48 protein-coding genes and 1 pseudogene are annotated in these 50,689 nt (G+C 49.8%); 23 read left to right on the top strand and 26 right to left on the bottom strand.

The genetic code is table 11. From position 1 onward, the window contains the following. Together Q397_RS25430 and Q397_RS0116360 are read left to right on the top strand one after the other, a co-directional pair. Positions 1-240 (top strand): integrase core domain-containing protein (locus Q397_RS25430; RefSeq protein ID WP_038014435.1); only part of this gene is annotated, 240 nt, incomplete at its 5' end. 177 nt (positions 241-417) lie between these two features. Beyond that, a protein-coding gene (locus Q397_RS0116360) for an IS3 family transposase (protein WP_156950756.1) occupies positions 418-1,568 on the top strand; the annotation gives its coding sequence in 2 pieces (ribosomal slippage) (positions 418-667 and positions 667-1,568; 1,152 coding nt in all). A 202-nt stretch (positions 1,569-1,770) separates the two neighbouring features. On the opposite strand, the gene Q397_RS25435 is transcribed toward Q397_RS0116360, so the two are convergent. The 6 genes and pseudogenes from Q397_RS25435 to glmU form a co-directional block, all read right to left on the bottom strand. Then, on the bottom strand, positions 1,771-2,130 hold the full coding sequence (locus tag Q397_RS25435; RefSeq protein WP_240475094.1) for a hypothetical protein: 360 nt from the start codon (positions 2,128-2,130) through the stop codon (positions 1,771-1,773). 75 nt (positions 2,131-2,205) lie between these two features. Further along, positions 2,206-2,385: pseudogene (locus tag Q397_RS25580) on the bottom strand (Mu transposase C-terminal domain-containing protein); the annotation flags it as partial. A gap of 15 nt (positions 2,386-2,400) precedes the next feature. Next, positions 2,401-3,876, bottom strand: a complete 1,476-nt coding sequence (locus Q397_RS23055) for a DDE-type integrase/transposase/recombinase (protein WP_205618851.1) — start codon at positions 3,874-3,876, stop codon at positions 2,401-2,403. Then, positions 3,863-4,729 (bottom strand): heteromeric transposase endonuclease subunit TnsA, encoded by an 867-nt coding sequence (locus tag Q397_RS0116375; protein WP_051610198.1) that lies wholly within the window; start codon positions 4,727-4,729, stop codon positions 3,863-3,865. Before Q397_RS0116375 ends, Q397_RS23055 begins: the two co-directional genes overlap by 14 nt. A gap of 124 nt (positions 4,730-4,853) precedes the next feature. After that, positions 4,854-6,677: a glutamine--fructose-6-phosphate transaminase (isomerizing) gene (gene glmS, locus Q397_RS0116380; protein WP_028880335.1), complete on the bottom strand. Its 1,824-nt coding sequence runs from the start codon at positions 6,675-6,677 to the stop codon at positions 4,854-4,856. Between the two features lie 12 nt (positions 6,678-6,689). Beyond that, on the bottom strand, positions 6,690-8,030 hold the full coding sequence (glmU, locus tag Q397_RS0116385) for a bifunctional UDP-N-acetylglucosamine diphosphorylase/glucosamine-1-phosphate N-acetyltransferase GlmU (protein ID WP_028880336.1): 1,341 nt from the start codon (positions 8,028-8,030) through the stop codon (positions 6,690-6,692). A gap of 236 nt (positions 8,031-8,266) precedes the next feature. Here glmU and Q397_RS0116390 point away from each other — a divergent pair, with 236 nt between their 5' ends. Then, positions 8,267-8,800 (top strand): hypothetical protein, encoded by a 534-nt coding sequence (locus Q397_RS0116390; RefSeq protein WP_028880337.1) that lies wholly within the window; start codon positions 8,267-8,269, stop codon positions 8,798-8,800. Then, positions 8,797-9,027 carry a hypothetical protein gene (locus Q397_RS0116395; RefSeq protein WP_028880338.1) on the top strand — a complete coding sequence of 77 codons (231 nt, stop codon included), beginning with the start codon at positions 8,797-8,799 and terminating at the stop codon, positions 9,025-9,027. The genes Q397_RS0116390 and Q397_RS0116395 overlap by 4 nt, the downstream gene beginning before the upstream one ends. A gap of 203 nt (positions 9,028-9,230) precedes the next feature. Here Q397_RS0116395 and Q397_RS0116400 read toward each other — a convergent pair whose 3' ends face one another. Continuing rightward, the gene (locus Q397_RS0116400) at positions 9,231-9,593 is read right to left on the bottom strand and encodes a hypothetical protein (protein ID WP_028880339.1); all 363 of its coding nucleotides are present in this window, start codon (positions 9,591-9,593) and stop codon (positions 9,231-9,233) included. A 152-nt stretch (positions 9,594-9,745) separates the two neighbouring features. On the opposite strand from Q397_RS0116400, the gene Q397_RS0116405 reads away from it, so the two are divergent. The 8 genes from Q397_RS0116405 to Q397_RS0116445 all read left to right on the top strand — a co-directional run bounded on the left by Q397_RS0116405 (position 9,746) and on the right by Q397_RS0116445 (position 17,003). Beyond that, positions 9,746-11,014 carry a hypothetical protein gene (locus tag Q397_RS0116405; RefSeq protein ID WP_028880340.1) on the top strand — a complete coding sequence of 423 codons (1,269 nt, stop codon included), beginning with the start codon at positions 9,746-9,748 and terminating at the stop codon, positions 11,012-11,014. Between the two features lie 89 nt (positions 11,015-11,103). After that, positions 11,104-11,931 (top strand): helix-turn-helix domain-containing protein, encoded by an 828-nt coding sequence (locus tag Q397_RS24415; RefSeq protein WP_169738008.1) that lies wholly within the window; start codon positions 11,104-11,106, stop codon positions 11,929-11,931. Between the two features lie 110 nt (positions 11,932-12,041). After that, positions 12,042-12,575, top strand: a complete 534-nt coding sequence (locus Q397_RS0116415; RefSeq protein ID WP_028880341.1) for a helix-turn-helix transcriptional regulator — start codon at positions 12,042-12,044, stop codon at positions 12,573-12,575. Between the two features lie 183 nt (positions 12,576-12,758). After that, positions 12,759-13,004 carry a helix-turn-helix transcriptional regulator gene (locus tag Q397_RS25060; protein ID WP_028880342.1) on the top strand — a complete coding sequence of 82 codons (246 nt, stop codon included), beginning with the start codon at positions 12,759-12,761 and terminating at the stop codon, positions 13,002-13,004. After that, positions 12,988-14,010, top strand: coding sequence for a tyrosine-type recombinase/integrase (locus tag Q397_RS0116430; RefSeq protein ID WP_028880343.1), 1,023 nt, complete (start codon positions 12,988-12,990; stop codon positions 14,008-14,010). Before Q397_RS25060 ends, Q397_RS0116430 begins: the two co-directional genes overlap by 17 nt. Before the next feature lie 80 nt (positions 14,011-14,090). Further along, positions 14,091-14,759 carry a phosphoglycolate phosphatase gene (gene gph, locus Q397_RS0116435; RefSeq protein ID WP_028880344.1) on the top strand — a complete coding sequence of 223 codons (669 nt, stop codon included), beginning with the start codon at positions 14,091-14,093 and terminating at the stop codon, positions 14,757-14,759. 192 nt (positions 14,760-14,951) lie between these two features. Continuing rightward, positions 14,952-16,313, top strand: a complete 1,362-nt coding sequence (locus tag Q397_RS0116440; RefSeq protein ID WP_028880345.1) for a class II 3-deoxy-7-phosphoheptulonate synthase — start codon at positions 14,952-14,954, stop codon at positions 16,311-16,313. A 117-nt stretch (positions 16,314-16,430) separates the two neighbouring features. Beyond that, entirely contained in the window at positions 16,431-17,003 is a 573-nt protein-coding gene (locus tag Q397_RS0116445; RefSeq protein WP_028880346.1) for a hypothetical protein, read from the top strand. Positions 17,004-17,005: 2 nt separating this feature from the next. On the opposite strand, the gene Q397_RS0116450 is transcribed toward Q397_RS0116445, so the two are convergent. Further along, positions 17,006-18,463: a DUF294 nucleotidyltransferase-like domain-containing protein gene (locus Q397_RS0116450; protein ID WP_028880347.1), complete on the bottom strand. Its 1,458-nt coding sequence runs from the start codon at positions 18,461-18,463 to the stop codon at positions 17,006-17,008. 209 nt (positions 18,464-18,672) lie between these two features. Between Q397_RS0116450 and Q397_RS0116455 the strand changes: the two genes are divergently transcribed. Then, positions 18,673-20,640: a sodium:solute symporter family protein gene (locus Q397_RS0116455; protein ID WP_028880348.1), complete on the top strand. Its 1,968-nt coding sequence runs from the start codon at positions 18,673-18,675 to the stop codon at positions 20,638-20,640. Positions 20,641-20,646: 6 nt separating this feature from the next. Here the strand turns inward: Q397_RS0116455 and Q397_RS0116460 are convergent, their stop codons facing one another. After that, the gene (locus tag Q397_RS0116460; protein ID WP_028880349.1) at positions 20,647-21,534 is read right to left on the bottom strand and encodes a DMT family transporter; all 888 of its coding nucleotides are present in this window, start codon (positions 21,532-21,534) and stop codon (positions 20,647-20,649) included. Between the two features lie 75 nt (positions 21,535-21,609). Between Q397_RS0116460 and Q397_RS0116465 the strand changes: the two genes are divergently transcribed. Next, positions 21,610-21,900 (top strand): YciI family protein, encoded by a 291-nt coding sequence (locus tag Q397_RS0116465; protein WP_028880350.1) that lies wholly within the window; start codon positions 21,610-21,612, stop codon positions 21,898-21,900. On the opposite strand, the gene Q397_RS0116470 is transcribed toward Q397_RS0116465, so the two are convergent. Further along, positions 21,897-22,640, bottom strand: coding sequence for an NRDE family protein (locus Q397_RS0116470; RefSeq protein ID WP_028880351.1), 744 nt, complete (start codon positions 22,638-22,640; stop codon positions 21,897-21,899). The genes Q397_RS0116465 and Q397_RS0116470 overlap by 4 nt on opposite strands. Positions 22,641-22,764: 124 nt before the next feature. On the opposite strand from Q397_RS0116470, the gene Q397_RS23065 reads away from it, so the two are divergent. The 4 genes from Q397_RS23065 (at position 22,765) to Q397_RS0116490 (ending at position 27,712) form a co-directional block, all read left to right on the top strand. After that, positions 22,765-23,130, top strand: a complete 366-nt coding sequence (locus Q397_RS23065) for an ATPase inhibitor subunit zeta (RefSeq protein ID WP_051610204.1) — start codon at positions 22,765-22,767, stop codon at positions 23,128-23,130. A 75-nt stretch (positions 23,131-23,205) separates the two neighbouring features. Beyond that, positions 23,206-24,477 (top strand): adenosylmethionine--8-amino-7-oxononanoate transaminase, encoded by a 1,272-nt coding sequence (locus Q397_RS0116480; protein ID WP_038014439.1) that lies wholly within the window; start codon positions 23,206-23,208, stop codon positions 24,475-24,477. A gap of 147 nt (positions 24,478-24,624) precedes the next feature. Next, positions 24,625-25,812 carry an SPOR domain-containing protein gene (locus Q397_RS0116485; protein ID WP_028880353.1) on the top strand — a complete coding sequence of 396 codons (1,188 nt, stop codon included), beginning with the start codon at positions 24,625-24,627 and terminating at the stop codon, positions 25,810-25,812. 214 nt (positions 25,813-26,026) lie between these two features. Then, positions 26,027-27,712 (top strand): methyl-accepting chemotaxis protein, encoded by a 1,686-nt coding sequence (locus Q397_RS0116490; protein ID WP_051610206.1) that lies wholly within the window; start codon positions 26,027-26,029, stop codon positions 27,710-27,712. A gap of 29 nt (positions 27,713-27,741) precedes the next feature. On the opposite strand, the gene Q397_RS0116495 is transcribed toward Q397_RS0116490, so the two are convergent. Further along, on the bottom strand, positions 27,742-28,152 hold the full coding sequence (locus Q397_RS0116495) for a DUF3775 domain-containing protein (RefSeq protein WP_028880355.1): 411 nt from the start codon (positions 28,150-28,152) through the stop codon (positions 27,742-27,744). 99 nt (positions 28,153-28,251) lie between these two features. After that, positions 28,252-31,362, bottom strand: a complete 3,111-nt coding sequence (locus Q397_RS24420; RefSeq protein ID WP_084149095.1) for a PAS domain-containing hybrid sensor histidine kinase/response regulator — start codon at positions 31,360-31,362, stop codon at positions 28,252-28,254. A 188-nt stretch (positions 31,363-31,550) separates the two neighbouring features. Here Q397_RS24420 and Q397_RS0116505 point away from each other — a divergent pair, with 188 nt between their 5' ends. Next, positions 31,551-32,576 (top strand): hypothetical protein, encoded by a 1,026-nt coding sequence (locus tag Q397_RS0116505; RefSeq protein WP_028880356.1) that lies wholly within the window; start codon positions 31,551-31,553, stop codon positions 32,574-32,576. Here the strand turns inward: Q397_RS0116505 and Q397_RS0116510 are convergent. From Q397_RS0116510 to napF, 8 genes are all read right to left on the bottom strand, one after another. Then, the gene (locus Q397_RS0116510) at positions 32,573-35,566 is read right to left on the bottom strand and encodes an FAD-binding and (Fe-S)-binding domain-containing protein (RefSeq protein ID WP_028880357.1); all 2,994 of its coding nucleotides are present in this window, start codon (positions 35,564-35,566) and stop codon (positions 32,573-32,575) included. The genes Q397_RS0116505 and Q397_RS0116510 overlap by 4 nt on opposite strands. 186 nt (positions 35,567-35,752) lie before the next feature. Next, positions 35,753-36,376 carry a NapC/NirT family cytochrome c gene (locus Q397_RS0116515; RefSeq protein WP_028880358.1) on the bottom strand — a complete coding sequence of 208 codons (624 nt, stop codon included), beginning with the start codon at positions 36,374-36,376 and terminating at the stop codon, positions 35,753-35,755. A gap of 19 nt (positions 36,377-36,395) precedes the next feature. Beyond that, on the bottom strand, positions 36,396-36,824 hold the full coding sequence (locus Q397_RS0116520; RefSeq protein ID WP_028880359.1) for a nitrate reductase cytochrome c-type subunit: 429 nt from the start codon (positions 36,822-36,824) through the stop codon (positions 36,396-36,398). Positions 36,825-36,844: 20 nt separating this feature from the next. Beyond that, positions 36,845-37,762 carry a quinol dehydrogenase ferredoxin subunit NapH gene (gene napH / locus Q397_RS23075; RefSeq protein ID WP_051610212.1) on the bottom strand — a complete coding sequence of 306 codons (918 nt, stop codon included), beginning with the start codon at positions 37,760-37,762 and terminating at the stop codon, positions 36,845-36,847. After that, positions 37,759-38,562 carry a ferredoxin-type protein NapG gene (gene napG, locus Q397_RS23080; RefSeq protein WP_051610214.1) on the bottom strand — a complete coding sequence of 268 codons (804 nt, stop codon included), beginning with the start codon at positions 38,560-38,562 and terminating at the stop codon, positions 37,759-37,761. Before napG ends, napH begins: the two co-directional genes overlap by 4 nt. Before the next feature lie 39 nt (positions 38,563-38,601). Then, a complete protein-coding gene (gene napA / locus Q397_RS0116535; RefSeq protein WP_028880360.1) occupies positions 38,602-41,112 on the bottom strand; it encodes a nitrate reductase catalytic subunit NapA in 2,511 nt (836 codons plus the stop codon). Then, the gene (locus tag Q397_RS0116540) at positions 41,109-41,417 is read right to left on the bottom strand and encodes a chaperone NapD (RefSeq protein ID WP_051610216.1); all 309 of its coding nucleotides are present in this window, start codon (positions 41,415-41,417) and stop codon (positions 41,109-41,111) included. The genes napA and Q397_RS0116540 overlap by 4 nt, the downstream gene beginning before the upstream one ends. 40 nt (positions 41,418-41,457) lie before the next feature. Beyond that, positions 41,458-41,970, bottom strand: a complete 513-nt coding sequence (gene napF / locus Q397_RS0116545) for a ferredoxin-type protein NapF (RefSeq protein ID WP_028880362.1) — start codon at positions 41,968-41,970, stop codon at positions 41,458-41,460. A 239-nt stretch (positions 41,971-42,209) separates the two neighbouring features. Between napF and Q397_RS0116550 the strand changes: the two genes are divergently transcribed. Both Q397_RS0116550 and Q397_RS25585 read left to right on the top strand, forming a co-directional pair. Next, positions 42,210-43,619, top strand: a complete 1,410-nt coding sequence (locus Q397_RS0116550; protein WP_169738009.1) for an ATP-binding protein — start codon at positions 42,210-42,212, stop codon at positions 43,617-43,619. A gap of 148 nt (positions 43,620-43,767) precedes the next feature. After that, a complete protein-coding gene (locus Q397_RS25585) occupies positions 43,768-43,983 on the top strand; it encodes an STAS domain-containing protein (protein WP_084149097.1) in 216 nt (71 codons plus the stop codon). A gap of 9 nt (positions 43,984-43,992) precedes the next feature. Here the strand turns inward: Q397_RS25585 and Q397_RS0116555 are convergent, their stop codons facing one another. The 3 genes from Q397_RS0116555 to Q397_RS23085 all read right to left on the bottom strand — a co-directional run bounded on the left by Q397_RS0116555 (position 43,993) and on the right by Q397_RS23085 (position 46,653). After that, entirely contained in the window at positions 43,993-44,658 is a 666-nt protein-coding gene (locus Q397_RS0116555) for a response regulator transcription factor (RefSeq protein ID WP_028880364.1), read from the bottom strand. Between the two features lie 172 nt (positions 44,659-44,830). Continuing rightward, complete coding sequence (locus Q397_RS0116560; RefSeq protein ID WP_028880365.1) at positions 44,831-45,847, bottom strand: glycosyltransferase family 4 protein; 1,017 nt, start codon at positions 45,845-45,847, stop codon at positions 44,831-44,833. Next, positions 45,736-46,653: a UDP-2,3-diacylglucosamine diphosphatase gene (locus Q397_RS23085; RefSeq protein ID WP_240475095.1), complete on the bottom strand. Its 918-nt coding sequence runs from the start codon at positions 46,651-46,653 to the stop codon at positions 45,736-45,738. Before Q397_RS23085 ends, Q397_RS0116560 begins: the two co-directional genes overlap by 112 nt. A gap of 112 nt (positions 46,654-46,765) precedes the next feature. Between Q397_RS23085 and Q397_RS0116570 the strand changes: the two genes are divergently transcribed. Then, complete coding sequence (locus Q397_RS0116570; protein WP_028880366.1) at positions 46,766-47,665, top strand: diacylglycerol/lipid kinase family protein; 900 nt, start codon at positions 46,766-46,768, stop codon at positions 47,663-47,665. Here the strand turns inward: Q397_RS0116570 and Q397_RS0116575 are convergent. After that, entirely contained in the window at positions 47,636-48,226 is a 591-nt protein-coding gene (locus Q397_RS0116575; protein ID WP_028880367.1) for a TIGR04282 family arsenosugar biosynthesis glycosyltransferase, read from the bottom strand. The genes Q397_RS0116570 and Q397_RS0116575 overlap by 30 nt on opposite strands. 4 nt (positions 48,227-48,230) lie before the next feature. Next, the gene (locus Q397_RS0116580; RefSeq protein WP_028880368.1) at positions 48,231-48,902 is read right to left on the bottom strand and encodes a TIGR04283 family arsenosugar biosynthesis glycosyltransferase; all 672 of its coding nucleotides are present in this window, start codon (positions 48,900-48,902) and stop codon (positions 48,231-48,233) included. 43 nt (positions 48,903-48,945) lie between these two features. Between Q397_RS0116580 and Q397_RS0116585 the strand changes: the two genes are divergently transcribed. Beyond that, positions 48,946-49,557 carry a ribonuclease HII gene (locus Q397_RS0116585; protein WP_028880369.1) on the top strand — a complete coding sequence of 204 codons (612 nt, stop codon included), beginning with the start codon at positions 48,946-48,948 and terminating at the stop codon, positions 49,555-49,557. A 164-nt stretch (positions 49,558-49,721) separates the two neighbouring features. Here the strand turns inward: Q397_RS0116585 and Q397_RS0116590 are convergent, their stop codons facing one another. Further along, a complete protein-coding gene (locus tag Q397_RS0116590) occupies positions 49,722-50,432 on the bottom strand; it encodes an amino acid ABC transporter ATP-binding protein (RefSeq protein ID WP_051610222.1) in 711 nt (236 codons plus the stop codon). Positions 50,433-50,689 lie beyond the last annotated feature (257 nt).

Genomic DNA, 50,689 nt, shown 5'->3' on the forward strand with positions numbered 1-50,689 from the left:
GAAAGCTTTAACGGCAAGCTTCGCAATGAACTTTTAAACGGAGAAATATTCTATACCTTGCAGGAGGCAAAGGTTCTGATTGAACGCTGGCGGCAGTTTTACAATGAAGTTCGTCCGCACAGTTCACTGGGCTACAAGCCTCCGGCACCAAAAACACTCTTGCCTCGTCCTGATGTTCTGACTTACGCTACGCTCCAGTCGCCACATCAGGACGACAATAATAGCCAGAAACTAACATAGCGGTTGGACCACCAAAGTGGGGCACGTCAAGGATATTCTTTTACTTGCTTTAGTATTTCACTCATATCTCGTTTTGGAAGTAACGAAGATAGTGCCATCAGGTGTTTAAGGGGGTTTGAATAGCCCCTAGATTTCTAGACACCTTGTCAGTTACAAAATGAGGCAAGGAGTTATTCAATGTCTAAACCCAATTTCACAGATGAATTTAAAATTGATGCCGTCAAGCAGGTTACGGAACGGGGCTATTCAGTTGCGGAAGTTTCCAGACGTTTAGGTGTCAGCACACATTCTCTTTATCAATGGCGCAAACGGTTTTCTAAGCCGCTAGCTGTCGCCCAAGAATTTACTGAACAATCTGCTGAGATCAGGCGATTGAAGAAGGAATTAGCCCGTGTCACGGAGGAACGTGACATTTTAAAAAAGGCCACGGCGTTCTTCGCAAAAGATGCCAAGTGAAGTACGCCTTTATCAAGGTGCATCGTTGTGACTTTATGGTCCGAAGCATGTGTCGCATCTTGCAGGTCCATCCAAGTGGATTTTATGCCTGGATAAAAACCCGGTTTAGTAAAAGAGCCCTTGAAGACCAACGCCAAACTGAACTGATCAAACAGGCCTGGGAAGAAAGCGGCAAGGTCTACGGTTATCGCAAATTGCATGATGACCTCTGTGAATTGGGTGAACGGATCAGTCCCAACCGTGTCGCACGTTTGGCTCGTCTGGCGGGGGTCTCCGCCCAGATCGGATATAAACGCCGGCCAGGTCAATATGGTGGTAAGCCATCTGTCGTGGTTGATAATACACTTGATCGGCAATTTGATGTGCAGGAACCCAATCGATTTTGGGTAACGGACATTACATATATTAAAACGACAGAAGGCTATTCCTATTTGGCTGTTGTGATCGATCTTTATTCAAGGAAAATCGTGGGCTGGTCTATGCAAAGCAGACAATTTACAGAACTTGTATTGCAAGCTTTGCTTATGGCCCTGCGGCGGCGAAAACCGACAAGAAAAGTCGTCATACATTCTGATCAGGGCTCACAGTTTACCAGCATTGAATGGGCATCGTTTCTAAAATCACATAATCTGGAACATTCTATGAGCCGTCGTGGCAATTGCCATGATAATGCTGTTGCTGAAAGCTTTTTCAACCTGCTTAAACGTGAACGCATCAGACGCAAGGTTTATAAAACCAGAGAAGATGCAAGGCAGGACATCTTTGATTACATAGAAATGTTCTACAACCCAAAACGCAAACATGCTAGAAACGCAATGCTGTCACCTAATGATTTTGAACAGCAGCAAAAAATGAGAGTACAAGGCGTCTAGAAATCTAGGGGCTATTCAGTGTGTACGGATATGACATGGCAAATTTAGTTCTTCTGACTGAAATTGAGGACGTTTAGTGAGCGTTTGGGCTACATCAACAGGGCTCATGATGGCAGGCAGCGCTGCAATAAGCGGGTTTTCGTTATATTCTGGTAACCCTTGGTCTGTATATTCCGCTTCTAGAAAACGAGGGGCATTTGAGTTAGTCATTCGAACCGTCCTCTTTTAGTAAATCTTTGAGGCGTGTCGGCAATTTGAAACTCTTAGGTTTTGATCGCTCCTTATGGATTGGAGTAATGGTAGCTTCCTGACGTTTAGGGAAAGTTGGTTTTTTTGCTATTTTTTTGCTTCGCTCGTATTGCCTTTCATCGCGCTTGTTGTCTGAGATCCCTCTTGTTCGGTTAGTTTTATCAACCTTTGAATACACAGGCTGTTGTTGAGCTGAGGTATCCTTGATTTGTTGCAAATCATTGACTAGATTTACGGATCCTGCACGCTTTTTAAGTCTAGATGTTGCTGCAATGTCTTTTCGCAAGTCTTGGTAATTCCAAAGTTCCCACATGCTAATATTTTCGTAGGCACGGCTCCTCGTAGTTAAATTAGCGGGAATAAATTCTGAGTAAGAATCTGAAGGTCTTAGGTAGATAGTATTCGTATTATATAAATCGTAAGCGACAGTTACTGTTCTCGGGCCTCTATAATTCCCCTCAAACCAACCCCAGTCCAAAGCTTGTTTGCAACTGTAATAGCAGCCGAAAAGCTTTAAGCCGTGCTCCGTAATTGTGGCATTGGTGTGTGGTAGGAGATTTACCCTCACAAGATGTGGGTCCGGTCATCGAAGTAGACCTGTTCGGTATTCAATACCCCAATTCCACAATGTCAAAGGGTTTGATGGTAGGTTCTTAGGGATTCCTGTATCTATATCATATGTGCTTATCTCATGGTCGTTGTTGTAGTGCAGTACAATTTTAATGATCATTTGAGTGAATTCTTTAAGGGTTAATATACCGTCCTGGCGATAATCAACCCCATGGCGTTTTTTACCGATGGGATTTTTTGTAACGTATCCCTCTACAAATGGCTTCATTTTAGTTTGAACAGTACGGAAATACCTTTCAACTATGCCTTTCCAATCTGCTCGGTATGCGGGAGTGTTTTGGATTTCGACATTGAATGCTTTGCTTAACACTTCCACATGGCGACCCAGGATTTCTCCTTTGTCACCTATAATGTTTTCAGGTAATCCCTGCATCGGCCACATATCAGATGTGATGTCAATGTCATATTCAGCGCAATAGGCTACCTTATTTGTCATGGCATTTCCCAGTGCTTCCATCGCGCTCACCCATGAAGCATTTTCGAGCCCAATGTACATTCCAACAATTGCTCGGCTAAAGACATCGACTACAAAGTACAGTGTTGGGCGACCAATAATTTCAGAGCGATCTTGCTCTGAAACTAAATAGACATCCGCAATTGTAGCATCAATTTGATAAAGATAACCTGGACCAGGTACTTCGGCAGTTGATGTGCCTAAATTAGGGCTGAAATCTTTAAGGTAATTGATTTCACCTTCTCTTTTTTTGGTGACCTCAATTGAAGTATATTCTTTTTGATAGAAATATTTAAATTGCCGTTCTGTCGGAACGTTTAGGAGGTCTTCTGGATTAGCTGGGAGTTTTATACCATATGAAATGAGTAACTGGTTGTATGCATAATCGAATTCGTATTCACTTTCATTTAGTAGGCATTTTTCAATGACAACACGAAATAAAGATTTAATTTTTTCTGTAATAGGAATGCCATACCCTGGGTTTCTAGTACGTATTCGCCCATTTCGTTTATCGCTGAATGTTTTGGATTTTCCAGGTCCTCCACAAAGGTCATATCGGCCACTTAGTGCATTTTTACACATGCCGAACTGCCAATAGCGACGGAGCCACCTGTAAACTGTTTGTTTTGTGGCACCAGAATTTTCAACTACCTTCTTGAGAAGTTTTCCGCGAGTTTTACGTTGATAAACTTCTGGCACTGTTTTCACAGTGTTTTCTATTGAGGCCCAAGCTTTATTTTGGACAGCTTCTGCTTTCGACCCCTTTTTGGGTGAAGCTAAGCTGATATTCAAATAGGGGTCGGTGATTGTCTGTAAATCTGCTCTGGCTAAAAAATGCTCAAAATCTGATTTCTCGGAAGCTTGTGGTAGTGCCTGTTGGTCATCAATATCAATCCAAAAAACGGCCTGTTGATTACTCCAAAGAATGCGAATTCTTTTTTCGTCCCATAAATATACATCGTTAGGCATGAACATATTCAACATCCTTAGCTAACCAATATTCAGAAGCTTTGATATCCTTGGCTTTCAAATTTGTATGTAGTTGATTGTGTATATCCCATTGGAATGCATTTTGTGCTGCCAAGTGCCTGAAATATTGAAGGTGTAACCCTGCTTTTGAGTTTTGTGATCTATCTAACTCTCTTAACAATTCTGGGAGTTGAACGTCAGGGGCTGCATCTAGTTGCTTAACAATTCTTTCAAAGGTCTGCACTCTCTCCATCTCATTGAGGTCATAGCTGTGCATGTGAGGAATTAGCCAGCGAATATTGTTAATGGTTGTCTTTGGAACTTCGTGTTCAGTAAACACAAACCAATCGATGCCTTCACCTTCCCAAAAGCGTCGCTCAAGTTCAAGTTTCTCTATTGTACGAGCATTATCTAGATCTTGGGCATATTTTACGGATATGGCTTGGCTGGAATGTTGACCATTTTGCTCGAAGTCTACTAATAAATCAGTGCTCATTACCTGAAGCACCCCTTTGTAAGCTGGGTGTTTAATTCCCAGTCGTTTGGCAATATCTATTGTAGATTCGGGATTGAGTGGAAACTGTTCCCTTATATCGGTTACAACGGATTGCCAATCAAAAAGTAGAAATGCGGCGAGTTCGAGATCTGAAAGTAAATGTACTACACGATTATGAGTTAGAGCAGGCCTACGGTGTACTCGCCCTTTACTCGGAACGTCACGGACGGTCAAAAAAGGTTTATAATTTTTGCCGAAGCCTTGGCCACGTTTTTCTTTTTGCAATCGTTTCAGTATTGCAGGTTCAAGAAACTTTTTGGTTTCTTGTGGGTGTGGGCTAAGAAATGAAGAGGCTTGTCTCATTTTGAAAGAACCTAGCTATACCAATTCATACAGTATAGCTCAGAACTTCCGAAAGTATGATACTTTTTTGTTTAGGATGATACTTTTTTGTCAATTTACAGGATTGATTGTCTAAGAGGCAGACCTACTCCACAGTCACGGATTTCGCGAGGTTGCGGGGTTGGTCTACGTCTGTGCCTTTATGGACAGCGACATGATAGGCCAGCAATTGTACGGGGATAGAGTACAAGATCGGGGCGACGAACGGGTCTACCTGTGGCATGACCACACTTGCAACCGCATGATCCGCCATTTTCTGGACGCCATGTTCATCGGCCATAAAGATAACGCGACCGCCACGGGCCACGGACTCCTGGGTGTTTGAAGCGGTTTTTTCAAAGTTACTATCCGTCGGTGCGATCACAATGATCGGCACAGACTCGTCAATCAAGGCGATCGGGCCGTGCTTCATTTCCCCCGCCGCATAGCCTTCTGCGTGGATGTAGGAAATCTCTTTCAGCTTCAACGCCCCTTCCATCGCAATCGGGAAGCTGGCGCCACGGCCCAGATACAACACATCGCGCGCTTCTGCGACCTTAAGCGCGATCTCGCGCAATGTGCCGTCATGGTTCAACACATCGGCGCAGCGCGCCGGCACTTCCGCAATCGCTTTGCACAAACGTGCCTCACATTCCTCATCAATCGTGCCTTTGGCTTTCGCCAACGCAATGGCGAAACACGCAAGCACGGTCAATTGTGTGGTGAAGGCTTTGGTGGAAGCCACGCCGATTTCCGGTCCCGCATGGGTATGTAGAACCGCATCGCTTTCGCGCTCCATAGAGCTTTCCGGCACGTTGACAATCGACAGGATCGATTGACCCTGACTTTTTGCATACCGCAGCGCCGCCAAGGTATCCGCCGTTTCCCCACTTTGGGAGATAAACAGGGCCAAGCCGCCGTCCGGCATCGGGGCTTCGCGGTATCTAAACTCACTCGCCACATCGATTTCAACACCCACACGGGCATATTGCTCGATCCAGTATTTTGCCACCAACCCGGCATAAAAAGACGTTCCGCAAGCCACAATGGTCAAGCGCGGAATTTCCTTTAGATCAAACGGAAAGTCCGGCATGGAGATCGTTTGCGTTGTCGGATTAAAGAAACTCGACAGCGTATCGCCAATAACCTGCGGCTGCTCGTAAATCTCTTTCAACATATAATGACGATGCTCGCCCTTGCCGATCAAAGCACCGGACATGGCGGTTTCAGTTACCTCGCGCTCGACCTGCTGATCATCCTGATCATAGAAAGTCGCGCCCTCGCGATTAAGGACCACCCAATCACCTTCATCCAGATAGGCGATTTGCTTGGTCAACGGTGCCAGCGCCATCGCATCGGAGCCGAGATACATTTCCCCTGCCCCAAAACCGACTGCCAAGGGACTGCCACGACGCGCGCCGATCAGCAAATCTTCTTCCCCCGCAAACAGGATACCAAGGGCAAACGCCCCTTCCAGACGCTTCAGCGTCAGGCGCACCGCTTCGATCGGGCCCATGCCTTCATCCAGATAACGCGTGATCATCATCGGGACCACTTCGCTATCGGTTTCAGAATAAGGTGTGTAGCCTTTTTCAATCAATTCTGCGCGCAGTTCCTGAAAGTTTTCGATAATACCGTTATGAACGACCGCGACTTTATCCGTTGCGTGGGGGTGGGCGTTGGTTTCGTTGGGGATACCGTGCGTTGCCCAGCGGGTATGACCGATCCCGATCGTCCCGTTGGCCGCCGAAGCTTGAACTACCTTTTCCAGATTGACGATTTTCCCTTCTGCACGGCGACGTTCCAGCACGCCGTTTGACAGGGTCGCAATACCGGCGGAGTCATAACCGCGATATTCAAGACGTTTCAGCCCTTCCACCAATAAAGGGGCTGCCTCTGCTTTACCGATAAATCCAACAATTCCACACATGGCTTTAATCTCTTACTTTTTTGATTTTTCTTCAGTTCTTCGGGCACGGAACTTATCGGCCCAGCCTGAGAAGTTCTTTTGCGGAGCGCGGGTTAAAGACAGATCGCCGCCTTCCACATCTTTTGAAATGGTACTGCCTGCCCCGACATTGGCGTTATCACCAATTTTAACAGGCGCAACCAACGCCGTATTGGAGCCGATAAAAGCACCCGCCCCGATATCCGTATGATACTTAAAGTAGCCGTCATAGTTACAGGTGATGGTCCCTGCTCCGATATTGGCATTTGGGCCGACGCGGGCATCCCCGATATAACTCAGATGATTGACCTTCGCACCCTCTTCAATCAGGGCCTTTTTGATCTCAACAAAGTTGCCGACTTTCACGTTGTCTTTCAAATCCGCACCCGGACGCAAACGGGCATAAGGGCCCATCACAACGCCGTTGCCCAGTGTGGTTTCTTCCAGATGAGAAAAAGCTTTAATGAGCACATTGTCGCCAACACGGACACCGGGGCCAAAAAAGACGTTGGGTTCAACAACAACATCTTTGCCCAGTACCGTATCAAAACTAAAATGCGTGCTAGACGGGTCCATCAAGGTTGCCCCATTGACCATCGCACGCACGCGCAATTGAGACTGCACCAGACCTTCCGCTTTTGCCAACTCCACACGGGAGTTCACGCCCAACAGCTCATCCTCATGACCTTCAACAACCGAACAGTCCAAGCCAGCTTTGCGCGCTAAGGCCACGATGTCGGTCAGGTAATATTCACCCGCCGCATTGTCATTGCTGATTTGTTCCAGCAGACCAAACAGCTTTTGACCCTTGACGCACATGACACCGGAATTACACAGGTTAATCGCGCGCTGTTCATCCGTTGCATCTTTAAATTCTACAATCGCTTGTAGGTGGTTATCTTCATCGACAACCAGACGCCCATAAGCTGCCGGATCATCGGGTCTAAAGCCCAACACGACCACATCACTGTCCTGTGCCGCTGTTAGCATTTTTGAAAATGTCTCAGGTGCGATCAAAGGCGTGTCGCCAAAGGCAATCAGGACAGATCCGTCAAACCCGTCCATGGCCGATTTTGCGGCCAAAACCGCATGGCCTGTGCCTAACCGATCCACCTGCACCGCTGTTTTATGGGGGGCAACCGCTTTTTCCAAAGCCGGCATGTCCGGTCCGATCACACAGACAAGTTCCGTCACTCCTGCTTCTTGCAGGTTTGCGATCACGTGATTGACCATCGGACGCCCCGCCAAAGCGTGCATCACCTTCGGCATGGTCGATTTCATACGGGTGCCGAGCCCGGCGGCAAGAATGATGGCTGCTGATTTAGACATTGTCATAAGATACAAGTTAGAATAGTTACATAAAGGAAGATACGCGTACTCGAGCCTTTTTAAGCTGAAAAAGGGTAAAGCGCAAATTCAAAGATACACCTGAATAACATTAAATCAGGACTTTGTTGCACTTCCTCAGTTCCATACCAGAAAATTTATCAATGGCTTAGCAGGCCAAATGTAACCAAAAGCCTTGGGATTTCAAACCTATACGGTTGTGTGTTTATTGTGCGGGGTGCGCAATGAGCAAGGTTACAAAGGTGTATGGCAATACCTGTGTTGTCGAGTTAGAACTGCCGTGGGAAGTCGCTGAATTACTTGTTGAACAAGGACCAGCACTTTTAGAAGAAATCTCTATAGCCTTGAGAATGCGCAGGCAGAGAACTGAGCATAATCAAAAATTTGCGGCACTTCGTGAACAGGATCGACAGCAAGCAAAAGAGGATTTCTATAATCTGGGCCGGGTGGTTGATGAAGCATTACAGGCCAGCAATTCTAACAAAAAAGAAATCCTTAAAAAGCTCGCAATTGAGCATGATGTTGTACCTTCATTTTTAGAACGTGTACGCGCTCTTTATGTCCAAAAACAAAAGGAACAACGCAAAGCTGATGTTGTTCGGTACTATTTCGCGGGTTTTACTAACTCGCAAATAGGTGAAAAAGTTGGAATGAGTGCTGGTGCTGTTGCAATGGTGCTCAAGCGAGAAGGCAACCTTCTTGAAGCTATTAAGCGTCTTCATTCTGGAGCATTTGCTGCACAGGAAGGTGGAAAATGAAAAATTCCACTATTCCAAATACTCTTGCTTTCTGGATCGTGGCGTCTCAAGGCGCATTAGATACATTTCGCTCAATTGGATTAACTGATGAAGCCAATGAGTTTGAAAATCATATAGAGGTCTTAACGTTACTTTGGAGCCGAGAACATGGTGAAGAGTTTGACGATCGCTTAGAAGAACTCCGTGTGCTGTTAGAAAACCTCCCTGTAAATAGGGAGGTCCACTGATGTCCCCGCTTGACCATGTTTCCAATGAACGCACTTCTGACATCCGTGTCAAGAAGCCCAGCGAACGCAGTGAGTGGCTTCTTTACTCGGTGGCGGCACCACACACTGCCCCCAAGGGGGGCAGAACAAGCCCAACGGGCGCAGGCTCTGCACCCCTGCCACACGGCGAGTGGGGGGAGCCCGAGGGGGAACACCCTCGGGAATTATCGGATTTTGACTGGAATAGAAAAACTCAAACGGCTGTTGCTACTTTCCCTGCTTTTATCGGCTTTTCCTATTGTAGCATTTACGGCAAGAACTTTAATGCCTCCGCCTTTTTGGCCTGTACTTTCTGCTTCAGTTGTAATCGCAACATCGAAATGAAGAATGCAGGCATAGTCTGTTCGGTCTTTTCCCCTGTTAAAACCCAATTGAACCAGTCCATGACTTTCCATCACTTCTTTTGGTATTCCTTTAAGGTCAGGCATTGCTTGAATGGGGCTATTGTTTTGGTTTTCATTAAATTCGTTAATGCTTTCCGTGATTTCAGTCAATGCATCAAGAATAAATTCTTTAAGTGTCAGCATAGGTCTATCCTTTTAGTCTTTTGGTTATATTTAATAACAATCTGGAACGTTTACGTTGTTCTAGCAAGTTTTGTTTCTTCCTGCGTTCAAATTAATAGCCCCCCGATTTTTGTATCACGGGGGGCTCTGGATACATGGAAGGAACAATTCTAATGGATGACATGAAAGTAATTCATTGCGGTTTTGATGGCTTAGACGTTGCTTTTGCTTGTGCTGTTCCTTCGAATATCTGTGAAATTTTCGAAGGTAAAAAACGTGCTGCACAGGAAAGCGACGGGAAACCGCAATATGTCAAAATCAACGACTTTGAAGGCCATGTAGCAGAAAGCGGCGCAAGAGGTGGATTTGCTTATCGTGTCGATACTGGGCCCGAAGGTGAAATATGGTTCTTTAAACGGTCCGAAAATTCTGAAAAATACAATGTGCGTGTTTCAGTGAAGAGTGCCACTATTGCCGGGTTCGGTTATTGGGACAGCAAAAGCAAGCTTTTCGAAAGACTTTCCCAACTCGGCATTGAGGTAAAACATGACCGGGTAAGCCGTGTTGATATATGCCTTGATGTCCTTATGCCTAAAGGTTGGAATATTGACCCATCCTGTTTTGTAAGTCGTGCAGATCGCCACGACCATCAAGAAGGTAAAGGCGACGTTGCCACTGTGTGGGCTCAAGACCGTTGCTCAGGCGTCACTGTGGGCAAGATGCCAGGACGTCAATTTTGCGTATACGACAAACGCCGGGAAGTCACCAAGAAGCGTAAAGTTGAGTGGTGGGAAATCTGGCAAAAAAAGAACCCGGACCTTGAGGAACTAAAGCAAGAAAATAAGCCAAACATCTGGCGTTTAGAATTCCGTGCTGGCAAAGAGCATTTGCGCAAGAAATGGGACATCCGCACCTTTGCTGATTTGGAAGCCTCTCTAACTGATGTTATCAAAGCTGGTTTTGATGCAATCCGCTATTGCATACCGTCCAGTGACACAAATCGCAGTCGTTGGGAAACTGACCCTATCTGGAGCATAGCCGCACAAAAAGTTGTCTCTGTATTTGAAGACTACGAAAGCGGCCTTGTAGAAGGCCAACTTTGCGAAGTTGCAAGGAAACAAAAGGTCAAAGAATTTGAAGGCCAATTTAGAGGCTTGTTCGCCTCATTCTGCGGCCTGTCATGGGATTCAGAAATCTCAGCAACAGTCTTTGCAGATTCAATGGCGGATCACTTGTGTGATTTCCTTAAGAGTTTTGCCCATCGAGACAAAGACGAATTCCTGAAAAAAATCATCAAAGCAAATGGACGGTACAACTTCCTCGAAGATCGTAGATCGGTAATTGACGAAGCTGAGGATGTAGCCAAGCCGGACAATGCCAAACCGTTTAACTCATCAAGAAATCACGAAATGAACGGAGGTGAAAATGATCCTCCATTCTAAGCAAGGAAACAAGACGTTTCTTTATCTCTCAACATGCCCGGTGATCGGCACTGTGCATTTATCTAAAACTAACTATGAAAGTTAATATTATGAAGAAAATTCAAGATATCACTGTAAACAAACAAACAGAAACTCTCGCCTTTCGCCTTCGCCAAGCAAGAGACGGAAAAGGTCTATCTCGTCGAGCTGTGAAAGATGCAACAGGCATTTCTGACACATCAATTGACAGGTTCGAAAATGGTTCGCAAGAACCCACTGTGTCTCGTCTAGAAATTTTGGCGAAACTATATGACGTCACTGTGGATTGGTTGCTAAAAGGTGAAGAAGCTGACGAAGGCTATTCCCTTAAGGGAAATGAACCTATTTTGTCTGATTATGACGAGCAGGACGAAATGGAAGACGAAGGCACTGAAAAACCCGCTGAGGCTGTTCGCGCAATGCTCAGTGAAATTGACGACCTTCGTGAAAACGGTTTCGAAGGTGCACGGCGATATGCTTTAGCATTGGCAAGTGATGCTTCCAAAATGATGCTTTATCTTGAAGCTGACGAACTCGAAGAACTCGCTATTGAGCGAGAGCTCTATCAAGAAAAAGAAGGAGATGGTTTCAAATTTTCTGATTTATTTGACAGTAATCCTCACGGGGCTCATGATTTATTTATTGGCAACGTGTCTGAGCGTATTGCAGATACGGCAATTCTTGGTATTGACCTCTATCATATCGAGAGAGATGTTTTATCGGAACTCGCTGACCAATTTCACTCAGTATACCGCCTGACCCCCAAAGGTGAAATTCGTCTGACTGGTTGGGGCGACTACGAAGAGTTGGTGCCTACTATCCGAACGGCTATTCGAACTAAATTTGTATCATCAAGTGATATTGATTTTTCAAACTTAAACGAGTTTTCCCGTCGATAAATCGTGATCGGCGGTTTCATGTGAAGCCGCCATTTCGTCATATTTACAAAACCCGCTTGACACGCAACTTAAATTTAGTAATATCAACTTAATTATTTGAAGGTTTGAGTATGAACGAGAATACACGCAAGCACATACCCCTTGGCGAATTGCTGCTTAAAGCACGTAATGCTATGGGTTTGACCCAAGTGCAAGTGGCTAAAAGTGTTGGCATTAGTGATGTTTCCCTTATCCGTTATGAAAAAGCCGGAATTGAGGAAACAGGACAATACCCGCCTAGCCAAAAGCTTGCTGCTTTGTGCATTCTTCTCGAAATACCTCCGGCGCAAGCTTTGTACGCATGTTTAGATGAGACACATGATTGGAAACAATCAGGCATCATGTGGCATGATTTGATCGCAGAACGCGCTGACTTCAAATTCTTTGTGGAAGACTACAAAGAAATTGTGAACGAAAACCGTTTTCTTCGGGCAATCATTAAAGGGATTACCGATGAAGGTTACACACTAGATGAGGATGTTGCTGACTGGTTATATGAGCAAGCTAAAGCGCTAACGCGCGGGGATAGTGGGATTAAGCGTGGAATGGTTGAAAGAGGACTATACGACGGCGACGTCGAGACTTTGAATATAGTCTTCACTTAATCAATCCATAAAAAAACGGCCCGAACTGGTAATTCGAACCGTTTGTAATTCTCCATGGAGTTGTTTGTGCAACTCCAAAATATAAAGGGGTTATTTGATGACCTTTAAAAAAGAAAATACAACGTTTACCGTTGTAGATCAAGCTTTTCGCGTGCCCACATCTCAGAAAAATGAGGTGTCGCAATGATTGAGCGTATGTTATCTGTTAAAGAGGCAGCTAGACGTTGTGGCGTATCAGATACGACTTTTGATAAATTGGTTAATCGTAAAATAGCACCTCAACCAGTTCACCATCCTGACGTAAAGAGAAGACTTTGGGATATCCAAGAGATTGACCGTTATCTTGATCGCGTTTCTGGAAAGGGGATTTCTAAGTCGCCTTCTATGGACCTTTTTCGTGAAAGGTTAGCCAATGCGACGAAATCTTAAATACGTTACGGATCGCAAAAGGCCCGGTGGCTATACAGATTATTATTATCGCCGGAATGGTCAACTTCAAAAGATCATCGGTGAGCCACATAGTGATGAATTCATGGCAAACTACGCTAGAATTCATGCAAGCTTTGAAGATAAAAAGTCCAAAATCAGGGGTGGTTTCGACCACCTCTGTGAGGAGTACATGAAAAGTCGTGAATTTTGTCAACTTAAAGAAAGTTCTCGCCGTCAGTATCGGCTGCACATTGATCGTTTACGATATTTGTTTGAAGGGGTGGACATACATGAGATTGACAAGAGCGTTATTAAGGATCTGATTAACGGGTTTAGTGATCGAATTGGTACCGCGAATAATTTTTTGAGAATGCTTAAGACGCTTTTCACTTTCGCAGTTGGAATGGAGTATTTGTCCGTTTCGCCAGCAAACGGAATTAAGCCTTACAAAGGCGGAGAGTATCAACCATGGTCTGATGATGAAATTGAGCTATTTTTGAACGCTGAGACAACATCTAAAGAGATGAGGCGCGTTCTATTATTCGCTCTCTATACAGGTCAACGCCAAGGTGATTTGATTAACATGCGATGGAATGATTTGTCGGATGGTGGCGTAAATGTTGTTCAAGAGAAAACAGGTACAAAGCTCTGGATACCATTGCATCCAGTTTTAGAGAAAATCATTCCAAAAATATCTCGTGATAACGTCAATATTCTTACATCCTCAACAAATAGAAGATGGTCTCCATCAAATCTAAGAAATACATTTAGGGATATGTGCCGTAAGGCAGGTGTTCCAAGTCACAAAGTGTTCCATGGTTTGCGCAAGAGCGCGACGGTAAAGCTTATTGAGGCTGGTTGTACTTATGATCAAGTAAAGGCCATCACAGGCCACAAAACAACGTCCATGGTTGAGCATTATGGCAAGGGAACGAACCAAAAACGTTTAGCTAAAGAAGCCATGGATAAATTTGGCAAAAGTGTAACAAGCTTGAAAAAAGTGTAACAAGGCAGATTTAACATGTTGAAAATATTAACTATTGAACCTAGTGGCAAAATTTCAAAGATTGTTACGGATTGCTACAGATGACCCTGACGACCCTTATTTTTGACCTTGATGGCACACTGATTGACAGCGCCCCCGATTTACGCACCGCTTGCAACAAGCTTTTACAATCAAAAGGCCGCCGCGAAATCACGCTGGAAGAAACCAAAAAATTTGTCGGTAATGGCGCGGCAAAGCTGGTGGAACGCGCCTTTGCCGCCACAGGTGAGCCCGCACAGGCAAGCGAGCTTGCCCCCCTCACCCAAGACTTCCTCGCGTTTTATGACGGTCATGAGGCGGATGAGACGGGAACCTACCCATCGGTCATGGAAACCTTGCAACAGCTCAAACAACAGGGCTACCGCCTGGCGCTGTGCACAAACAAGCCGCAAAAGCCGACCCAAAACATCTTGGAACATTTGGCCATTGAGAGCTTTTTTGACGTGATCATCGGCGGCGATCAGGTCGCCAAGAAAAAGCCCGACGCGGAGATGTTGCTGACCACCCTCACAAAAATGGGGATCACGGCCGATCAAGCGGTCATGATTGGGGACAGTCCCAACGATATCGGCGCTGCTGACAATGCCGAAATGGCGAGCATTGCTGTTTCCTATGGGTATCGCCGGGTATCGGTTGAGGAACTGGGTGCGGACCGCATCATTGATCACATGTCGCAACTACCTGACGCTTTGGAGGCGATGAAGGCCTGATCACACCTCATGAGTGTGCGCACTAACCCTTTGTTTCAAGACGGAACATTTACCGGAAATTGGGTTACAATCTTTCAGTTTTCACATGATTTTCATAAAAATCTGACGTTTTCTGCTGGAATTATTAACAATTCCCGCTTATACGGGATATTCAGATTTTTTTAAAAAAGAATAAGCTTAAGGATTCACATTATGGCACAGACATGGACCCCCGACAGTTGGCGCGCAAAACCGATCCGTCAGGTCCCGACTTACCCGGACGCTGATAAGGTTAAACAGGTCGAAAAGACCCTTTCTACTTATCCGCCGCTGGTCTTTGCCGGTGAAGCCCGCCGCCTGAAAGCCGAACTGGCGAATGTCGCCATGGGGAAAGGTTTCCTGCTACAAGGCGGGGACTGTGCGGAATCTTTTGCTGAATTTAACCCCAACAACATCCGCGACACGTTCCGCGTCTTGTTGCAAATGGCTGTGGTGCTGACCTTCGGCGCGTCCTGCCCGATCGTTAAAGTCGGTCGTATGGCCGGCCAGTTCGCCAAGCCACGCTCCAGTGATATGGAAACCAAAGACGGGATCAGCCTGCCAAGCTACCGCGGTGACGCGGTCAACGGGATGGAATTCACCGAAGAAGCCCGTATCCCGGACCCGGAACGTCTGATCCAGATGTACAATCAGGCAGCCTCTACGCTCAATCTGATCCGTGCCCTTGCCCAAGGCGGTTATGCAAACCTGAACAAGGTACACCGCTGGAACCTTGGTTTCGTCAACGGCACCGAAGAAGGTAACCGGTATCAGGACTTGTCCAACCGGATCTCCGATGCATTGGCGTTTATGGATGCGTGTGGCATCAACGGCGACACAACAGCCTCATTGCGTGAGACAGAATTCTACACGTCCCACGAAGCCTTGTTGTTGAACTACGAACAAGCCATGACCCGTGTGGACAGCACACAGGATAACGAAGAATGGTACGACACATCCGCACACTTGGTGTGGATTGGCGAACGCACCCGCCTGCTGGACGAAGCCCACATCGAATATATGCGCGGCATTGCCAACCCGATCGGCTGTAAAGTCGGCCCGACCATGACACCGGACGAGCTGATTACCCTGATCGACACGCTGAACCCTAACAACGAAGCGGGCAAGCTGACGCTCATCACCCGCATGGGCGCAGATAACATCGAAAAAGGTCTTCAGCCACTGTTGGAACGCGTGAAAGCCGAAGGTCGCCACATCGTCTGGTCTTGCGATCCGATGCACGGCAACACAGTAACGGCAGAAGGCGGCTATAAAACCCGCCACTTCGACGCGGTCCTTGGGGAAGTGCGCGGCTTCTTTGCAGCTCATAAAGCGGCTGGCACCCATGCTGGTGGTGTTCACTTTGAAATGACAGGCCAAGACGTCACCGAATGTGTCGGCGGCACCTACGAAGTGAAAGAAGGTGAACTGGGTGATCGTTACCACACCCACTGTGATCCCCGCCTCAACGCCAACCAAGCCCTTGAAATGGCCTTCCTGTTGGCCGATGCCTTAAAAGCAGAGCGCGATATCTAAACAACGCTCAAACAACGAAAAGCCCCAGCGTGTAAAACGGTGGGGCTTTTTTTGTGTTTACAGGCGATAAAATACAATTTAAGGTTTTGCTTTATTTTCTATTTTTTTGAGTTTTCTATGTATCGCCTCATACTTTCTGCTTTCCTCCTGCTTTTTCTCAGCGCCTGCGCGACCGATAAAGACGGCTCCCGCACCACAACAGGGCAATATTTAGGCCAAGCGGAATGGCAGGAAATTGATATTTCAGAAAGTAAGCTCTCAGCCAACAAACGGGTGAGGCAAGCGGTTAAGAAAGTCTACACCAAATCACTCCCCAATCGCCGGCAAGAGCGCGTCATTTTTAACGGTGGCGGCTACGCTCTGTTGGAATGGATGTATCGAGGCGGTTTTCGGATGCCACCTTCCAATCCTGATTTTATCAAACTCTTTGCAGGCACAAACCTGAGAGGCACACCAATCACCGCCAATGAACTTGCTGTTCAATCTGAAGGCGCGATAAAATATAGTTTCCTTACCCGCGGCACGAGACACTGTATCAGCTTCGTTAAGGCCCTCGGGCGTACTCTTGAACTGCGTGGCGGCATCGGCCGCGAAGCCTATGTCCGTGGGCTTGACTGTTCTGCCCCCGATGACACCAGCTATAAGACTGACATTCTCGCCATGCTCGCTAGCGTTACGTTTGAACGATAGAGTTAAAACACATCACCAGTAACTTCCGCCTTGAGACGTTTTCGAAAGGCCTCCACATGGCGCAAAGCGCGCAGCAACGTTTCCTTTTCCTGCCGGCTTAACGTTTTCGGATCAATAAAACGGGTGACGGGGGCATTGCTTTTAAAAGCTTCAATCTGACGTTTTAGCAGGATCTTGGTCAGAAAATTAAAGGCAAAAACCAGATACTCCTGTTCCGTATCGCTCACCTTACGGGCTTTGTGTAAACGTTCCACCCGTTCCAACGTGCCTGTACTCTCAATCCCGCTTTTAAGACTAAGCAACCTTACCGCCTCGACCAATGGCAGGGTGGCCCGATATTTCACATCAAACAGGCCGGCGTTATCGCCCGTTTCTTCTAATCCCAAGCGTCCGAAGATATTAATCCCGACCGTGTGATCCGCTTGCAGGCTATACATTTCCTGTAAAAAGAAATGGTTTTTCTTCACCGCATCCACCAACGTATAGCGCAACTCGTCCGCTAGGGAGGTTTGTCCATAGACGGGCTGGAAATCAAAAAAGATATCCGCCAGACGCAAGGCGATGCTGTTACGCTTTTTCCCCCACAGGCCGACCTGCTGACGCCATTGACTGATGGATTTTCGCCATAACGGATTGGTTGCCATCACATATCCCGTACAATAGGGAAAGCCGACCTCATCCAGATCTCGGCACATACGGCTTGCCAACTCGCGAAAGTACTCGTCCACTTTGTTGTGATCTTCGTCGGGATAATCCTGCAAAATAAAACCGTTATCCTGATCGGGGAACAGATAATTCTCCCCCCGCCCGGCAGACCCCATCACGATCGCACAAAAATCCACAGGTGGGCGGCCCCACCCTTCCGCCTCCATATGGCAGACATTGTCATGGATGATACGGCTATAAATATCCTTGTTAATGTGGGTCAGTAGCTGTTGCACGATGCTCGCGGGTTGATGATCTTCAAACATATCGTGCGCCAGATCCACTTGTGCCGCCTTCACCCCGCGCAGGCTCTCCACATCCCCTTCACCGCTTAATCGGTCAATCTGTTGCATCAAATCCGTGGCCGCAATCTCAACCGCATCCTGCAAATACACCATCCCCACGGGCTTCATGGCCGTATCCACGACCACCAATTCGCTGACCCCATAGCGGCGCATACGACCGATAGCATGATAAAGATATTCATCGGCGCGCATGGTCTGGACGCGATCATCCATGACCGTATCAATCAAGGCTTGGGGCGCGACCTTAAACACCACTTTGGACAATATATCTTGCTGCCGCAAAATCCCCGCCAGCTTGCCATGACCATCCACCACCACACAGGCTTTCGCCCCGGTTTCCACCATGCGGGAGATCGCGGTTTCACAGAAGGTGCCGACTTCCACGCACACTTTTGCTGTGTGCATAAAATCAATCACGCGTTTTGCAAAAATTTTCGTTTGTTTATGCATGGTTATCACCTATTCCCTGTTTCCATATTGCCCGCCCGTGTGGAAAAAACAAGAAAAAAGCCGTCATCTGCAAGGATAAGTTTTGTTGCAATCTTTTTCACATTGCGCAACAATTCGCCCCAAAGATATCACCAAAAACATAAAAACGGTGAACAGGGACTTTCAAAAATAAAACACGATAAAGTCCTGAAAAATGGGAGATAAAGGTTTTGAACGAGAAGCTATTGTGGCTGCTGGGTTTTGTCGCAGCCTATTGGGCTTACTGCCTTTACTTGGGGGTACGTGGCGCACGACTGGCCCGCACAGCCAGTGACTATTTTATCGCCGGGCGCAGCCTGCCCGTCTGGGTATTTGTGCTTGCGGCCACGGCCATTTCCTTTTCCGGCTGGACCTTTTTAGGCCATCCCGCGATGATCTATCGTGATGGTTTCCCTTACGCTTATGTCTCGTTTTTCACCATCTTGATCCCGCTCACCGGCATCATTTTCCTGAAGCGGCAATGGATGCTGGGCAAGCGCTATGGCTATGTCACCCCCGGCGAAATGCTGAGCGATTATTACCGCTGTGACACCGTGCGCACCCTGACTGTGGTGATTGCTGTCCTCTTTACCGTGCCTTTTATCGGGGTGCAACTGGGCGCGGCGGGCTATCTGTTTAATGTGCTTAGTGACGGCTTGATCAGTTCCACCGCAGGCACCTTGCTGCTGGCCTGTGCCGTCTTTCTGTATGTGGTCTACGGCGGGATGCGCGCGGTTGCCTATGCCGACAGCGTGCAATGTATCCTGCTTGCCCTTGGGGTGATTTTAACGGGCGGCATTGCGCTACATGCCATTGGCGGCATTGACGTGCTGCTCACAGGGCTGGAGCGCATGGGCGCATCCGAATTTGGCTTATGGGGGACAACCCGCGGCGCAGGGGGCGGAGATTACAACGCCTACCTGGCCGTCCCCGGTATTGCCCAACCCGTCAGTGGCGTCAGCGAAACCGTTTCAACGGGCGGACCATGGACAGGGATGATGATCCTGACCTTCCTTCTGGCCCTAATGGGAGTTCAGGCCTCCCCCGCCTTTTCCATGTGGAGCTTCGGGAATAATTCCCCAAAACCGTTTGCCCCGCAGCAAGTCTGGGTCTCCGGTCTAATCCTTGGCGGCTTGCTGTTTGTCATCTCCACCGCCCAAGGGATGAGCACTCATATGTTGGGGGCCACCCCCTCTTTGGCAGGCAGTGGCGTTCCGGTTAACTGGAAACTCCCGACGGAGATTTCAGACGTTCCCGATACCTTGGTCCCTTACATTTTAACCATGGTGCAGGAAAAAATGCCGTGGCTGACCGCCTTCCTTGGGGTCTGCGCGCTTGCCGGGATGCAATCCGCCGGCGCGGCCTATATGTCAACGGCTGGTGCCATGCTGACCCGCGATATTTACAAACATCAGATCCAGCCCCAGGCCGGACATAGTATCCAGAAATTTTTTGCCCGGGTTTGCGTCTTCTTTATCCTGCTGGCCGCACTGGTTGTTGCGCTTGTCAACAAAGACGCGCTTGTGCTTTTGGGCGGGATGGCCGTGGCCTTTGGCTTGCAAATGTGGCCTGCCCTGTTGGGAATCTGTTGGATCAAATGGTTTACGGCAAAAGGGATTGTATGGGGCATGGTCGCCGGGATCTTTGGCGTCTTTTTAACCGATAATGCAGGCATTACTGTCCTTCACATGATCGGCATCGACCTGTGGGATCGCTGGCCTTTAACCATCCATAGTGGCGGCTGGGGGATTGCCTTTAACCTGCTGGTCTGCGTTAGTATATCTGCCCTGACGCAAGAGCGCGAACAGGTCAATGACGCCCATAAACAAAGCTTCCATAGCTTCCTGAAAGAACATGCCGCCCTGACGCCTAACAAACGGCGCATGATCCCCTTTGCCTGGGGGGCGACCCTTGTATGGATTTTCTTCGCCGTCGGTCCGGGTGTGGTGGTCGGGAACGATATTTTCGGTGCGCCGAACGCAGGACGGGACGGCTGGCTGTTTGGCATCCCATCAATCTGGGCATGGCAAATCGCCTTCTGGCTGTTGGGCGTCGCTTTGCTGTGGTTCCTCGCCTATTTTATGGAGATGTCCACCGTGCCGGAACAGGAGATTGAGGCCCTGAGCGATGATATCGCAGACCCCGGCCTTGGCTCCTAAGCGGCACTATTCCAACGCAATCGGTTTGGACTTTTTCGCCAAGCGGGCTTCGCGGTGCGTGATGTACAGGGTGGAGGCAAAAATGATACAAGCCCCACCCCACGTCCACATATCCACCGTTTCGGCAAAAAACACATAGCCGATCAAGGATGCAAAGATCATGTTGGTAAAGCTAAACGGCATACTGACAGAGGCATCTGCCACCCGCATGGCACGGGCCATCGCCAATTGCCCACTGGAAGCCAAGACCCCCATAGACACCAGCCAGAAATAATGTTCAGGCTTGGGCCAGACCCAGACAGGTGCCGCCCAGATCAGGGAAAGCGGGCTCATAAACAATCCCATATAAAAGACAATCGCGGTCGGATGTTCCGTGCGCGACAGGGCCTTAACCGTCAACAGGGCACAGGCAATAAAAAAGGACGACGCTAACACGATCAACGATCCGGTTTGCAGCTCCTGAAAGCCCGGACGCACGATCACCAACGCCCCGATAAAGCCCACCAGCAAGGCCATCCAGCGATGGATCCGCACCACTTCCCCCAAGACCAGCGCCGCCCCCATGGTGGTAAACAACGGCACAGTAAAGCTCAAGGCCGTGGCTTCGGACAAGGGCAACAGGGTCACCCCCGTAAACCAGCATGACATCGCCGCTGTCCCGAACAAAGCACGCAGCCCATGCAATTTAAGCCGCGAACTTTTTAGCGTCGCAATCCCGCCCATAGCCACAAAAGGCAACATGAACAGAAAGCCGAAAAAGTTCCGGAAAAACGCCATTTCCAGCGCCGGAATTTCAGGGGACAAATAGCGAATCATGCCGGACAAGCTCGCCATGGTCGCACAAAAAACCACCATCCATAGGGCGGCACGTGTTGTCGGTGATAAGGTATCCATATATGCTATGTATATCGGAAACGGGACTTTAGCCAGTTCTCTTTAATAATTCTTCTTTATGGATATTTACGGATTATGCAATTTCTCATCATCGCCAAAGACGGCACCGACCCGGATGCACTTAATCGCCGCCTTGCCGCGCGTCCTGCGCATTTTGAACGGGCCCGCAAAGCCAAAAAAGACGGCGAATTACTCATCGGCGGTGCGATACTGGACGACCATAACCAGATGATCGGCTCCAGCCTGTATGTGGAAGTTGAAGACCGCGCTGCCCTCGACAAATGGCTTGCGGATGACCCTTATACCAAAGGCAATGTCTGGCAGGACTTTGAAATCCACGTCATGAAAGTTGCCGATCTGGATTAATCGAGATCAATCTCATAAAACGGTTTTTCCCCCGGCTTACCTTCACAATATTTCCAGATATTCTTGCGTGATTTGTCCCACGGTTTGGAAAGGGCAATCAGACTGGACGAGACGGTTTCAAACCCCATGTCGGTTTCAATCTGCATGGCCCCGCGCGCATCGGTCAGGCTTTTGCGGCTACTCATCAGCGCTGTCCACGCCATCCAGTCATCCTGATCGGGTTCAGGGGCAGGCGCGCTTCTAAAACGTGGGAGATGCAGCTTGACCCGATCCGAGGTGGTATCGTTTAAATCGCGTGCAGATAGCATGGAAAGCCCGTCGCCAATTTCACTGACCTGAATGGCAACCCCGTCATTTTTGACCCACCATGCATTCGCGTGATCAGCAACAATCAGGTTAAACGGACGATACGCTTCGGGGTTTAGATCCTCAAACGCATCGGCCGCCATTTCCGCTTCGGCATGATCCAGTGCTTCTAGCGGCAATTCACCACGACTGCGATAGTCAGGATGGCTCCCAAGTGTCCCTACACGATTTAAGACACAAGCGACCAGCCCGTCGTCGTTCATGCCCAGCCATGTGCCACCGGCCAATTCATCCATTCCGGCTATCACCTCGGGTCGATCCGGCCAATGACGCATCGGCGACACAGCGTGCCGATCCTTCATTTCGTCACGGTTTGCCGCCAATAACAGGGGCCAATCATGGTCAGGGCGGCGCAAGATAACGACGGTACACATTTGTTTTGGTCTTTCCTTAAATTTCCCTTCCTTTATCGCATATATTCTTGTGTTGACCAGCCCAAAGCGTATAATTTTTAGAGAAAATAAAACTTAATTGGGTTCATAAACAGGGAACAAAACCATGTCAGATATTGCCCGTACCATCCGCGAGAGAGAACAAGCCTTCGAAGCTCAATTTAAATTGAGTGAAGAACAAAACTTCAAACTGCGCGCGCGTCATGACCGGTTCTTTGGCCACTGGGTCGCCCATCAAATGGGGCTCACCGGACAAGCCGCAGAGGCGTACGCCATCGAAGCAGCCCAGATCGATCTGGAAGCCGCAGGGGACGAAAACCTGATCACCAAAGTCACAACCGACCTTCAGGGCGCAGGCCACAGCTTCACAAATGAAGACCTCCTTGCGGCGCTCACAGATGCGCTTCTTCAGGCACAGCAATCCTTGCGGGACGAATATCCCGATGCCCTTGGCAACGACCATCACCTTTAAACGGTTTCACATTGCGTAAAGTCTCTTGCCCTCTATATTTGGCAGGAGACTTTTTTGCATTTAAGGACAAGCATAATGACCACCCCCAGCTGGCTCACCGATGGCCTTCCCCATATCTGGCTCCCCTACAGCCAAATGAAAACAGCCCCCGCCCCCCTGCCTGCCATCGCCACAGACGGCTGCACGATCACCTTGGCAGACGGACAAAAACTGGTAGACGGGATTGCATCTTGGTGGACGGCCTGTCACGGCTATAAACATCCTCATGTCATCGAAGCGATGAAAAACCAGCTGGATGTCATGCCCCACGTCATGTTTGGCGGATTAAACCACGAACCGGCCTTAAAACTGGCAAAACGCCTTGCCACGCTGCTGCCCGGCGATCTTAATCGGGTGTTTTTTGTGGAATCCGGCTCTGTTTCCGTCGAAGTCTCCATGAAAATGTGTATCCAGTACTGGATCAACAAAGGCCATAAAGGTCATTCCAAATTCGTTTCCTTTAAGGACGGCTATCACGGCGACACCTTGGGCTGCATGTCCATCGCAGACCCGGAAGAAGGCATGCACCATGTCTTTACAGATGTTCTGTTTGAACAATTCGTTGTCGATGTCCCCAGAACGGAAGAACAGCTCAAAGAATTCGACGCCTTTTTAGCACAGCATAAAGACGAGATCGCAGGCGTCATTACTGAGCCACTCGTCCAAGGGGCAGGCGGCATGAAAATGTTTAGCCCCGCCGTCCTGAAAAACATGTGTGAGATCACGCAAAAGCACGGCCTGTTGTTTGTTGTTGACGAGATTTTCACGGGCTTCGGGCGTACCGGCACCATGTTCGCCATTGAACAGGCCGAGATCGTCCCCGACATTGTTTGCCTGTCCAAAGCCCTGAGCGCGGGTGTCACCCCACTTGCCTGTGCCATTGCCCGCGATCATATCTTTGAGGCTTTTTTAAGCGACAGCTTTGACGATGCCTTGCAACATGGTCCAACCTTTATGGCCCATCCGGTTGCCTGTGCCGCAGCAAACGCCAGCCTTGATCTGTTTGAAACAGAACCAAGACTTGAACAGGTCCAGCATATCCATGAAAAGCTGCAATCGGCCCTGACACCGTTAAAAGACATCAAGGGTGTTAAGGATGTCCGTATCCTGGGGGCTATTGGCGTAGTGCAGGTAGATGACCTCAAAGACAGCAATTGGTTGAAAAAGCGCTTTATTGAAGAAGGCGTCTGGCTGCGCCCGTTCCGCGACATCATCTATCTCACCCCCGCGTTTACCATCACCGATGGGGAATTGGATAAACTCACCGACACCATAAAACGGGTCCTAACCGAATGGGCGACGATCTAACCTTGCGATCAAAAGGGAATCTGGGACAAGCCGGTTCCCTTTTTTTATGCTTTAACACCCAGATTTCCTTGAGATCTTAATCACTTTTTAAACCTTAAGGCCTATCATTTCGAAGAATAGGAATCTGAATCATCTTAAGGTAATTTTATGGGACTGGGCTTTAAACCATTCTGGCGCGCCTCTATTGTGGCTGTAGGGCTTTTCACCCTCAGCAGCACGAGCCACGCCGCATCTTTGGTGCAAGAACTGGACTCGCTGGTCAAAGACCGTGTCGCATTTGCAGAAGCCACCAACCTGTCCCCTAATACCGACGAGCTGATTTATCAAGGCATCCAAGGCTATCTAAACCTTGTTCTACAATACCGCCTTGTTGACATTGCAGAAGACCATGTCGCGGGCCTAGAAGAACTTTCAAAACAACATCAGGACACTGAAGCAGACCAGCTCCTGATACAGTCCTATCTGAGCCACGCCAATGAAGGTTTGCTCGCCTACCAATCTTCCCTTGAGGAAGGACAACTGCATTATGAGAAACTGTTTTTCAACATCCCCAACGAAGACGACTTGAACGACCCGCTTGCGCCGGTTGAGCTGCTGCCGGAAAGTCTGGAGCAAGCCATTTTCCAAGCCCGGAAGCACAATACAAACGCCACTCAAGATCAGGCCGCCCAATCCATTGGCGAGATTTTCGCCGGTGTTGAAACTCAACAGCGCCATTTTCATACGCTGGTCGATGCAGAACATATCGCCCAAGCCGCCTATGATACCCATTACCAGAATGTGCAAAAAGGGGAAGAAGACCTTTCCGAACTGTTGCAGATGGCACAAGACCTTCAAAAAGTCCGCACAGCCGTCACCTCGTCCGACTACCTGCACCGCCTTGCCAGCTTCAAGCTGTTGATCGAGACCGGACAGCTCACCCCAACCAATCTGGCACACCTCATCACTGAAGCCCCATTGACCGGCACCCCGACATTGCCCATTGACGACACTTTCCAGAACGTGGCCTACAACGACCTAGCCGCCTTTGAGGCCGCCCACGGGGCACCTTTTAGCGCAGAACTGGCCCCGGAACCGGAGCCCGTCAAAACTGTCCAAGAAAGCAACGCGCCGAATAGTTATTACCTTGTCCTCGGCAGTTTTTCCTCTCCCGCGTCAGCGCAGCGCCAAATCGCACAAACCGACTTGAATCACGCCTTTATTAAACCAGTAACAGTCAATGGACGGACAGTTCAACGAGTCCTGCTCGGCCCGTTGGATCAAGAGAGTGCGCGCGCAGAAAAAGAAAAGGTGGCCGGACGCGGCATAACTGACAGTTGGATTACGCAAGAATAAAAACGCGTAATTGAGGGATCCACCCTATCTAAAAGGGTATATCGCTTACAAGTTCATCTTACTGCCTTTATTTTAAGCATTTACGGGTTTTCCCTCATATACAGGGCATTTTTTTTATTATATTAACCGATAACTGAAATATTTCGAAATATTTCCAAAAACCTTCAAAAATCTTCAAAAAAATACGCCTACATACTTTAGCAAAGGCATGGTCATGAAACTTGGTAACATACGTCTCGCCAAAAAACTTGGCATCATCATGGGCTTATCCCTCATCGGGATGATCGTTACAACCTATATCGGTTTAAGCGCCCTTCACAAAAACCTTCTAGATGAACGTGAACGGCAAGCCCGTAATATGGTCGAAGCAACGATCGAAATCATCACCGATCTCAATCAGCAAGTAACAAGTGGATCCCTCACGCTGGAAAAAGCACAAGCCGAAGCCATTCACGTCATCAAAGCAATCCGGTATGCCGAACAGGATTATATCTGGGCGAACGATCTGAATGCCGTCATGGTCTCCCATGGAACAAAACCGCAATTAAACGGTCAAAACATGAATGATTTCAAAACCATCACCGGACAATATCTGTTCCGTGACATTGTTGAAATCGCCAAAAGCAAAAGCGAAGGATCTCTGCAATACTTCTGGCCCAAAGCCGGTAGTGACAAACCTGCGGAAAAAATCTCCTACGTTAAACTGTTCAAACCATGGGGCTGGGTTGTTGGCACAGGGGTCTATATCGACAACATCCAATCGACCTTCATTGCCGAAGCCACAAAAACCGCGATTGTCTTCTTGATCGGGGTCGTCGTTCTGTCGGTCTTCATCTTCTTCGTCTCACGTGATATTCGACAAAGTATCGTCACCCTTTCAGATACGATGAAACGTCTGGCAACCGGCTGCACACAAGACCCGGTTCCCCTACAGGACCGCAAAGATGAAATGGGCGACATGGCCCAAAGCGTCGGTTTCTTCCGTGAACAATTGATTGAGAATGAACGTCTGGCCACCCAGCAACGCGAAGAAGAAGCCGCCCAGAAAAAACGTGCGGCCCTTATTCAACAACTTGCTGCTGACTTTGATCTGGGCGTCAACACGGCCCTGCAATCCGTTGCCTCAGCCGCCAAACAGCTCGATATGACTGCAAACGGTATGTCCGCGACCGCAGAACAGACCAGTTCTCAGGCAACCACAGTTGCCAGTGCGTCCGAACAAACTTCCGCGAACGTGCAAACTGTTGCAGCTGCTGCAGAACAGCTCAGCGCTTCCATTCACGAAGTGGCGTCGCAAGTTGATATGTCCACCAGCATCGCACGCACCGCCTCGCAGAAAGTCCAAGAAACTCAGCTGACGGTTAACAGTTTGTCTGAAACCGCCCTGCGCATCAATGAAGCCTCAAAACTGATTGGGGAAATTGCGGACCAAACCAATATGCTTGCCCTGAACGCCACCATCGAAGCCGCACGCGCCGGTGAAATGGGCAAAGGCTTTGCCGTTGTCGCAAGCGAAGTCAAAACCCTGGCAACCCAGACAGGCCGCGCGACAGAAGAAATCAGTAATCACGTGCGCGCCATTCAGGATGTCAGTGATGCCACCGTCACTGCGATTAGCGAGATCAATCAAGTCATTCAGGAAATGAACGACATTGCCAATGCTGTCGCCGCCGCAGTTGAAGAACAAGACGCTGCGACACTGGAAATCACGCGCAACATCGAACAGGCAGCCCAAGGCACGCAAGAAGTCACCAGCAATATTGTTGAAGTGAACGAGGCCGCAAACGACACGGGCCGCGCATCGAAAGAAGTGCTGGAAGCGTCAAGTCAATTGAACACCCAGTCCACTTCGTTGCGCTCAATCGTGGAAAACTTCTTACAAGGTGTTAAATCCGCGTAAAATCGATATGTCTTGAAAGTGGGGAGCCTTTACAGGCGCCCCATTTCAAACTCCTCGATAGAAATACCCATCATGGACAGGCCTTCTTCCAGATAGTCTGACAACAAAGGCGTTCCCATCAGATAATCCGGCGTAGATTTAGAGGTCGGATCGGCTTCGCGCGCTTGCGCCATCGCTTCCTTCCATTCTTCCTTGCTGTAACTGCCCCGTCCCAGCCATGTCAGGGCCACAAGTTCGTGCAATTGGTCCACATTCAAATCAACCAGTGCTTCGCGCAGTTCGCTTTCGGTCGGATCATCGCCGTAGTCTTCCAGAATTTCCAGACAGCCATCATCCACGGCATCGGACTCCCGGTCCAACCCTTCCGGCTCTACCTTTACATCAAACTCGCGTGCTTTCATAAGGATGTAGAAAACAGTGTCTTTTGCGAGATATTTCATTTCTGCCTCCTGCGTCATGGCTGTTTCATCTTCTTATCCAACAGCCTACCACAGCCATGCCCCCTGCGACCTGACCTAAACCAAGAAAACGGAGATATTTTACACTCTTTTTTTCAGGCTATATTCCTGAATAACCGCAAACAGTTCACCAATATGAATGGGCTTGGACAGGTAAGCCGCAAAGCCAAGTTCCTTACCGCGCTTCATATCGGCTTCCATCGCTTGCGCGGTCAGGGCGGCAACAGGAATGGACTGCAAGGCTTCGTCCTTGTTGATAATTTTCATCATGTCCCATCCGCTCATACCCGGCAGGTTAATATCCAACAACACCAGATCCACTTCAGCTGATTTAAGATAGTCCAGTCCCTCTTCAGCGGTCCGTTCAACCCTTAACCTCAGCCCTTCGATACAGGACAGCGCCTCTTCCACCAAGGTCTGATTGTTCGGATTATCCTCCACATACAGCACATGAAACGGCGTGGTTGCCAGCTCAACTTTCAGTCCATTCTTGATCTTTGCTTCGGACCTCTCACGCACTGATTTGATCGGCACGTCCATTTGAGCATAAACCGGTAATCTAAACCAGAAACGACTGCCCTGCCCGTCATCACTTTCCACCCCGATTTTACCATCCATCAATTCCACCAGCTTTTGAGTGATGGTCAGGCCGATCCCCGTGCCTTCCACGTTACTGAATTCTGCGCCCAAACGGTTAAACGGCAAGAAGATATCGCCCTGTTTGTCCTTTGCGATCCCTTTTCCCGTATCAATCACCGAAAATTCGATCATATTTTCATCCGAACAGACACAGCAATCGAAGGTCGCGCGACCAGACGGGCTGTTATATTTGATGGCGTTCGATCCCAAATTCATCAAAATCTGTTTCAAGCGGGTGTAATCGGCACAAACAGGCGGGATCTTCTTGTCTGCGGCGGCATTGATCAGCGTAATGCCATTGTCGCTGGCCTGTTTCTCCAACAAGGTACAAGCATCCAGAATGACCTCCACAGGTTCCACCGCATCAATGCTGGTGCCGACCTTTTTTGCTTCGATCCGGGCGAGGTCCAAAATGTCATTAATGAGATCCAGCAAATGCGATCCGGCATTGGCAATCTGTTTGACATATTCCTTTTGTTTCTCATCCAATTCAAGCGCACTCGGCAACAGCATCAGTTGCGCAAACCCAAGAATACCGTTTAAGGGCGTGCGCAATTCATGGCTCATAGACGATAAAAACTCGGACTTGGCCTGACTGGCGCTTTCGGCTTCGTCCTTCGCTTTTTGCAATTCGCTTGCCCGCATGTAGTCCGCGGTCACATCCCGACCAGAACCGTAATACCCCATAAACTCGTTCGTTTCAGGATCAAAAATCGGCAACCCACTCACCCGAAAGACATGCACGTCGTCGTTTGCGGATTTAATTGGATACTCAAAACCACGAAAAGGTTCATGACGGCGCAGCAGCGATTCATGTTCCAACCACTTTTCCTTATCGCGTTCAAAGGCAGCCCTATCCACAAGCTCCAGTCGCGTCTTGCCGATAATTTCGCTGGTTGACAATCCCGTTATGTCCGCTGCGCGTCTCGACATATAGGTAAAGCGAAGGTCCGGCCCCATCTCCCAAAACCAGTCAGAACTCACTTCTGCAATCGCGCGAAAACGCTCTTTACTTCTGAGCAGTTCATACTCCACATGGCGCCGTTCCTGAATTTCACTTTTCAGGGCGGTCGTGCGATTGGCAACCCTGATCTCCAGCTCCTCATTCATGCGCCGCAACTCTTCCTGCGCATTCTTAAGCTGGGTCACATCAATGCCTTGTGCCAAGACGGTCTGCACCAATCCGGTGTCAAAAAAGGCAACCGGCGAAATGCTCCAAGAGATATGGACCTGATGGTCACGCCCCTCATTATGGTGGGTCATCTCCCAGTGATCGATCCCTTCTCCGGCAATGGAACGTTCAAAAATACTTTGCTCAAACCCGCGCTGCCCCGTGATTGCGGGGAGAACATCGATGATATTCAACGCGGTGGCCTCGTCATAGCGACAGTCCAATAGCTTTTGAGCCGCCCGATTAAACTCTTTAATCCAGCCTTTACGATCCCATGCGATGATCGGAGAGCTGGCCTGTTCAATCAAATTCGTCAGATAGCGTTCATTCTCGTGGATATTGGCGACAATCTGGCTGAACGCTTCACCGATAACATTAAATTCCTGCACCGGGCCATCAGGGTACTCAATGCTTTCTTTCCCCTCCAACACCTGATTCACACAATTTAATAAACGATTTGCACTTTTCCCCACCAAATGCTTCAGGATGACCCCGATGACAAATGCACTCAACAACGCCCAAAAAATTGTCATCATCGCGTTGTAATAAAAAGAACTTTCCAGCGCCGACGTATTTTTGCTCTGAATAACCGTCAACAAAGACAGCGCTACATCCTCCGGCTCCTGAATGTAAAGTGGTGAAATCAGAAAAGCAAAATCATCAGACATCTGCATGTTGGTCTGATCTTTACTCAGTTTTCCTAAAAATTGGCTTCCCATCCCGCCTTTGGCATCTGCAAGTACGTTGCCATTGTACAGAATAGCTATTTCAAAGGACTGCGACATTTCCTGCAAATCCAGAAGCATATCGCGGTTCTCGCGCAGATTGACCGTCGCATGCAAATAGGCGGTCACTTCATTCAAGACGGGGTCAAACACAGGCAAAGAATAGATCATCAGCGGTGTCGCAGGGACATTGCGACGTTTGGGGACTTCCATCATTCGCCATTGACGGTGAGGCTTTTTGGACAATCCCGCCAATGTCGTTTGATCCAACACGATTTTTCGCGCGGCAAATCCGGCTTCTGCAATGACAGCCCCTTCCAGGTCCGTTACGATCAAGGCCTTAAAAAAGGGCTTTTCCTGTTCTCGCAACAGATCAAACAGCAGTGTCTCTGTCGAATTGGAAACCCGTCCCCGAACAGCTTCCACCAATTGCGGTATTTTCGTCAGGCTCTCCAAACGGTATTGCGCCAGATCGAACCGGTCATTCAAACTTAATTGGATAAGACGGTTGCGATGTTCCAATGAACTTTCCGTCTGGTAGGCGACAATACGGTTTGTAGACACGTAACTGCTATAGGCAAACAAAGCCGACACCAGCAGAACACTGCCGAATGTCAATGCCATCATGTAAGTAGAAAGATGGAAACTCTTATTCATGTCAGCCGCGCACCACCCTTAATAGTAATATCCCGCCCAGCTCTACCGGCAATGACGTCCTACTTTTATATGTTACGAGCTTGGACACTTTCAACTATTCTAACATAATATCTATCAAACCATAAGATTCACATTGACATTTATCAACGATAGGGGTCTGAATCTTATAAATATATTTTGGTAGGGATATGGCACAGAAACACGGTTCAATCACTTTGGCGTGGAAATCACCTTCGGGCAAAAAACTTGCCTGCGCCTTAATGCTTGTCGTTTTCCTTGTCTCCCTGAGCATCGGCAACAGCTTGCGCTATCTGGAAGAAACCACCCGCACAGAAAGCTTGCTTCATTTTGCCCGGACACTCGCTTCTACCACCCTAAGCGCCGGTGGAGAAGCCGAAGACATTCTGTTAAAAGTGAATGATCTTCTAAATGTAGATGCCGTCATGGGCGTACGCTTGATGGCTGGTAACAGCGCCCCCCTCAGCGTTGGAGAAACCGACCCAACGTTCCCCGCCACATTGCCAACCACCCTAAGCGTCAGTCGGTTTAGCGACGATGCCCGCTATATGGATGTCGCTTTTAAGTTGGATGAGACACTGCCCTTTGACTTACTGGTTATGCGGCTGAATGCGGATAGCCTGATGCCTGCGCCCGTCTTAGGCAGCCTGATCAATTGGGTCGGCGCACCGCTCATGAGCCTGATTGCCGGACTGATGTGCCTATGGATGACAGGCCTTTACCTATTCGCCCCCTTACAAAAACTGCGCAGCTATTTTGACGAAAACACCAAGTCCTTTGCCAGCACCCCCATCGCGCCGGAGCTGTTAAAAGGCAACACCGAAGCCAGCCTCCTGTCCAAACAGGTGGAAAACATGCGCGCGGAAATCCTGCACGCCAAAGATAAAGCGGAATTTCAGGCCCGTTTCCTACAAGAAACCCCTTATCCCTTGCTGCGCTGTTCGGTCAATCGCAAGGTCATGTATGCCAATGCCGCCGCCAAAAGCCACGCGCCGTTGTTTGGGGATGACAGTAGGGAATTTGTCTCCCCATCCGTATCAGAACTGATCCGCAAGTCGTTTCAGGATGCCAAGCAGATTTACGGGGATGTGCGATCCGGTGATACGATCATCACCTTCCGCGCCATCCCCGTTCTGGATACCGGATACGTCAATCTTTATGGCGAAGTCAGCCGCAAAATCGACGAAGATATTTAACCTTTCAGCAGACCAGCCAGCACCTCGACCGGATGGCGCGGCTTAAAGTCGCCGTAGCGTTTGGTCTGACAGCGACAGGAGAATCCGGTCGCCAGCATATGATCCGGCCCAGCTTTCGCCGCCTTGTCTTTCCAGCTCATGTCATAGAGCTTTTTCGAGGTTTCTTCGTTTTCCGCCTCATGCCCAAACATGCCGGACATGCCGCAACAGCCCGTCTTTTCTATGCGCAGGTTCAGGTTAAAGGCTTTAAAGATATCGCCCCATTGTTTAGGTGTGGCCGGCAAGGATGTCTTTTCCGTACAGTGAGCAAACAGGGCAAATTCCCCCTTTGTCTCTGGCAGGTTAATCTCCAACCCTTGCAGCTTGTCATGCAGCCATTCATGGAACGCAAAGACCGTATAATCCGGGCGACTGTCCAGACGTTGGTTATATTCCTGACGGAACATCAATGTTACCGCAGATTCGATCCCGACCATCTCGATACCACAGTCGGCAAGACTGCTGTAATAAGCATCATTATCCTGTGCCAGTTGGTCAAATTCCTTCAGGAATCCTTTGACATGCAAGGGCTTCCCATTCGGGCGATATGGGGCCACATAGACCGTATAGCCCAACGCCACCAACAGATCATAATGCGCGAGAACAACATCCGCATCATAATGGGTGGTGAAGGTATCCTGTATCAGAATGACCGATTGTTCTTTCTGTTTTTCCCGTAAGGTCTTCATATCCGCCGGATCAAAAGCAGGGGCCTTACGCGCCTTCAGACCTTTGGCAACCGTCGTGCTGCTGACCTTCGGCAAATCAACCAGACCAAGGCCATGACGCATAAAGGCTTTTACCGGTGGTAAGGACTGGGCAAAGTTGGTCAACCACGGCAGCTTGATGGTCAGCGGGGCCAGTTTCTCCAGTTTTGACACCACATGGTCACGCTTCGGACGCCCGTAACGTTCGTGGTACGCCTCAAGGAACTGGGCCTTCATCTCCGGGATATCCACCTTGACCGGACATTGCGTTGCGCAGGTCTTGCACGACAGACAGGTCTTCATGGCCTCATAGACATCTTGGTTAAAGTCTTTACCGTCCGCCAAGGCCGTGGGCACATCTTCTTTTTCTGCCAAGGTGCGCAGGCGTAGCCATTCGCGCAGCATCCCGGCACGCCCCTTGGGCGATTGCACCCGATCACGACTGACTTTATAGCTAGGACACATCGGATCAAACGCATCCCATGTGAAGCACGCGCCGTTGCCGTTACACAAGGTCGCTTTGGGGAAGGCGTCTTTCAACGTCTCATCCAAGGTACGATCCACCTGACCGCGCAAAGTTGCTTCATCAATCGCCGTCAGCTTGACATCCGGCATAGTGTAAGGCGTGGCGATTTTACCGGGGTTGAACAGGTTATGCGGGTCAAAGGCCGACTTGATTTTGCGTAGCTCGTCATAAAGATCCGGCCCAAAGAATTTGGGGGAATATTCGCCCCTAAAGCCTTTGCCATGTTCCCCCCACAACAGACCGCCATATTTCAACGTCAAATCCGCCACCCCATCTGAAATCTGGCGCAGGACAGGTTCATCCATCACATCTGTCAGATCAAGAGTCGGGCGCACGTGCAGACAGCCCACATCAGCATGTCCAAACATCCCATAATCCACCCCATGCCCATCTAAAAGCGCGCGGAACTCGCGGATAAACGGGGCGAGGTTTTCTGGCGGGACGGCTGTATCTTCCACAAACGGAATGGCCCGGCGCTTACCTTGCAGCGCCCCTAACAAGCCAACAGATTTTTTGCGCATTTCCCACAGGGCGGAGATCTGGGCTGCATCGCTGGTCGCACGCCAGCCGGTGGCTTGTCCGTCTTCGCCCTTCACCTCAGCCAACACAGCTTCCAGCTTGGCAATCTGGGCGTCCACTTCTTCAACCGTTTCCCCAACAAACTCGACAAAGTTCATGCCGAGGATTTCCGGCTCGCCCTCTTCGCCGCCCAGCATATCGCCGACCTGTTCCCAGATGATATCGTTCTGGGCCATGGTCATGATCTTATCATCCACAACCTCAACCGCTGCCGGATCGCCTTTCAAGATCAGCTGCACGCCTTCCAGCGCCTGATTAAAGGTCGCATAGCGCACGGTCACCAACCCTTTGCACTTCGGCAAGGGGATGACACGGAACGTCAATTTCTGCGTTAAACAAAGCGATCCTTCAGAACCCGCCAGCAAGTAAGACAGATTAAACGTCCCGTTGTTATCCAGCGCATGTTGCAGATTATAGCCTGTCAGGCCGCGGTTCATTTTCGGGAAAGTCTGTTCGATCAGTTCCGCATTATCCGTGATGGACTGATAGGCCTGACGGTGGATTTCCCCGACGATATCGTCACGGCTCATCACCTCTTGCATTTCAGAGGCGGCAAGGGGGCGTGATGTCCATGTCTGCCCACCGGACAGGACCACATCCATCTCTTCAATATAATCAGATGTCTTGCCGTAAATGCGCGAGCCTTTGCCTGATGCATCCGTCCCCGTCATCCCCGCCAAGGTGGCGCGCGACGATGTGGAAACTGCAGGCGGGAAGAAATAGCCTTTTTCCTTCAAAAACGCATTAAGCTGATCCAGCACCACACCGGGCTGCACCGTGACCAGCTTTTTATCTTCGTCAAAATCCAGAATGTTGTTTAGGTGTTTTGAGGTATCAACGACCACGCCCGTGTTGAGGGACTGACCGTTGGTGCCGGTCCCACCGCCGCGTGGGGCAAAGGAAATACCGCGAAAGTCTTCGCGCGCGCCCAGCTCGGCAATCACATTCAGATCCGCTTCACAGATCGGATAAACCACCGCTTGCGGCATCACCTGATAGACCGAGTTATCCGTCGCACTTAATAAACGTGTGGGATAATCCGCCTTGATCTCGCCTTTAAAGCTGCTGTCTTCCAGCGCTTTTAAAAAACGGACAGTTACATCATCAAGGCCACGATCGGGGGTCAAAACCGGGAGCATTTTTTTATATCCAGTGCTAGCATGAAGGTACACAGGATATAGCCTTGTTGCGCCGATTTTTAAACAGGAAAAAAGCACCGGCCCTCCCCTTTCGGTCGTACAGGAGTGTGGGAGGGCCGGCTCAGACAGGGTTTCAGGCTTTGAGGGGGTATGAGAGCGCCTGAACCCCTGCCTATTCAAACAGGCTTATTTTACGGCCTGATTCAGTTCTTCTTCCGCCGTAAAGGCATTTGCCGGGAGTTCATGGGCAATCCCTTTATGGCAATCGATACAGGTTTTCCCGTCTTCCTGCGCCTCGATATGACGATTACGCGCACGTGAGCCTTGACGTGACACATCCATCGACATGAAGTTGTGACAGTTGCGGCATTCGCGCGAGTCGGAAGACTTCATCCGCTTCCATTCCCGCTGCGCCATAGTCAGGCGATGTTCTTCGAACTTCTCTCGGGTATCGATGGTGCCCAGTGCTTTATGCAACAGCTCGTTTGACGCCTGGATTTTACGTTGAATTTTGTAAATCCAAGGACGTGGCACGTGACAATCCGGACAGGTCGCACGAACGCCCGACGGGTTGGAATCATGGACTGTCCCGGTATATTCCCGATAGACGTTCTGTTCCATCTCGTGACAAGAAATACAGAAACTTTCCGTATTCGTCAGTTCCAATGTCCAGTTAAAGCCCCCCCAGAAAATCACACCGGCAATCAAGCCGACAAACAACAACATGCCTGCGGAGGTGGTTTTGCTCGGCCTTCTGAGTAAGGCCCAGATACGGTTAAAGAAACCGCCTTTTTCTTCTTGTTCACTCATTTTGAGTTCCCCCTAGGCCTTAGTTTTGGAATGTGTTTTCCACAAGCGGTTTTGCATCAACCTGTGGCACGTGACATTGGGTACAGAACCAACGGCCCGGCACCACATCGTCCATCGGCTGACCGGTGCGATGGTCTTTGTAGTGGGTTTCACTGATCTTGGGCGCCCCCTCTTTCGCGGCATACTGCCAGTTATGGCAGCGCATGCATTGGTTGACCTTCAGATCAATTTCATATTTATCAATCCGGTGCGGGATCAGCGGTGGTTGTTGACGGTAGTTTTGAGGAAAACGACCAGACTCAATCACTTGGTTGATTTCAGCAGCGGAATTGGTTTCACTAAAGCCAGCTTCACCGCGCAAGGTTTTGACCTCTTGTGCGCTTGCATGGCCCATCAGCACACTCACTGCTACCAGAACAGCGATTACTGGGATCAGGACTCGTTTCACAGTCTTATCTCCTTCAAGTCTCATGCCGCCTTGGTGCTGTCTTTATCAGCATCACCTTCAAAGGGGCGGACATCATCCATTGTGTTTTTCGTACGTAGCGAGAATTCAAAAACATGTTCGGAACAGACATCCAGACAACGTGCACAATTGGTGCAATCGCCGGACAGGATGACAGGTCCGTTTTGATCCTTTTCCCCTTTCAAGGCAGGCGAGATCACATGAGCTTCCGGGCAGACCGCGTAGCAGTCCATACAGTCATTACAGGCTTTGCGGTTTTTCGCGCTGATTTTAACCAGACTGACTTTCCCGATCAGGCCGTAAAACGCCCCGACCGGACAGAGACGCGAACACCAGATCCGGTCCCCGCCAATCAGTTCAATCAAAAACATCACGCCAGCGATAAAAGCCACGGTCGTAAAAGCCCCAAACACGATAGAACGATGCAGGATCGTCACCGGATTGAAAAACTCCCAGACCAAGGTTGCGCTGACGAAACTGGTGACAAACACACCCGCCATCACCCACAGGGCACTTTGGCGCGGCAGTTTGATCCCCGTCTTTTTCCACCCCAGTCTGCGGCGCAGCCAGCTTGCGCTGTCACTCACCACATTGACCGGACACACCCACGAACAATAGACACGACCGCCGACGATAAAATACGCCGCACTCAGGATTAGCACGCCAATAATCGCGCTTGTCTCCATCACGTGTCCTGCCAGCAGGGATTGCAGGAAAATAAACGGGTCAGTTAAGGGCAAAACATCCAACGTCAAGGATGATGCCAATGTGCCTTTGACCAACCAGTAACCGCTGATCGGTCCCACCAAAAACAGCGCGAGGAAAAAGGCCTGTGACAAACGTCGCAGGATCAACCATTTATAAGCGCCCCACAGGCCCTTTGTTTCAATGGCAGATGTGCCGGGATGTTTCATGCTCATGGCTTGAACCCCTTATATCCCCCGGTGTCCGTCTGTGCAGGGGCGCTATATCCACGATCAGGCAGATCAATAATATGCTGCCCTTCGATCAAAGATTTGCCAAGCTTGCGCTTTTCTTCCCAGCCCAGGCGATAATGTTCCCCAAGTTTGCCGCGGGCCAGACGTTCAGGCAGGACGCGAATTGCCGTATCGGGCAACACACAAGCCTGTTCGCATTTACCGCAGCCGGTACATTTATCGCCATGGACGGTCGGGATGAAGACCGCATGCTTCCCCGTACGTTCATTGGCGGAACGTTCCAGTGTAATGGCCTCGTCAATCAACGGACAGACGCGGTAACAGACGTCACAGCGCAAGCCATTGAAATTGAGGCAGTTCTCATGATCGACCAACACCGCAATCCCCATACGGGCATCATCAATATTGGTCAGCGATTTGTCCAGCGCACCGGTCGGGCAGGCCACCACACAGGGGATATCCTCGCACATTTCGCACGGGATCTTCCTTGCGTTAAAATAAGGTGTGCCTGTCACCGTCTCGGTGCCCAAGTCAGCCAAATCAAGTGTGTCGTAGGGACAATCCCGGACACACAAACCACAACGCACACAAGCAGACAAAAAGTCTTTTTCCGCTAGGGCGCCGGGCGGACGAATGGCGTCTGCCGGCAATTTTCCCTCGGCTTCGCGCACAGCGGCGCCCAGTGCCAGACTGATCAGTCCGACACCACAGGCCCCTTTTGCGGCATTGCCCAGAAAATCCCTTCTGGAAACTGTTTTCTGTTTTGCTTTTGTCTGTGTCATGGCTCTCACCTTCCCCAACAGGAAAGGACTGTTACAGGTTTAGGCTTTCATCACTTTACAAGCGCATTTTTTGTAATCCGTTTCCTTGGAAAGCGGGTCCGTGGCATCCAGTGTCAACTTGTTGACCAATGCCCCTTCATCAAACCAAGGAATGAATACAAGACCTTCCGGCACGCGGTTACGACCGCGTGTTTCCACACGGACCTTAATTTCACCACGGCGGCTGGATACATTGACTTCTTCCCCACGGCGCAGGCCGCGTTTTTTCGCATCCGCCGGGTTCATATAGATCACGGCATGCGGGAAAGATTTATGTAGCTCAGGCACGCGGCGGGTCATGGAACCGGAATGCCAATGTTCAAGGACACGGCCTGTGCAAAGCCACAGGTCATATTCCTGATCCGGGCTTTCTGCCGCAGGTTCGTAAGGCGCGAAGATGATATTGGCGCGACCATCCTTGTGACCGTAGAATTTGACGTCTTCCCCCGCTTTAACGTGCGGGTCGTAACCTTCGCGGAAACGCCACAGGGTTTCTTTGCCATCAATGACCGGCCAACGGATACCACGGGCTTTGTGATAGACTTCGAAAGGTGCCATTTCGTGGCCTTTCTTCAGGATATCGCCTTTGGTGTTGAACATGCGGTATTCTTCAAACAGACCTTTCTGTACGTAGAAACCAAAATGTTCGGACTCATCGTTGTCATACACATTGCCCGCATCATCGGTGATTTTTTCCAGCGGATACGCGTTGACGTTGCCGTTTTCGTACAAGACTTCATACATGGTCTTGCCGCGATGTTCCGGCATTTTTGCCAAGAGTTCTTCCGGCCAGACTTCTTCGATCTTGAAGCGTTTGGCAAATTCCATCATCTGCCACATGTCGGATTTGGCTTCACCCGGCGCAGATACTTGTTGACGCCAGAACTGGGTGCGACGTTCCGCGTTCCCGTACGCGCCCTCTTTTTCCATCCACATGGCTGTCGGCAAGATCAAATCCGCAGACAAAGCCGTAACCGTTGGATAAGGATCAGACACCGCAATAAAGTTTTCCGGGTTGCGATAGCCGGGATAACCTTCCTCGTTCATATTCGGGGCGGCTTGCATATTGTTGTTACATTGAACCCAATAGGCATTCAGTTTGCCATCTTTCAACATACGGTGCTGCAAAACAGCGTGATAGCCCGGTTTCGGCGGAATGGTTCCGTCCGGCAGTTTCCAGATTTTTTCGGCAAACTTACGGTGTTCTTCCTTCCCCACAACCAGATCCGCTGGCAAACGGTGAGAGAACGTCCCCACTTCCCGCGCGGTCCCGCAGGCAGACGGCTGCCCTGTGAGGGAGAATGGGCTGTTGCCCGGCTCGGAGATTTTGCCCATGAGCAAGTGAACGTTATAAAGCAGGCTGTTTACCCACACACCACGGGTATGTTGGTTAAAGCCCATCGTCCAATAAGACGCCACTTTACGATCCGGGTCGGCATAAGCTTGTGCCAGTTTCAGCAGTTTATCCTGCGGCACACCCGACAGTTTGGAGGCATATTCCAGCGTATAGTCGGAAACGGATTTCGCATATTCCTCAAAGGAAATTTTGTCGAACTTCCCTTTACCGGGGTTGGCGACCGCTTGTTCCAGCGGGTGCTCTGGGCGCAGACCATAGCCAATATCGGTGGTCGTTGCGTTAAAGTTCACGTGTTTGCCGATAAAGTCTTGGTTATAGGCTTTGTTTTCGATGATGTAGTTGGCGATATAGTTCAAAATCGCCAAATCCGTTTGCGGATGGAACACCATGCCGTTGTCTGCCAGATCGAAGCAACGATGCTCATAGGTAGACAGGACATGCACTTCACAGCCCGGTTTGGTCAAACGTGTGTTGGTCATACGGGACCACAGGATCGGGTGCATCTCTGCCATGTTTGCGCCCCAAAGCACAAATGTATCGGCATGTTCCAGATCGTCATAACAGCCCATTGGCTCGTCGATCCCGAAAGTCCGCATAAAGGCACCGACCGCAGACGCCATACAGTGACGCGCGTTCGGGTCAAGGTTGTTGGAACGGAAGCCCGCTTTCATCAACTTGGACGCGGTATAGCCTTCAAAGACGGTCCATTGACCAGACCCAAACATCCCAACAGAGGTCGGACCTTTTTTCTTGAGCGCTTCTTTCCATTTTTCAGCCATCACGTCGAAGGCTTCATCCCAACTGACAGGCTCGAAGTCACCTTCTTTGTGGAACTTACCGTCTTTTTTACGCAGCAAGGGCTGAGTCAAACGGTCCTGACCGTACATAATCTTGGACAGGAAATAGCCTTTAATACAGTTTAGACCTTTGTTCACCGGTGCATCCGGGTCACCTTGGGTCGCAACGATTTTACCTTCGCGCGTGCCGATCAGAACGCCACAGCCTGTCCCGCAAAAACGGCAGACCCCTTTGTCCCATCGGATTGCGCCCGGTACAGCCGCGTCAGCAGCTTTAGCAGTCAGCGAAACGCCAGCAACGGCAGCAGTCGCTGCGGCAGCATTGGCTTTCATAAAGTCGCGTCGGGTCAGTTTCATGAGGAAACCTCCTCCAATTCAAGCTTATCTTGTGATTCAAACTGATGATAAACGAGGGAACTGTTCATCACGCCCGGCAAACGATCGATGATCGTAATCCGGTCGGCACAGAGCATTTCCTCGGTATCCTCGATGGTAATGACCAGACGGCCATCTTCTGTTTCGGCATGGACTTCCACACCTTCAAATGCGTTCAATTGCGCGCGCACTTCCTCACGTTTGCCAGCGGCAACATGGGCAAGCAATCCACACACGTTAAACGGCTTTTCTGCTGACGATAAAGCGCCCGGCAACGTGGCCTTCATCTGATCTTCTAAATAAAATCGACTATTTACCTTCAACTTCTTAAGCCCCCTCTCTTACTTGTTCAGGCATGATCTGGAGCGCACCGACCGGACAGGGGGCAACGCAGGCCCCACAGCCTGTGCAAACGTCCTGATCCAATTGTGGCAAAGAGACCCCGCCCGGGGTGATGCGAAACCGAATAGCGCGTGGGTCACACTGATCGTCGCAAATACGACATTCGACCCCCTTCATCGCCAGACATGTCCCCTCTATTGACACCTGCAGCGACCAAGGACGGTTGATATCAGCCATAACTAACGCGCCATCCTTACAGGACGTGACACAGTCGGTGCAGAAGGTGCATTCCCCTTGCGAGAAATCGACCTTCGCCTTTTTGTGCATATCCAGTATCAGAATATTTTCGGGGCAGGCGTCCACGCATGCGGCGCAGCCTGTGCATTTTCCAGCAAATAAGCCGGCATCAACTGCCCACGGTGGACGGATGATATCATCCAAACCGCGCGGACCGCTTTTACCGAACAAAAGTGCCCGTCTGGAAACTACGTCCTTCATTTCGGACCCCCTCAGACCCAAAGTTCATACTTTAGACCCAAAAAGTAGTACCAGAACCAGTACCAATGATCAATTTATTTCCACATTTTATTTATGGTTAAATGGAATTAGTTCATACTTTGGTATAAGCCTTTGAATATTGAGGCAATTTCTTTGAAGTTGTGTTTCAGGGAGAATCTTCCGTATAAGAACATATGAGACGTTTTCTAAAACCGGATGAGTCGAATCCCGGACTCTGGATGACCAAGCGCTATATTTTCGCGCTTGTGGCCATTGCTATTTTGGCCGTTTCAGCCTTTGGGACGGTTGGTCTGTTAATTACCGAACATAAAAACACTTTGTCCGTGGTTAATATTTCAGGTCGCCAGCGTATGCTATCGCAACGCACTGCATTGTACGTTTCCCAGATGATATACACTCAAGACATTGTGGAACAAAAACACTACCGCCGCGAGCTCAGACGCGCCACCCGCTTGCTGGAACAAGCCCACCTTGCCCTGACCGGACGGGCCAACGTCATTAATATGTCCATAGAAATGTCACCCGAAGCCCGCAAGCGCTATTTTAAGGGGGCTTATCCCTTAAACGCCCAGATGCGCGAGTTTATCAAAGCCCTGCATGTGATCCTTGAGCTCCCCGATGAAGCCCTCAATGAGGATCACCCGACAATCAATTATGTGCTCAACACCGCCCCCGGTGAACTGGTTGACTCGCTGGACGCCATGGTCGAATTTTATCAGGAAGAAGGGGAAAGTGCCTTTGCCTTTCTGGTCAAGCTGGAAGGTGTCTTCCTCAGTCTCACACTCCTGATCCTGTTGGGGGAAGCCTTCTTTATTTTCCGCCCCATGGTTGCCCATGTCGCGCGTCAAATGAACCGCATCAAAGCCTTCTCAAAAGACCTTGAGGAGCGCGTTGCGCTGCGTACGGAAGAACTGGAAGAAGCCCGCGAAATCGCAGAGCAAGCCAATCACGCAAAATCGCGTTTCCTCGCCGCGGCAGGGCATGATCTCAAACAACCCCTTGAAGCGATCGGCATGTTTTCCGGTATGTTGGAAAAACGTATGCCTGATGAACGCAGCGCCGCCATTATGAAAGACATGCATCATGCCCAAAAATCCATGCGCTCTCTCCTGGACTCCATCCTGTCTCTTTCAAAACTCGAAGCCGGGGTGATTGTCCCCAATATCAGCACCTTTCCGGTCCAAACCATCCTGAGCCAGCTAACACAAGAATATCGCATCAAAGCACAAGCCAAAGGGCTGACGTTCAAGATGGTGCCCAGTTCCCTCAGTGTCACAACTGATCCGCTTTTACTCGAACGCATTTTGCGCAACTTCCTCTCCAATGCGGTGCGTTACACCAAGCAAGGGCGCATTCTCATCGGGTGTCGTCGCCTCAAAGGGAAGCTCGCCATTGAAGTCTGGGACACCGGCCCAGGTATATCTAACGATAGTATGGAACAAATCTTCACAGAATTTTTGCAGCTTGATGACCCCGAACGTGACCGTAGTGAAGGTATTGGCCTTGGTCTTGCCATCGTCAAAAAACTATCTGAACTCCTGAACTTGGAGATCTCCTGCACCTCCCATGAAGGGCAAGGATCAAAATTCAGCATCCTTTTGATGCCACATCAGTATATATCCGAATAGACATATATAAAATTTTAAGTATTTTGTTTGTGGGTTTGGATAAAGGGAAAAACATGCACTACTCGTACTCATGGCAAGATGCCGCAGAACAAAATTTACTGATCACCGTTGATGGCAAACTTTTGTTCGGAAACTTTCAAGACCTCCAATCTTTCATCTTCAGCCTAAAAAAAAACCACCCGCAAAGATCACGTTCGACCTGTCAAAGGTCCCTCTCATTGACAGTTCCGGTCTGGGACTTTTAATTGTCGCCAACGAAATTACCGGCGAAAACAAAAATATTACGCTTAAAAACCCGATGGATCAGGTTAGACAGCTTTTCGACGTCTGTAAAATCGACAAGCTGATGGACATCACGCCTTAACAGAAGGCCCTAGACACCTATCGCACGCTGGTATTTCAACACAGCCTGCGTGCGATTTTCTACATTCAACGTGCGCAAAATCGCGGTCACATGGCTCTTGACCGTACTTAAATTAAGGTCCAGACGATCCCCGATTTCCTGATTGGACAGACCTTCAGCAAGCAGAACCAAAACCTCGCGCTGACGACGCGTCAGGTCCGGAAACAATGCTTTTGCCGCCCGATCAGGCGTTTCGCGCGGAAGCGTTGCGGCCTCGTTCCCCAATGTCACAGCGGCGCCACCCAAAACAGGTGGCACGTAAGACCCACCGGATAAAACAAGCTTTAGAATGGTTGCGATCAAGCCGTCATCTGTCGTTTTAGGGATATAAGCCCGCACCCCTGCGGCCAAAACGGCACGCATTTCGTCTGGGTCTTCTGATACTGTAAAGACACAGACAGGCGTGTCTTTCACGGCCTCAACAATCTGGGCAATCGCTTGCATACTGCCGTCCATGCCCGGCATGCGCAGGTCCATCATTACAAGATCAAACCCACCCGCATGCACTGCCAAAGCCGTCTGAATATCCGCGACATTGCGTGCTTCAACCACATCAAGTTCGTCAGAAAGCTCGCTCAGGATATATTTCAACGCAGTACGTACGATGGAATGATCATCAGCCAGTAAAACTTTCACGGCCTGCCCCTTATTCATACGTTGAGAGATTGAGCTATTTGTATCACTCCCCACCTGACAGGCAAGCTATTTATATCAAAAGAACCTGAAAAACTAAGCCTCTACGTACTTCACCCGAGAACCAAAAGCACCTTACTTAGTACTTTAGAATAATTTGATATGAATATATTTCTCAGGATTTAATCAAACATGGATCAAAAGGACTAAGGTTATCCAAAAACATGTGCGTACAGGCATCCCACGAAAAGTTCAACGCATACTCCCGGCATGTCACGGGGTCTGCTTTCAAAGCCTCCAGACAGGCGCTTTTCAAGTCCGTATCCAATTTACCGACGGGCGCATCCCCAATGACGTCTTTTGGCCCTGTCACCGGATAGGCTGCAACCGGCACCCCGCTTGCCAACGCTTCCAGAAGCACAAGACCAAAGGTGTCTGTAAGACTTGGGAACACAAAGACATCAGCAGACGCATAATGCGCTGCCAGCTCATCCCCTTCCTTCATCCCGACGAAGGTGGCGTCCTCGTACTCTTTTTTTAGTTGCTCAAGCTGTGGTCCATCCCCGACAACGACTTGGGACCCCGGCAGGTCCAGATCCAGAAACGCTTTAATATTCTTCTCAACCGCCACACGCCCCACATACATAAACAACGGACGCGGTAAATCCTGAAACAACTTTTCTCGCGGATGAAACAAGTCCGTATCAATGCCGCGCGTCCATGTTACCACATTGTCAAACCCTTGCGCACGCAGCTCATCACGCAACGATTTTGTCGCCGTCATAATGGCGCGACTGGGCTTGTGAAACCATTTCATGATCAGGTTGGTATAACGCGCCGGAATTTTGGTGCGCGCCTCCACATATTCAGGGAAGCGGGTATGAAAAGCGGTGGTAAAAGGCAAGCCATGCTTCATGCAGAACTTGCGCGCCGCAATCCCCAATGGTCCTTCTGTTGAGATATGGATCGCACTGGGGCGAAACGCGCGGATCAGGCGCGCCACTTTACGATTTGGCAGGATGGATAAGCGGATTTCAGGATAAGACGGACAGGGGATCGTCTTAAAATCCTGCGGGGTAATCAGTTTGATCTCGACACCTTTGCGTTCAAGATGCGCTTTAAGGGATTGATGCGTTCTAACAACGCCATTGATTTGCGGGAGCCACGCGTCGGTGACGATAAGGAGTCGCATGTTTCTTCCTCTGTTGCTATCGCCGCATAAGACGGCTGCCCCATCCAGTAGATAATTTCCAATCGACCATCATGATGTTCCACCAATGCAGAACAGCTTTCCACCCAATCCCCGTCATTGCAGTACAGGGTGCCATCGATATCGCGAATTTCCGGGTGGTGGATATGCCCACAAATAATGCCGTCGACCTTGCGCTTTTTAGCAACGTCGGCAAGGGCCGTCTCAAAGTCGGCGATAAACTGGACTGCGTTTTTAACCTTAAATTTCAGGTAGGCCGACAAAGACCAATAGCCATACCCAAACTTGGTACGCACCCAGTTGAAATAGTCATTGACCTTTAAGGCCACGCTATAGGCCCCATCGCCCAGCACCGCCAGCCAGCGGGCATATTTGACAACCACATCAAACTCATCCCCATGGATGACTAAAAATTTGCGACCGTCTGCTGTTTCATGGACATATTCGTCATGGACTTGAATATCGCCAAAATCATGTTCGACATAAGGGCGTATAAACGCATCGTGATTGCCGGGGATGAAGATGACATTTGTGCCTTTGCGGGCTTTGCGCAGCACCTTCTGCACCACATCATTATGAGCCTGCGGCCAGTACCATGACCGCCGTAAGCGCCAACCATCGATAATGTCCCCCACAAGGAACAGGTTTTCAGAGTCCGTCTGCTTTAAAAAATCCAACAGAAAATCTGCTTTGCAGCCCGCCGTCCCCAAATGAATATCGGAAATAAAGATCGATTTAAATGTTCGGGGATTTACGCCAGCATCCATATCAGCCGTCACTTTTTCCATTATCGCAATAAAACCGCATTAAAAGCGAAACACTAAGCTGTCACTTTTTTACGCCTCAAGGCTTACCGCTTTATGACGTGATTTTGACTCTTTTATTGCAGGTGCGAAAAATATGGGCATTTCTGAACGACGCATAAAAATCATCCACAATCCGGTTGCCGGTGGTAGCAAACGCAGACGTCTTGCCATCGCACTGCGTGCCCTGAAACAACATGCAAAAAAAGTCAAGGTCAGCCCAACCAAATACGCGGGTCACGGCGTTATTCGCGCTGATAAAGCCCTCAACCGCACCCATAAAAAACCTTATGATATCGTCTGTGCCGCCGGGGGAGATGGCACCATTGCAGAGGTCGCAAACGGGATGCGCGGCAGTGACAGCCCCCTTCTCGTCCTCCCCCTTGGCACAGCCAACGTCTTTGCGCGCGAAATTGGTCTCGGCACCTCCATGCGCCGCATTGCCGCCATGGTCGAGACATTAAAGGAAAAAACCGTTTATCCCGGTCTCATTGCGGATCGACGTTTCATAATGATGGTGGGTGCCGGCATTGACTCCTTAGCCGTTGCTGCCCTTGATGCGAAACTAAAACGCAAGATCGGGGCAGTGGCCTATGTGATCGCCGCGTTCAAGGCGATCAAACGCATGAAAGACCTTGATCTCATTATCGATGTAGATGGCGACCAATATAAAGCGTCCCAAGTCGTCGTGACCCTCGGCAAAAAATATGGCGGCCCCTTCACTATTTCCCCGCACGCCTCTCTGCATGATCCGGAATTTCATGTGGTCCTGATGAAAAAGAAGGGCTTTTGGGCGGCGCTTAAATATGGGATTGCCCTTGCAACCGGTCGCCTTCCCTACCTAAAAGACGTCACCATCACCCACGGCACAAAAGTGACCATCGACAGCCGCAACAGTATCCCCGTGCAAGCCGATGGGGATTATGCGGGTCTCCTGCCCGTCACCCTCACGATGGATGAATACCCCTTAACGGTTCTCGCGCCAGCGTCGAAATGACCGCCCATCGTCCACGTCCGTCAATGTTTCCAAAAAGGCGACTTTCTTGCCTTTCAGGTTTGCCAGACAATCGGCCAAGGTTTCTGGGTGCGACCACCTGACGGGTCGTCGGTAAGGGTTGCTCAGGATGGGATGTCGCTTCAAGCCCACCAACCAAAAACCCCCATCCTCCGCCGGACCAAACACCGCGTCGTGACTGCCCAGCAGTTTAAAGGCTTGACGGATATGATGGGCCTGAATATCGGGAATATCGGTGCCGATAACCACAAACGGCCCTGTTGGTAAATAGCGTGCTGGGCGCAACATTCGCTGGCCCAAATCGCCGCCACCTTGCGCCACATAGCCATCGGCACAGGCGCACAATAAAGACGGTTTCATCCTGTCTGGGCTATGGCTGATCACCGTGCGCCATGGCCCTTTCCCGCGTAATCGTTTGGGGAGGTCTGCCAACATCGCGCGATAAAACCGCCACGCAGGCACCTTGCCGATATCACGGGCCAAGCGGGTTTTCACCCGACCCATGCGGGGTTCTTTTGCAAAAATAACAAGATGCGGCTTCACAGACTTATCCGTAGAGTTTGACGATACGTTCGGGCGATACTCCCAAGAAATAGAGCGTTAAACAACTCACATTACGTAACATTCGCTTGAGGTAGCCGCTTTTTTGATATTTGCTCGCTGACGTCACCGCCCGGACCGGCACAGGGACCAATCGGTCTTTGCCTATTTTGCGCACCATATCCACATCTTCCATCAACGGAATATCGGCATACCCGCCCACCTCCTCATAAAGACTTTGATGGATCAACAATCCTTGATCCCCATAAGGTAAGCCCAACCATGTGCAGCGACGTGCGACCACACGTTCCAACCGTCGCGCTGCCTTTGTGTCCTCATTCAAGGTGAAGGTGAAATATCCGGCGCGGTTCTCATTTTCCGGCTTATTCATAAAGGCGCCGACGTGCCGCTCCCATCCCTCTTCTAGGACCGTATCGGCATGGAGAAACAACAGCCACGCTCCCACGGCAGCATCTGCGCCAGCTTTAAGCTGCGATCCCCGACCTTTAGCTGCTGTGATACAACGCGCCCCTAACTCCGCTGCCGCTTGTGCCGTATCATCGGTTGAGCCCCCGTCGACGATAAGGATTTCCCCTACCCCTGCTTTGCCTTGCACCGACTGAATTGTCTGCTTTAAAACGACAGAACTATTGTAGGTCGGGATGACAATGCTTAACATGCGGCCTCATGGATGAACGGGTTTAAAGAATGGAAAAAAGACTATGCCTGATTTTTCACTGGAAAACGAGCATGCCGGACGGGTGTGTGGCATTGATGAAGCCGGACGCGGCCCGTGGGCAGGTCCAGTCACCGCAGCCTGTGTGATTTTCGATCAGGATACCTTATCCCCCAGCCTCGCTGAAAGCCTGAATGATTCCAAAAAGCTATCTGCTAAAAAACGCGAAGCCCTGATCGACCAAATTAAGGCAGAAAGTATTTGGGCCGTCGGACAGGCAAGTGTGGAAGAAATTGACGAGCTGAACATCCTGCAAGCAACTTTCCTCGCCATGCGCCGCGCGGTTGCGGGGCTTGCCATCGCGCCAGATTACGCGCTGATTGATGGCAATAAACTGCCGCCCGATCTCGGCGTCCCTGGTCATCCTGTGGTGAAAGGCGACGGGCTTTCCTGCTCCATCGCCGCCGCCTCCATCATCGCCAAAGTCACCCGCGATCACGAAATGGCAAAGCTCGCCCAAGACTACCCCCAGTATGGATGGGAGAAAAACGCAGGCTACGGCGTCAAACTCCATCAACAAGGCCTCGCCACCCACGGCGTCACCCCGCATCACCGCAAAAGCTTTAAACCCATTAAAGTGATTTTGGGGATTGAATAGCACTCCACGCCCGTCATGGCGGACCCGTTCCGCCATAATTGCGGGAAGGCGGTGTGTGATCCCAGCCGATGATCGCGCAACACGTGCGCGATGACGGGGCTTGAATTAGACATAAAAAAAGCGGGGTCGATTGAACCGACGCCCGCTTTCTCCCCCTGATCAGTTTAATGCCCGATGATCTGGCTCAGGAACTCTTGGGTTCTGTGCTCTTGCGGGTTGTTAAAGAAGGCGTGGGGTTCGTTTTCTTCGACGATTTGGCCGTCAGCCATAAAGATCACGCGGTCCGCCACGGTTTTGGCAAAGCCCATTTCGTGGGTCACGCACAGCATGGTCATGCCTTCTTCGGCCAGTTGCACCATCGTGTCCAACACCTCCTTGATCATTTCAGGATCAAGGGCGGAGGTCGGTTCGTCAAACAGCATGATCTTCGGTTCCATACACAAGGACCGCGCGATGGCCACACGCTGTTGCTGACCACCGGACAGTTGGCCCGGGTATTTGTTGGCCTGTTCCGGGATCTTGACCCGTTCCAGATAATGCATGGCGCGTTCTTCTGCGACTTTGCGCGGTTCTTTGCGCACCCACATCGGGGCCAGCACACAGTTTTCCAGAATGGTCAGATGCGGAAACAGGTTAAAGTGCTGGAAGCACATGCCCACTTCACGGCGAATGGTATCGATGTTTTTCAGATCGTTGGTCAGTTCCACCCCATCCACGATGATCTGGCCCTGCTGGTGTTCTTCCAAACGGTTGATACAGCGGATCATGGTGGATTTACCGGACCCCGAAGGTCCACAAATCACGATCCGTTCCCCTTTGCGCACATCAAGATTGATATCGCGCAGCACATGAAAGTCGCCGTACCATTTGTTCATACCGATCAACTGGATGACGCTTTCGTCTGCCACTTTATGATCCAGATTGTGACCGGAGCGCAGCTCGGCTTCCGTCACAGTATCTGTAATTGCATCAGGATCTTTTGTCATTTTATCCTCTTCGTACGTCTGTTCGTACTGTTAAATTGCTCTAGCGTTTATGACCGGTGTGCAGTTTGCGCTCCAAAGCCTGACTGTATTTGGACATGCCAAAACAGAAGACCCAGAAACAAAAGGCCGCAAAAATATAGCCCTCT

Source organism: Terasakiella pusilla DSM 6293 (genome assembly GCF_000688235.1).
Taxonomy (GTDB): Bacteria; Pseudomonadota; Alphaproteobacteria; order Rhodospirillales; family Terasakiellaceae; genus Terasakiella; species Terasakiella pusilla.

Coding starts and splice junctions, on each gene's coding strand:
- Q397_RS25435 (WP_240475094.1), bottom strand. CDS start 2,130: ATGTGGGAACTTTGGAATTACCAAGACTTGCGAAAAGACATTGCAGCA.
- Q397_RS23055 (WP_205618851.1), bottom strand. CDS start 3,876: ATGTTCATGCCTAACGATGTATATTTATGGGACGAAAAAAGAATTCGC.
- Q397_RS0116375 (WP_051610198.1), bottom strand. CDS start 4,729: ATGAGACAAGCCTCTTCATTTCTTAGCCCACACCCACAAGAAACCAAA.
- glmS (WP_028880335.1), bottom strand. CDS start 6,677: ATGTGTGGAATTGTTGGATTTATCGGTAAAGCAGAGGCAGCCCCTTTA.
- glmU (WP_028880336.1), bottom strand. CDS start 8,030: ATGACAATGTCTAAATCAGCAGCCATCATTCTTGCCGCCGGGCTCGGC.
- Q397_RS0116390 (WP_028880337.1), top strand. CDS start 8,267: ATGAGCAAGGTTACAAAGGTGTATGGCAATACCTGTGTTGTCGAGTTA.
- Q397_RS0116395 (WP_028880338.1), top strand. CDS start 8,797: ATGAAAAATTCCACTATTCCAAATACTCTTGCTTTCTGGATCGTGGCG.
- Q397_RS0116400 (WP_028880339.1), bottom strand. CDS start 9,593: ATGCTGACACTTAAAGAATTTATTCTTGATGCATTGACTGAAATCACG.
- Q397_RS0116405 (WP_028880340.1), top strand. CDS start 9,746: ATGGATGACATGAAAGTAATTCATTGCGGTTTTGATGGCTTAGACGTT.
- Q397_RS24415 (WP_169738008.1), top strand. CDS start 11,104: ATGAAGAAAATTCAAGATATCACTGTAAACAAACAAACAGAAACTCTC.
- Q397_RS0116415 (WP_028880341.1), top strand. CDS start 12,042: ATGAACGAGAATACACGCAAGCACATACCCCTTGGCGAATTGCTGCTT.
- Q397_RS25060 (WP_028880342.1), top strand. CDS start 12,759: ATGATTGAGCGTATGTTATCTGTTAAAGAGGCAGCTAGACGTTGTGGC.
- Q397_RS0116430 (WP_028880343.1), top strand. CDS start 12,988: ATGCGACGAAATCTTAAATACGTTACGGATCGCAAAAGGCCCGGTGGC.
- gph (WP_028880344.1), top strand. CDS start 14,091: ATGACCCTGACGACCCTTATTTTTGACCTTGATGGCACACTGATTGAC.
- Q397_RS0116440 (WP_028880345.1), top strand. CDS start 14,952: ATGGCACAGACATGGACCCCCGACAGTTGGCGCGCAAAACCGATCCGT.
- Q397_RS0116445 (WP_028880346.1), top strand. CDS start 16,431: ATGTATCGCCTCATACTTTCTGCTTTCCTCCTGCTTTTTCTCAGCGCC.
- Q397_RS0116450 (WP_028880347.1), bottom strand. CDS start 18,463: ATGCATAAACAAACGAAAATTTTTGCAAAACGCGTGATTGATTTTATG.
- Q397_RS0116460 (WP_028880349.1), bottom strand. CDS start 21,534: ATGGATACCTTATCACCGACAACACGTGCCGCCCTATGGATGGTGGTT.
- Q397_RS0116465 (WP_028880350.1), top strand. CDS start 21,610: ATGCAATTTCTCATCATCGCCAAAGACGGCACCGACCCGGATGCACTT.
- Q397_RS0116470 (WP_028880351.1), bottom strand. CDS start 22,640: ATGTGTACCGTCGTTATCTTGCGCCGCCCTGACCATGATTGGCCCCTG.
- Q397_RS23065 (WP_051610204.1), top strand. CDS start 22,765: ATGTCAGATATTGCCCGTACCATCCGCGAGAGAGAACAAGCCTTCGAA.
- Q397_RS0116480 (WP_038014439.1), top strand. CDS start 23,206: ATGACCACCCCCAGCTGGCTCACCGATGGCCTTCCCCATATCTGGCTC.
- Q397_RS0116485 (WP_028880353.1), top strand. CDS start 24,625: ATGGGACTGGGCTTTAAACCATTCTGGCGCGCCTCTATTGTGGCTGTA.
- Q397_RS0116490 (WP_051610206.1), top strand. CDS start 26,027: ATGAAACTTGGTAACATACGTCTCGCCAAAAAACTTGGCATCATCATG.
- Q397_RS0116495 (WP_028880355.1), bottom strand. CDS start 28,152: ATGAAATATCTCGCAAAAGACACTGTTTTCTACATCCTTATGAAAGCA.
- Q397_RS24420 (WP_084149095.1), bottom strand. CDS start 31,362: ATGAATAAGAGTTTCCATCTTTCTACTTACATGATGGCATTGACATTC.
- Q397_RS0116505 (WP_028880356.1), top strand. CDS start 31,551: ATGGCACAGAAACACGGTTCAATCACTTTGGCGTGGAAATCACCTTCG.
- Q397_RS0116510 (WP_028880357.1), bottom strand. CDS start 35,566: ATGCTCCCGGTTTTGACCCCCGATCGTGGCCTTGATGATGTAACTGTC.
- Q397_RS0116515 (WP_028880358.1), bottom strand. CDS start 36,376: ATGAGTGAACAAGAAGAAAAAGGCGGTTTCTTTAACCGTATCTGGGCC.
- napH (WP_051610212.1), bottom strand. CDS start 37,762: ATGAGCATGAAACATCCCGGCACATCTGCCATTGAAACAAAGGGCCTG.
- napG (WP_051610214.1), bottom strand. CDS start 38,562: ATGACACAGACAAAAGCAAAACAGAAAACAGTTTCCAGAAGGGATTTT.
- napA (WP_028880360.1), bottom strand. CDS start 41,112: ATGAAACTGACCCGACGCGACTTTATGAAAGCCAATGCTGCCGCAGCG.
- Q397_RS0116540 (WP_051610216.1), bottom strand. CDS start 41,417: ATGAAGGCCACGTTGCCGGGCGCTTTATCGTCAGCAGAAAAGCCGTTT.
- napF (WP_028880362.1), bottom strand. CDS start 41,970: ATGAAGGACGTAGTTTCCAGACGGGCACTTTTGTTCGGTAAAAGCGGT.
- Q397_RS0116550 (WP_169738009.1), top strand. CDS start 42,210: ATGACCAAGCGCTATATTTTCGCGCTTGTGGCCATTGCTATTTTGGCC.
- Q397_RS0116560 (WP_028880365.1), bottom strand. CDS start 45,847: ATGCGACTCCTTATCGTCACCGACGCGTGGCTCCCGCAAATCAATGGC.
- Q397_RS23085 (WP_240475095.1), bottom strand. CDS start 46,653: ATGGAAAAAGTGACGGCTGATATGGATGCTGGCGTAAATCCCCGAACA.
- Q397_RS0116570 (WP_028880366.1), top strand. CDS start 46,766: ATGGGCATTTCTGAACGACGCATAAAAATCATCCACAATCCGGTTGCC.
- Q397_RS0116580 (WP_028880368.1), bottom strand. CDS start 48,902: ATGTTAAGCATTGTCATCCCGACCTACAATAGTTCTGTCGTTTTAAAG.
- Q397_RS0116585 (WP_028880369.1), top strand. CDS start 48,946: ATGCCTGATTTTTCACTGGAAAACGAGCATGCCGGACGGGTGTGTGGC.
- Q397_RS0116590 (WP_051610222.1), bottom strand. CDS start 50,432: ATGAACAAATGGTACGGCGACTTTCATGTGCTGCGCGATATCAATCTT.